This is a genomic window from Pseudomonas sp. GW823-FHT03E05 (assembly GCF_058796855.1).
In genome coordinates, this window is record NZ_JBXAJB010000002.1 from 572491 (window position 1) to 628370 (window position 55880).

The window sequence follows — 55880 nt, forward strand, 5'->3', positions numbered from 1 at the left end:
GCAGGTCGGATAAGAAAACGCCCCGGCGGTACGGGGCGTTTATTCAGTTTGTTCAGTAACCCAGGATGGCGCGACAGGGCGGTACTGAGAATCGGGGAAGTGCGGCGATTGCGGCCAGTCACGCAAGGCCTGCATGTACACAAGCAGTTGCTTGAACTGTGCACTGGCAAGCGTTGTAGGTACTTCGATCTCCAACTGATCACGGTGCCGCTCACGCAACCACCTCACCGAATCCAGTGCTGAATCACGCCAGACACGCTCTCCTACCGATACAGGTGACGGCGCCGTCGCGCTTTCTATGTGGAGCCGAACTTCCTCTTCGGACATCGGGATCAACTGGCTGGATATGAAATGCGCGGGAGCATCGTCATCGTAAGCATGGACACGGTTTGTCTCGGGATTATGGAAATACTTCATGCACGTAACTCCGACCAAACTGGATTGACTGGACTACCAAAAGTTACTGAGTAAGTTGCTCCGACCGGCACCACGAACGATGCGTGATAGGCGGAAGTTGCCACGGCCACACCACCGCAAGTTGCAGTAACCGCTCCGGTCGTAATAGATGCCTGAACTTGAATCGGGCGCCCCGTAGTATTGGTGTAGACAGTGCCTGAAACGCGACTGGCCGTAACATTCTGCCAGGCCTGTCCATCACCCAAGCCCCGAGGTCGGGCCTCTAACGCTGAAACGTTTGCAGCCAGACCGGAAATGTCGATATTCCCCTGGTTGATGGGAGCGTTCCAGGCCTTAATGCACCACATAACCGCCAGGTTGCGAGGGCGGGTTTCAATTCCGCCTGTTGGATTGGTTTTTAGATTTTCGTCGTCGGTGACTCCATTTCCAGTATCACCATAAACCCAAGAATCAAACACATTTCCAGCACTCGAGCTGTCCTTCACTGAGTGTGTATGACTCTTGAACTCATCGGCCTGCCAGCTGCCTACCGCCCGCCCAGCATCCACCCCCCGCCCATGATCCCAACCCCGCAAAAACTCGCCTCGCGACTCAGGCAAGCGGAAGTTACCCGCCCCCTCACCCCCGGTATTGAACATAGTCCCCAGATAAGCCGCCAGATCCGGATAGGTCGCAGCACTCTGCACACTGCCATCCACCTCCAGGAATCCGGCCGGCACCGTGCCCTTGGGAAACGGCACCATCGCCCCCACCGGCAAGGCCGACATGTTCTTCAACAGCGCCTCGATCTCCGCCTTGGTATAGGTCACCGACTTGGTATAGGCATCGGTGATCCCGTACTCGGCCAGGGTGGTGCGGATCTTCTCCGGTGGGATCGAATCACGCACGATCGCCTTGATCGCCGCCAGCAACTGGTCATGCTCGGCCTCGGCCGGCTCTTCCCCTCCCGCACGAATCACGTTGAGCAATTCGTCGGTCACTGCATTACCCCAATCGGAAGAAATCAGTGAACCCACTTGCCCCGTGACCGGGTTTTCATCGACAAACTTCCCATTTACCAGCCCGACACTGGGCACACTCTTTGGATAATCCACTCGTCTGTCCTCTAGTTGTAATTGAAACGCGCCGGCTCAAGCTCGGCGCGTGGCAATAAATCAGAGACTCCAGGCCAGGACCTGGAACGATCTCAATGTGCTGTGCTCATCAACTCGCCCGGGCGCCATCCCCGGTAATGTCGATGGCGAACAAAGTCGCCACCGACAACTAACCGGTGATATCGGCGTCGGGATTTATCAAAGGGTAAGAAAGATGGGGCTCCTCATTAGAAAACGAGAAGTCCGAAACAATGCCTTTAGGCACTGTTCAGAGAATCAGGAGGTTTTGAACTGGTTATTCGTAAAAACTTAAAACGTCAGAGCACCACTATTAAATGGAGTCAGGCACTGCGCTGAAAGCTATGGCCGGCCAACCAGTCTCCAGCATCCTGGCTTCATACACGCCGGCATTGACCGCGGCGACCAACTCGCTCTCGCGGATAAAACAGGCCTGAACATAGGCATCGACAGCGCTATCGCAGGCCTGCACCTGATACGCATCGAGTTGTACAAAGGCGCCGTTTTTCTGTTTCCAATGAATCAGGTAGCTGATATCTCGACTCGCCCTGACGGCGGCTCTAGTGAGCTTCGCCTGACTCGAACGATCGGTTTGAATAGCCAGGCCTTGAACAACGATGCCAGCCTCCTCGCGCTTGAATCGCTCATTGGCAATCAGCATCAACACGTCAGCGCTGGCAACCGCAAGCGTCGGGTACTCAGCAGAAAAAATTTCCCCGTCCAACAGTTGATCGACACTGTCCACTGCCCTGCAACCCCGGCCATCGGCTCGAACTGCAAAACCATTCATAGGTTGTCCTCCCATCCAATACATTGCAAAACACCTGTCGCGGCATAAGAGCCAAAACGAATCGTTGGCCCTTCCAGCAAAAACAGTCCATTGGCAGTAGGTACGGGCGACGAAGGGTTGAAACCACCAACAAAGGGAGCAGCGTTGAGCGCTGCGGTATTCAAGTAGATAAGCGCCTGCGCGGTATAGGCACTGCTTGGAGCAAAGCCAACGTAACCATTGTTGGTACCGGCAGTGAGTGAAATCTTTGCTGCCGTTGGTGGAACAAAGGCAGACACGGCGACATCTGCAGCCGGGCTGATAACCCCGGAGGCCATGACCGGCAGATTAGGCACATTGGAGCCAGGCACAACCTTGTATTGAACGCTGTTACCCGCCTGGATAAACGACAGTAGAAACCTGTTGGCCGTGGAGTCGGTTCGCGTCCAGCTGACTCGGGCCTTGTGGGTGTAACCGGCAGGCAATACTGGAGTTTTCACACTGAGCGAGAGTAAACCTGCAACACCCGTACCTCCCCATATCACCCAGACGCTGTACCAGGTGGAACCGGTCAGCAGCCCGCTGTCGAGTCCATTGGCGCCGACAGTCGTAGCGTTGATGACGAGATTCACGTCACTGACTGTCTTGAATGAGAGATCGTTGCCAACCACCAGTTGATCGGCCATCACATTGACAGTTGAACCGAGCCCGGAGGCCGAAGCCTTCAATCCTTTGCAAATCCCGACAACAGCGTTTTTCTGTGCATTACGAACATCAACCGCGAGAGCAGCGATGTCGATGTTTCCCTGATTGATCGGGGCGTTCCAGGCCTTGATGCACCACATAACAGCCAGGTTGCGAGGCCGGGTTTCTGTAGAAGTTCTAGCCACTCGGCTTGCATCAAAGTCAAAGGATGCGGAACTCCACGCCCCGCCTCCAGCAATACCAGTAGGTACACCGGATCGAGCATTCGTTTTGAACGCCCCAGTACTGTTTAGCGGCGCGGTGCTTCCTGTGGGAAACGTTGATGATTCACCTGTGATGTTCTGCAACGCATCCTGCTGTTCGCTACCAATTACCCGACCAGCATCAACCCCACGCCCATGATCCCAACCCCGCAGAAACTCCCCCCGCGACTCAGGCAACCGGAAATTCCCCGCACCCTCGCCTCCGGTATTGAACGCAGTCCCCAGGTAAGCCGCCAGGTCCGGATAGGTCGCAGCACTCTGCACACTGCCATCCACCTCCAGGAATCCGGCCGGCACCGTACCCTTGGGAAACGGCACCATCGCCCCCACCGGCAAGGCTGACATGTTCTTCAACAGCGCCTCGATCTCCGCCTTGGTATAGGTCACCGACTTGGTATAGGCATCGGTGATCCCGTACTCGGCCAGGGTAGTACGAATCTTCTCCGGCGGTATCGAATCACGCACGATCGCCTTGATCGCCGCCAGCAACTGGTCATGCTCGGCCTCGGCCGGCTCTTCCCCTCCCGCACGAATCACGTTGAGCAATTCGTCGGTAACCGCGTTTCCCCACTCAGAGGAAATCAGTGAGCCGACTTGCCCGGTCACCGGGTTCTCGTCAACAAACTTCCCGTTCACCAGCCCTACGCTGGGAACACTTTTCGGATAATCCACTTGTTCTTGTCTTCTCTAGTCATAGTTGATGTACACCTGTGTATGCGCCGGTGTACTGCGATGGATAAGGCACTCCAGGGCGCTGCCCGGGTTCATGCCAAAACGTTCGCCCCAATAGCTGGCGCCGAAGCGCCGGCCCAGTTGCAGGCGGCCGCCGGTATTGAGGGTCCACATGAAGTTCGCCCGCCAGGTGCCGAAATGCGCGTGACCAAAGCGTGAGCGGCCCATGCGCGGGGTACTCAGCTCAGTGACGCTGGCATTGGGATAGCCCTGGCTGCGGGCGATTTCGACGAAGTAGGCGGCACGCTGGCTGCCCACCGCCAACAGACGCCGGCGCACGGCCAGGCGCCGGTCTTCGAACAGCGGGGTCAGGCCCAGGCAGGGGTCGGGCAGGTCCATGACCTTTTCCCAATCCGTCACCAGTTCGCTGACGCTGGCCGGGTCCATTTCGTTTTGCAGGTCCACGGCCCGGGCGTCGATGCGCGCCAGCTCCTGGGAGATGCCCTGCAACACCCGTTCAAGCTCCGGCACCCGTTCCGGGTCCCAGGCCGGGCCGCTGGGCAGCAGGCTGCGCAGCTGGCCCTGGTACTGGGCGGCGCTTCTTATTGCAGCCATTGGCAACCTCCAAATACCAGCAGTTGGTTGCTGCTTGCCGGCACATCGGCCAGCGGCGCCAGCAGGCGGTGATCCTGTTCACCGGTGGCGCTGCTGATGGCCTCGCGGATGTGGCTCAAGAGCAGGGTTTCTCCCAGGCCGGCCTCGCGGCTGTGCAGGTCGCGCAGTTGGTCCTCGACCGCGGCCCGCACCGCACTGGTGTCGGGGGTCAGGCGCACCTGGTAGATCACCGGCTGTATCACTGGCGCCAGCACATGCACCTCGGCGGTTACCGGGCGCAAGGGCTCGATATAGGCCAGAACCCGCGCCAGCTGCTCGGCATTGGGAATCGGCTGCAGGTCGTCGTCACGCATGACGAACAAGCCCACGGTGCCCGGCCCCAGGTAATTGCGCCGGCACCATGCACGGGTGATGCCCGGGCACTCCATGGCCCAGGTTTCGTAGTCGTCCGCCGAGCCGCCATGGGGAATGATCCGATAGGAACGGATCACCCGCGAGCGCAGGGATTCGAGGCTTTCCCGGGCCACGCCACCGCTCAGGCCCGGGGCCAGGACGGTGAACGAGTTGCTGATGCCCTGCACCGGCTGCACCGCGGTCAGCTCCAGGCCGGCATCGGCATTGCCCAGGGTACCGCCGTCGACGGCCTGGATCGTGGTGCTGTTGAGGCCTGCGCTGGTGGTGCGCGCGGCGGTCACTGTGTAGCTGCGACCGTCGCTGCTTTGCAACAGGGTGCCGAGATCCAGCACGGCGCCGGCTGCCGCGTTGAAACTGACGCTGCCACTGGCCGCCTGGGCAGCCTTGCGCGGCTGGTTCAGGCGCAGCGCGGCTATGCGCTCCAGGGTCGACTCATCGGCCTTGTCCGGAAGGATCTGCTCGGCGATCCAATCCAGGTAGCCATACAGGCCAAAGGCGGCACCGCTCAGGGTGCGGGCCAGCACTTGGGCATCGGACTGGCGCAGCGAATCGCTGGCCAGGTCGCTTTGGGTGCGCTGAATCAGCACCGGCAGCGAAGGGGTTTCAAACGGCATAGGTCACCTGCCAACTGTGAATGGGGTTGATGTCCAGGCGCTCGCCGTCGGCCAGGATCAGCACCGTGCGCAGGTTCAGGCGCTGGGCATCGAGGCGCTCGGTCATGATCTCCACGGCGTTGCAGTGGCCATCGTCGATCAGCCACTGCAGGGCCTCGCGGGCATAGAACTCGGCATCGAGCTGGGTCTGCCGGCTCAGCTTGACCCGGCGCAACAGCCACAGCCGCGAGCCGATACGGTCGTCGGCCACGCTGGGAAAACTGTCGCCCCACCAGCCGTAGCGCTGGTCGTCATCCAGGGCGTCGTCATCGGCGGCGCGGCGCCAGGTGAACAGGCTGATTTCCACGGCCCGGGTCAGGGCGTTCTTCAGGTCATAAGTGGCGAACATGCTTAACCTCCCACCGGCGCGCCGGTCTGCCCCGGGCCGGGTTGCACGCCGCTGTGGACGTGGTTGATCTGGCTGATGCCGGCGGCGACCTGATCGCCCTGGGAGACGATCTTGCCGCTCATGCTCAGGGTCGGGCTGTCGATGATGACGCCGCTGCTGGCGCGGATATTCAAGGTGGCGGTGTCGATGTCGATGACCCGCCCGCGCTTGAAGTGAATCTTGTCGCCCTCGTCGGTGTAGATCGCCACTTCACCGGCGGCCAGGGCCTTGAGGCGATAGCGCCGGTCGGCCACCACCAGCACCACTCCATGGGAGCGATCGCCGCCGAGGAAGGTGGCGATGCCCTCGGCGCCGGCCAGGGGGTTGCTGGTAAAACCGTAAGGCTCGAAATGCTCCATGTCGTCGTTGACCTCGCCGGCGGTGAGGCGCATTTGCAGCGATTGCAATTTGTTGGCCGAATGGGCGAGCACCACGGTGCCCCGCGCCAACAGGCGTGTCAGTAGGCTCATGCTGGGTTCCTTGGGGGGAGAAGAGCCGGCTTGCCGGCGAACAGGGATTGCGCGGTTTCGTGCCGGGTGCCTTCGCCGGCCAGCCGGCTCCTGCGGTTGGGCGCAGGTTTCAGTTTTTTGCGGGTGTCGGGTTGGCATCGAAGGTCTGCGGCGGCGCCACCTGCAAGGTGGTGATGGAGCCCTGGTCGGACAGCGACCAGGTGACCTTGGAGATCAGCATGTCCTGGTCGAAACCCAGCACCGGGTCGATGACCCTCACCAACGTGTTGTGTCGCCACAAATCACCATTGCTCTGGCGCCAGCCCTGCACCTGATAGGTAGTGGTCAGCGCCTTGCCGGTGCGGGTGCCGCACTCCCAGTCAGCCCGCTGCTGAGCCAGTTCCGCACTCAGTTGCGCCGCCTCGTTGATCACCGTCACCCGTTTGCGCGAAGCCCGGGCATCGCTGGCCTGGCCAGACACCTCGCAGACCGCGACACCGCTGCTCTGGTCGCTGCCCTTGTGCTGGCCGATCACCCGGTACTCGGAAAACACCGCGGAAAAATCCATCGCTGCATTGGCCGAAAGAATGTTCTTGCCCAGCTCCAGGGCATCGCTGGCGCGCCCGCCGCTGCCCGGTGCCGCCAGCAGCAGGTAGCCGTCGGCGTCATCGGTGGAGAACACCCGGTACAAGGTCAACAAGCGGTCGATGGAGGCAAACACCGTCTCCCCCGGCACGATGCTGTGGGTGTGCAACTTGCTGGTGGGTGCAATCTCGCTGCGCACTCCCACCCCGTAAGAGCCGGCCAGGGCGCGGACGATGCTCAGCACATCCTGCTGGCGCCACTGGCTCGGCCGGTTGATGGCCGCGCAATCCACCAGATCCTGGGTCAGGGAGCTGCCCTGGATGCTCAGGCTGATCTGCCTGCCGTCATAACTGACCGGCGCCTTGTAGACATGCCCGGTGAGCACCAGGTCGCAGCCGATGCGCACCTGGCAGCGAGCGCCCGGGCGGATCCGCACCTGCCCATCCTGCCCCGGCCATTGCCAGGTGATGTTGAGGCTGAAGGTGCGGAACTGGCGCTCCAGGTCTGCCGTGATCTCCACGCTTTTCCAGCCGCTGTAGTCCAGCCCGTCCACCGTCAGGGTGACGATATTTGCCAGTTCGTCCATGGGTCACTCCCGCGCAATCTGCAGATCGGCCGGCGGCAGGAAGCCCGGATGGGCCACCCGGTTGCGCTGTACCACTTCACCGACCCGCGTCGCATCGGCAAACCGCTCATAAGCCAGGACCAGCGCCGGCATGCTGCTTTTGGGGCTGAGACTGACCAGCCGTACCCCGGACGAAGCCACTGCATTGAAATGGCCCTGCAGTTGCTGGCGCAGGGTGTTGAGCGCCTGGTAATGCATCGGGTCGGCCTTGAGCGCGGCTTGCCAGATCACTTCGTTGAGCTGGTCACGCAGGGCCAGTACATCGTCGGCCACCGGCACCTCCAGGCGCTGCACCGGCTGGCTGGCCTGCTGCGCCAGGGGCGGCGTGCTCTTGAGCTTGACCACCGGGGTGGCCACCGGCAAGGCCGATACCAACCGGGCGATCTGCACCAGCAACGCATCCTGGACCAGGTTCGCTACCGCCTCGGCCGCCGCGGTGGTGTCCTTGCCGGTGGTCAGCTTGGGCGCATCGATGCGCCTGGCCGCCTCCACCTGCTGGGAAATATCGGCGAGCATCTGCCGATAGCCGGTGCGGGCAAAATCCTTGAGCCCGCGTACATCCTCCAGCAACCCCTTGAACTCCGTGCTCAGCTCCTTGGGTATTTCCTTGACCGCCTTGACCAGGGTGTTGAGGTCGCCATAGAACTCGATCAGCGGCTTGAACTCGTGTTCGATGACCGCGTACACCTCAGTCAATCCCTTGCGCAGCGAATCCACGCCGATCCGCGCCTGCTTGATCAGGTTGGTGGCGAACTCGAACCGCAGCACCGCCGAGCCCAGCAAGGTATCGCTGGCCACCAGTACCTGCTGCTGGGTATTGACCACCGCCGAAGGAAAGCGCAGCGGCTGGTCCGGGTAGAACTTCAGGCTGAAGGTCACCAGGCCACCATCCTGGCGGCTCTGGGTCATCTCGCACTCGCCGACCTTGACCTGCATCCGTCCAAGCCACGGATGCACCAGCTCGCCGCTGCCCTCCTCCAGGGCCTTGAGCAGCCTGTCGCGCTGCTCCAGGCAATCGGCGCCGACGATGAAGGCCGTCAGGTCATGGACTTTCGCCTGCTGGCCAAGGCCCTCGAAAAACGGTTGGTCGCGCTGCGGGTACTCATGCAACTGGCCTTTTTGCCCCACCGGGGTTTTCGCCTGGTCGACCCAGAAGGGCACGCCGCGAAAGGATGCGGGCAACAAACGATCACGCCAGTTATCCGCCATGGGAACCTCCTAGGGAAAGTGAGCGATAGCCCAGGGTCGAAGCGATGTTCAAACCCGGTTGATTGGTCGTGGCCTGTTCGGCGCGCAGGCCAGCCGGGGCGTTTTCGAAGCGCACGGTCAACCCGCCTTCGAGTTGGGTGCGGTTGTTCGCGGCGTTCTGCTGGATCAGCGCACTGGAGCCCTGGGTCAGCGAGCCGCCCCGGGTTGCGGCAAAGGGTGATGCCAGCCCGCCTTTACCCTCGGCGTTGATCTGCTTTTGCGCCTCGGTAAAGCCTTCGACCTTGCCGGTGACAGTGGCAATCAACCCTCCGAAGCCGCCCTCGAACAGCTCCTTGATCGGCACCATCAGCGCTTGAAGCTGGCTCCACAGCCCGGAAAACCAATCGGCGATGGGCGCCCAGTTGCTCATGATCAGCTCCATCGGCGACCAGTCGAACAGGGCCTCGATGGCCTTCCTGATCGAGTCGATACCCGGTTGCAACTCGGCCCAGATCGAACCGAAGAAGCCCGTGACCGCACCCCAGTTGTTGTAGAGGATCACCAGCGGGGAAAAGTCGAACAGGGTGTGCAGGACTTTCTTGACCCCGTCGATACCCGGTTGCAGCCCCGCCCAGATCGACGCGAAGAAGCCGGTGACTGCCCCCCAGCTCCTGGAGATCATGTCCATCGGCACCCAGTCGAACAGGCCTTTTAGAAAGGCCATCGCCGGCACTGTCAAGGCCTTGAGGGATTCCCAGATAGAGGCGAATAACCCCGTCAACCCAGCCCAGTTATCGATGATCAGTCCCAGAGGCGACCAGGAGAACACCTCCTTGAGGAAGCCGACGATCGAAGCCGTCATCACCTGGATACTGTCCCAGAGCCCGGCAAAGAACGCCGTGATCGCCCCCCAGTTGCCAATCAGCATGCCCAGGGGCGTCCAGCCAAACAGAGTACTGAGCACCTCCATCGCCTGAGCCGCGAAGCTCTGCACACCTTCCCAGAGGCTGACGAAAAAGGCCGAGATCGGCGTCCAGTTGGCAATGATCACCCCGGCGGCCAGTGCAATGCCCATGGCAATCAACATCACCGGGTTGGCCTTGGCCACCGTGCCCATCAGATCGAGCACCTGGGTCGCCCCGGTCACGGCGGTTTGCATCGCCGAGAAGGCAATGGCGCCCATCGCCAGCCCCTCAACCAGCTTGGGGTTGTCGTCGAGCAGCGTCCCCACACTGTTGAGCATGGGCTCCAGACCGACCACCAGCGCCCCCACCGCCGGCGCCAGGGCGGCATCAATGGCCGAGGACACCTTGACCATCGACTGACTGAATACATTCATGTCTTTGGCCGCATCAGCCGGCGCGCTGGAGTCGCCGACTTCGGCCAGCTTGCCCTTGAACGCATCGCAGGCCTTGATCCCGTCCAGAAACGGGGTGATCAGGCTGCCGCCCTTGAACAGCCCGCTGATATCCAGCTTGCCCAGCCCGGTCTGCTCAAGGTTTTTCTTGAACGAGTCGACCTTGCCTTGAAGGGCGACGAGTTTGGGTGACAGTTGGTCTATGCCGGTCAACAGCACCGACTTCTTCTCTACGGTTTGTGTGTCTGCCATCACTGCACCTGCTGCATCGCATTGATCCGTTGCGCGTGCTCCAGGGATTCGCGGAGCACATCCAGTGGCCTGGCCATCATCTGTTCGGGGTCGACCTTCCAGAACCAGGCCAGGTCATAGGCGACAGCGATCAGGTCGGCGATGGCTGCGATGCCGCACTCATGAAAAAACTCGCCACCGCCCAGCTCAGGGCGTTGAGGTCCACCAGGTCGAGCTGGTTCACCGAGGACGGTGGAATGCCGGCGCAGACCGCGATGTATTTGGCCGCGACGTCCATGTCGAGGCTGACCTCTTCGCTCTTGTCGATCTTGTACGGCAGCGCCTTGATCGCTCGCACTTCCTGCACCGTCGGGCGGCGCAGGCTGAGTTCGGCCAGGGGCTCGCCGTGGGCCTCGATGGGCACCTGCAGCTTCACCGTGTTGCTCATTGCCAGGTCCCCTTCTGCCCTTCGAAGTTCAGCTCGATGCTGGCGTCGTCGCCCTTGGCAATAGGCTCGTCCACCAGGTAGGCACCGGCCAGTACGTAGACCTTGCCGTTGGCGAACTCGCAGGTGACGGTCATGTCGACGCCTTCGATCAGTTGCTTGAGCGGAAAGTCCGGGGTGTGCAGCGCGGTGACTTTGAACGACGGCGTGAGGTCGGTTTCCTTGTAGAAGCCCGGAACCACGGTTTCCCGCTTGACGGCCATCAGTGGTGCTTCGCAGCCGCCGCTGATGGTCAGTTGAGCGCCGTCCACTTTGACGTAGCAGGTGCCCGCTATCAGTTGACCCATGTTGTTTCTCCCAAAAAATAAGCCCGCTCAAGGCGGGCTGAAAAAGCGCAGCGATGCAGGTCCGGCTCAGGCCGCCGCGTCGTACTGCAGGCGGAATTGGTTGAGCAGCGCGAATACCCGCAGGCCGTTGATGTAGTCCGGCGGAAACAGCACGTTGACCCGGCTCGGGTCCTGCACATCGCGTTCGACGATCAGGTGCTCGGCGAACAGCTCGGCGTTCTCCACATGGCCCTCCAGCTCCAGCTTGGCGTACTGGGCAATCAGCTCACCGCGAATGGTGCTCGGGGTAACGATCGGCTGGCCGGCGCCGAAACGAGTGCCGTCGGCAGCCAGCTTGTGGCGCCCGTATTTGCTGGTGATCACGCTTTGCAGGCGGCGCACGATGAACGCCGACTGGTGCATGGTTTCGCTGTCCAGGTAGGAGTTGTCGGCCTGGCCGTAGGCGTTCTTCTGGTAGGTGGTGATCGCCCGCTGAATACGCATGTAGCCGCCTTCGTAGTAGGCGGTGGCGATGCCGTAGCTCAGCAGCGACTGGCGCTCGGTGAGGGTGAAGCGCTCGCTGGCCGGCGCCGGGTCGACGCCCGGCAGGCTGCCGCTCTGGGTCGGGCGGCTGGCATCGGCGGAGATGAACACCGAAGTCCGCGCCGCCAGGGCGGCGGCCTGGACCCACACCGGTTGCGGCACGCCGGTTTCCAGGGCCTGGATGGTGATGTGCTGGTCGTTGCGTGCCTGGCCGGCCGCTACCAGGGTGCCGACGGTGCCGCGCTTGGCGCTGTAGACATGGCCGAACAGCTGCTTGGCCCAGGACCAGCGGCCGGTGTTGTCGTCCATCACCGCTTGCCAGGCATTGAGGCTGGCGGTGTCGGTCCAGGGCATGCAGATAAACTCGAACGGCTCGTCGCCCAGGGCGGCCAGCGCCGCGACCTGATCCGGCACGCCGGTGCCGCCGGCCATCTTGCCCAGCACCAGGGTCAGGCCGGCCGGGGTTTCTTCGCCATTGCTCTTGCCCAGGCGATTGAGTTGCAGGCTGATGTCGTTGCCGCTATCGCCAGTCCACTTGGCGTTCAGGGTCACAGTGCCCTCGGCCGCGGTGGCGGTCACCGGCAGATCTACTGCAGCGTTGACCTTCAAGGCCAGGGCGCTGGCCGCTTGTGCGGCACTGGCGCCGCTGACGATAGAGGCTTGCACCCGCACCCCACCGACGTACAGGTTGAGCAGGCCGGCGGCGCTGGCGCTACCGCTGATCTTCAGCTCGGCCTTGGCCACGCTGCCCTCGGTGCTGTGCAGCGGCAGGCACCAGATCTCGCCCACCGGGTCGGTCTTGCGCCAGGTTTCGTACATCGAAGCGAGCATCGAGCCCTGGCCGCCGATGCTCCTGGCCAGGGCCACGCTGGACACCAGCACCAGTTTGCCGAGATCGTCGCCGGCCTGGTTGTCGTTGACCTGGGCGACGATCAGACGACGCATGGCCGAGGACGCGCTATTGGCCGCCGAATTGTCCATCTCGGCGTAGAACAGCGGCACACGGATGTCCGCCGGGATATTGCTGAAACCGATCGCCATTATTTGGCTCCTTGAGATTTCGCCGCTTTCACGGCTTTGCTAGTGATATCGCCATCGGCCAGACGCCGGCGCCACCAGGCGCTGTCCGACACTTCACGGCCGGAAGCGGGCAGCAGATCGCCCGCTTCCGGGTCCGGTACGGCGCGGCCGGCGACCGGCAGCACGGTGATGCGTTTGCTCATTGCTTCAGCTCTCCTGAAAAAGTCAGCTCCAGGCGCCCATCGGGCCCTGGGCGTTGCAGATTGGGGTCCGCCGGATCGATGGCATCGACCCGCACCGTGACCCCGGTAAAGGACGGCAAGCCGTCGAGTTCACGTTCATGCCAGGTTTCCGCCGGCTGGCCGGACAGGTTGCGCCCCAGCTGGAACTCGGCGAAAAAGCGCAGGCGGTAGAGCAGGCGGGTGGCGTCGAACGACACCAGTTCACCGCCGTCGTATTGGATCGGGTTGTACTCGGCGCCGGGTTTGAAACCGACCAGGGCGCGCCAGAGTTCGGCGCGCAGGTCGTGCAGCGGATTCAGCGCTTTTGCAGGCTCGGCGGCGCCAAGCGCCAGGACCACCTCGAAGCGGTCGCGGATGGTCTGGCGAATGATGTTCTGCCCGGCGCTGGCACTGGCCAGATCGTTGCTGGGCGCCAGATAGGCGACTGGCATTGGCGCACCAACGCCTGAAGCAGAATCGGCATGGGTGCCGACAATGATGCGCCCGGTAAAGCTCGGGCACTGTGCTTGTAGCTGATCGAGAACAGCCGTGAGTTTCATGACAAGGCTCCTGGAACGGGATGAGGCTGCGGTGAGGCTTGTTTCTGCCGGGCATGAAAAAACCCGTCGAGACGGGTTTCGCAAAAGCGCCCTGGAATCACGGCCCCAGGCGTGCTGCAAAATCTGTGGCAGCCAGCTCCAGAGCCCATCCGGCCAGTCACTCCCGCCCGGTCGGCAAGAGCTCATTGCTGGCCTTGAGCCCTGACTGCAGCGCGGTCCAGAACCCGGCATTTTCATAGCCCATGGCCCAGACGCTGGTGCCGCCCAGGCCCAACCTGGTCACCAGGGCGGTCTTGGTCTTGACGCTGGCGGCATCGTCGTACCAGAGCACGGGTTGCGCTCGTTCCGGGGTCCATTCCACGCCATCGGCGAAGCTCTTGACCGGGCCCCAGGTGGCATAAGGCGTCGCAGAAGCGGCATCCCGGTGAGTGGCTGCCCGGTGCTCGGTAATGATTTCCTGATAGGCCGACCAGTGCACCCGGTTGCCGATGCTGTAGTCCTGGCCGTATGCGGGCAGCCCCGCCAGGACCTTGCTCGCCGGGACTCGGGAAACGGCGTAACTGAGCAGCGCCTGCTGCCAGTCGAAGCCCGATTCGGGGCCGGGCCAGGCTTCATTGTGAAAGCCGCCGCTGCTCCAGCCCGGCCCGACCTGGTCGTAGGTCATCACCTGGAAGTAGTCCACCGCCGCGCCCAGGGCCTTGTAGTCGTAGCCCTGCAGGTACTCAGGCTCGGTGTCGCTGAGCTTGGGCGGGATGCTGATGATCAGCTTCTTGTTGCCGGCATGCAGGGCGTTGCCCAGGGTCTTGACGAAGGCGCAAAACGCGGCGCGATTCCTGGGTTCGACCTTCTCGAAGTCCAGGTTGATGCCGGCGAATCCGCCCTCTTTGGCCAGCTTGACCAACTGCTTGACGGTGCCGGCGCTCAACGCCCGGTCGTTGAGGATGGAGTGGGAAATAGCCGGGTCGAAGGCGCCGATGTCTTCGTTGTAGTCGGAAACAGTCGGGTACAGCGGCAGGGATTGGCTCTTGGCAAAGCGGATGATGTTCTGCGTGGTTTCGTTCATGCCGTCCTGATGCAGCTTGCCGGTGACGGTCAGGCCGTAGGTGCTGCCCAGGCCGACGGCGGACAGGTTGCGGTGGAACGCCTGCAGATTGCTGTAGGACGCTTCGACCTGGCCGTCGGTATAGGCCAGGACAAAGGGTGCCGCATGGGCGGCAGCGGCCAGCAGCAAGCTGCAGCCGACGATCAAGGTCCGGAGAAAATGCCGGATCGCCAGGGTGATGCCTGGTTTCATGAATACTCCTGTGGGCGGGTTGCCTCGTCAGTGGGAAATGTGATCAAGGCTCAAAGCTGCTCGACCCTGAGGGGTTTGCGGGCCTGGGGCGGCTTGCCCTTGGCCTTGGCCTTGCCTTGCTTGCCGCCGTTGCACTGGACCGTGGTCGTCCATCCGGCCTGGGTGAACAACTGCTCGACCGAGTCCACCAGATAGTCACCGTCGAGCCCGGCCTTGAAGCCCTGGGCATTGATCATTCGCTCGGCGAACAGATCGGTGCGCCCCGCAAGGTCCAGGCGCAGGCTGGCGGTGCTGCGGTTGAAGGCCGCCAGGCGCGCCTTGGCGGCCTGCTCGGCGGCAGACTGGTTCGGGTAGAGGTGGCGGTCGGTGTGCACGGCGGGCGAATCATCCGGCGAGCCATCGTTCCCCAGGTCGATGACCCGCAGCTTTCCGCTCCTGGGGTCCTGGTGCCGGGTCTGCACTGCCTTGTGGGTGCTGCCGTCACTCAGGCGGAACTGGTAGCGGCTGACATCGCCACTCCCGAGGGTGACAACCCCCAGGGCCTTGCCGCTGGCGCTCTGTCCGGCCTGGCGGGGCAACACCAGCAGCTTGCCTTCGGCCACCTTGGCGGTGCAGTCGTATTGCCGGGCCAGGCGGGTGATGAAGTTGAAATCCGACTCGTTGAGCTGATCGATGCGCGGCACCTTGATGGCGAGCGGGCAGACCGGCTGCCATCCATTGCGCGCCGCCAGGTCACGGACGATGAGCTGCAGCGCAACGTTCTCCCAACTGCCGCTGCGGGTGGTCTTGCCACTGCCGCGCATGTCGCTGGCCTTGCCACGGATCTCGAGCGTATCGGGCGGCCCGTTCACCACCACTTCGTCCACGGTGTAGCGCCCCAGGCGAGTCAGCTCCTGGCCGGCGTAACCGAGGAACACTTCAATGCTCGCGCCGCGCCGGGGCAGCGCCACGGCGCCGTCGCGGTCATCGATGCGCAGCTCGAATTCATCCGACTCCAGGCCGGGCTTGTCCGTGGTGCGCAGGCTCAGCAAGCGGTCGTTGATCTGCGCGGTGATGTCCCGGCCATCGGCGACGATGCGAAACGCTGGGGTCATGTGCCGTACTCCAGAAAAAGCCAACCCCGTGCTCGACGGGGTTGGGTAAAGGGGTTGGGGCTCAATCCCATAGCTGGACCCTGGCCTCGGCCCGGGCCGGTAGCTCCGGCAGCCGGATCAGCAGCCCGGCGCGAAACGGCTGTACCTCGTCGGCCAACCCCTGGTTGGCGTCCAGCACCGCTTCGACACAGCCGTTGAGGTGGCCGTAATACTGGTAACACAAGGTATCGAGCAGATCCCCGTCAGACGTTCTGCAAGTCGTCGCCATAGCTTACGAACTCCAATGAAAAACCTTGTTTGCGCGGGATACCGCCGGCCAGCAGGTGGCTCTGATCTTCCTCGATGCTGGTCAGGCACCAGGTGCCCAGCACTTCGCCGTAGCCGGTGGTCAGGCTCAGCGGCTGCAAGCGCCGCCCGATGCTGCGCAAGGTCTGCAACTGCCCCAGGCCGCCCTTGAACCCGGGAAACACCGTGCCTTTGAGAGAGATCCGCTCTTCACCCTGGCCCACCGCCTGCTGGGCGACACTGCGGCTCAAGCGCTCCTGACCGGCCCAGCGGAATCCGCTCTGCCGGCGCAGCGCCTCGAAGGCTGCGGTATCGACGTTGAAGTAGTAAGGCTGGGCGCCCGCCCCGAGCGGTTGCAGGATCAACAGGTGCGCGAAGGGCTTCACCGCCTCGGCCGCCGGAGTGGTCTGTTCGGCAAATGCGGCGGTCGGGAAGATGTTGCCCAGGGAAGGACTGATCTGCCCGCCGATCCGATTGATTGCCGCGCCGGCCTTGGCCACCTGTTCCTGCAGGGCGCCAAGACGCTGCTGCATCTGCCCGGCCACGGTCACTGCCTGGCTGTACTTGGCCGCGACTTCCCCCACCACCGACTGCGCCGCACCGATACTGCGCATCGTGCGTTGCAGTTTGGCGCCCAGCTCCGGCCCGACAACGGGCAGGCTTTCAAGCTCCAGGGCGGCGCCGCTGATGTCGCTGATGGCGCCGTTCATGGGCCCGAGCATTTCATCAGCACTGCGCCGCCCCGCTTCCGCTGCCGCCACCAGGGAACCCAGCCCCGATTGCAGCTGCTCCATGTAAGCCATGCGATCTCCTTAAACGTGTGCGGCGTCGAACAGCTGGCGAGCGGCAGCCTGGCGGCTGAACTCGTCGAACTGCCAGCGCAGGTGGGGTTCCAGTTCCCGGGCCAGTTGCGCGGGGTCGCGCACATCACCCTGGACCGAGATCGACAAGTAGGGCGCGAAGCTGAACTGTTGCTCGATGACTGGAGGTACCTGGGGTTTGAGCGACTCCGGCGCGGTGATCGTGGCCGGCGCCGCAGCAGACGACGATGGGCTGAGCATCGAGCGCGCCGCCTGCCCCATCAGCGGGGGCGTCTGGCCTTTCTGGAAGGATTTGGCGATATCGCCCATGACCGGCGGGATGTTCTGTCCAGCGTTGCGCATCATCAGCGGACCGGCGGCGGGCAAGTGCTTGAGCGACTCGTCGGAGCCGAACAGCTTTTTACCCAAGGCGCCACCGGCGGCCGAACCGCCCCAGGCCCCCAGGGCGCCGCCCACCAGCCCGCCAATCACCGTGCCGATCACCGGCACCACGGAGCCAATGGCCGCCCCTGCTGCTGCACCCGCGGCGGCGCCAGCAAGATTGCCCGCCGCCTCGCCGTAGCCTTCGGCTTTTTCATCCTGGGTCTGGGCATTCAGGTAAGTGTCCGCCACCTGGAAGCCTGCACCGAGCACCGAAAGGATCGCACCGCCCTTGAGCAACGGCGCGACTCCCTTGGCCAGGGAACCGGCGCCTTTCATTACGGCACCAGAGGTGGCAGCCCCTCTGGCCACTCTCTCCAGGCCGCTGGGCGTCAAAGGGCTCTTGAAGCCTTTGCTGCCCATGCCCCTCGAACGAGGCTCGCGCCTGGGCGTCTTGCGCCCGCCACGGCCCTTGCGGCGTTTTTTGTCCGGGCCGCAATCGAGCATGGGCGCACAACAGTCGATACCGCTCGCAGTGCCACCAGAGGAGCGCTTCGCCATTTTGCGGCCAACCTGCAGTGAACCTCGAGCGACATTCAGCAGGCCCTTGCCAATGGTGTAGACAGCCATCAGCTTTTTCACCGCGACATAAGCGGCGCCCAGGGCAGTCACCCCCAGTACCAATGAGGGTGCCTTCTCCGCCAGTTCGGTCAGCTTGCCGACCACCAGCGTGATGCTTTGGGCCACCAGATCCGTGGCCGGTTGCAGGGCCTTCCCCACGGCAAGCATGCCACCGTCGACCGCCTGCGCGGTTTCCTTCCACAGCTGGGCGGAGGCTTGCCGACGCTCGGCCAGGTTCTTGTCGATAACCCCCGAAGCACTCAACGAGTCCTTCTTCAGTTGCTCGTATTGCTGCCGGCCCTGGGTGTGAGCCAGCAAGGCCGCCTTGATCTGCATATCGGTGAACAGGTCACCGGTACGCAGGGACTCTTCCAGAGCCTCAAGCATGGACTTGGCCTTCGCCGGATCGGTTTCCTTGCTGATCTGCGCCTGGGCCTCGGCCATCTTCGCGGCCTTGGCCGGGTCGATGGCCCTGACATAGCGCATGGCCAGGGCAAAGCTCGCCTCCAGGCTCGACATACCCTTCTGGATACCGGTGTTCAGCGACGCCTGATAATCAATGCCGGCATCTTCGTAAGCCTTGACCGCCTCACTGGAACCGATTTTCTCGATCCAGTTCTGCAGTTGACCGGCGGCCTGATCAGCACCGCCCGCGGTGTTCATCTGCACTTGCAGCATCGAGCCCAGCTGGCTCACCGCATCCATGCCGGTGAGCCCCTCCCCGCTCGCGCTCTCGAGCAGCGCCGGGAGCAAGCGCGCCATGTCGGTAGCCTCGAAGTTGCCCGCCTGCCCCTGCAGGGCGATGGCCTCCAGGGCCTGCTCCATGACCTTGGGGTCGCTGATCCCGGCCTTCAGCTCAAGGGCCCGCATCAGGTTCGACGTATCTTCGATACCCGCGCCCTGCCCCACCGCGAACCTGGCCGCAAGCCCCGCGTAACCTTGCGCCTTGTCCAGCGACATGCCCTTGGCAGTCATCTGCCCCACCAGAGCCGCCACCTCGTTGCGGGCCATTCCCGTATTCCGTGAAGTCTGAACGACGCTGCGGCTCAGCTGCGCTTCCTGAGGTTGATTGGCCACACCGGCCTTGATAGCGATGTCACGGATCAGCGCCTGATAGTCGGCATTGATCTTGACCGGAATGGCCAGCTTGCCGACCCCGTCCTTGGCCAAGCCATACGCCGCCTTGAAGTCGGCCTTGCCCTGGTCGATCTGCTGGTGCCCCCGGGCCTGCAGAGCGGAGCCCCGGGCCACCTTACCCAGCGCCTGATATTCCTGACGCAGTTTATGTACCTGCACACCTTGCTGGCGCAGGCCATCACGGCTCTGTTCCAACCGGCGCAACAGCCCGGCGGCAGAAGCAGCACCGGTGTCATGGGCCTTTTTCCATTCATCCTGCAGGCGCAGGGTCTGGCCAATGGTCTTTTCCAGTACCCTGGCCTTGCTGCCCTGCTGCTCCAGTTGCTTGATCCGGCCTTCCACCGTCTTGAAGGCGGCGTCCCACGTCGAACTGAGGGCGGTACCCACCACCAGCCCTGATTCCAGCTTGTTCGCCATCTGCTTCTCCTGCTCCTTGGGTGACGGGCTCAATCCGTGAGCCACCAGACCATGTCGGAAAACCTCATGGTCATGATTTCCTCGGCGGCGAAATGCAGCTCGCTGGCGAGCCGCTTCGCCGCCATCTTCATCACCGCAGGGTCAAAGCTCGTCGTCTTGCACCAGGCGAAAATAGCCGGCCTGCAGGCGCTGATAGTCCTTGAGCGCCATGCCCTCCAGATCCTTGGCACTGATTTGCGCCAGGCTGGCAAACAGCATCAGTTCGCGCTGTTCATCATCGCCGGCAGCTCCGGAGTTGGCCGCACGCACATCACGCACGGTAGGGGCGCGCAAGGTGACCTTGTCGCAGACCACGCCATTCATCTCCACCGGTTTGCTCAGCGCCAGCACCACGCTGTCGCTGCTCAGGGTCATCCAGGACGGGGTCTTGTCGATTGCTTGAGACATGTTTTTTCCTTACAGGCCCAGGGCAGAACGTTGCGCGGCCAGTTGGTCGACGCCGTTGATCACGCGCTTCATGCCCAGGGCATCGATCTCGTAGATCAAGCGACCATCGACTTCCAGCTTGTAGTAGGTCAGGGCCACGTTGTGCTTGACCTCGGCCTTGTCGCCGGATTTCCAATCGCCCATGTCGACTTCCTTGAGCAAGCCGCGCAGGGTCACGATCACCGGCGTGACCTTGCCCTTGAGGCCCTTGAAAGCGCCACGGAACACGCCGTTGAAACCGCTGCCATCGGCCAGGCCGAACATCTTCAGCGACTCGCGGCGCACACCGGTGGTGGTGAAGCCGGCTTCCTGCTTCTCCATGCCCATGTCCAGCTCGACGGGCACATCCATGCCGCCGACCCGATGTTCCTCGGTCTTGAGGGTCAACTTGGGCAGGGTCAGGCTCGGCACGTCGCCTTGAAAGCTGATGCCATCGACGAACAGGTTCATGTTCGCCAGGGTTTCGGGAATCATTGCCATTGCTGCTGCTCCTTAAGCGGTGTGTTCGAGGACTTCGGTCAGCCACTGGTTGGTGACCTCGACGCGGAAGTTGGGGTTTTCGGCCGGTGGCACGTCGGTGAAGCGGATGTTCCAGTACACCTTGCCCTGCTCCAGCTGGCTGGCGGTGTTGAGTTCGGTGTCGGCGTAGACCTCGAAGTTGATGATCGCGCCCTGGTTCTTCAGATCACGCATGAACGCCTGCAGGCCCTCGGTGACGTCCTTGACGTAGGTCGCGGTGATCGAGCGGTCCACTGCCCATTTGTGGCCGTAGAGGATCGCGTCCATGACGATGTCCATGGTCCGTACCCGGGTGACAAAGGCCCACTTCGGATCGCTGGACAGCGTGCGGTTGCCCCATAGGCGAAAACCTTCATCACGAATGATGGTGGTGATGTTGGCGTTGTTCAGCAGGTTGGCGCGGCAGGTTTCATCGCCGTCCAGGAACTCGATGGCACGCGCAGTGCCGGTGATGCCGACAAACTCCTTGTTCGACGGCGAGGCCCAGAAGCCGTACTCGTTGTCGGTCCAGGCAAACAGGCCCGCGACCCAGGCCGAAGCCGGCGCATCGACGGTGGCGCTGGCGCCGTTGTCCCAGTACTGAATGCCCGGGTCGACCATGTAGGCGCGCTTGGCGCCGAAGTGCTTGGCATACGCCATGGCCGCTTCGTCGGTGCTGTTGGGGCCATCGATGATCGCCAGGCCACGCAGCTTGTCGGCCAGGGCCACCAGCGCAGTACCGACCGCCTGGGTCGAACTGTGCTTGGGGGTCACCAGCAACCGCGGCTGGGCGTTGAAACGGCTCTTGCCATCCAGCAAGGCTTGCAGGCCGGTACGCTTGCCGTCGGCCAGCACCCCGCCGATGATCGCCGAGGTCTGCTCGGCCGCATCCGCCACCTTGGCCACGCCGCAAGCGACGATCACCGCCTTGGCCCGCTGGTAGATGGCCTGGCAGGCCTTGGTGATGGCCGCATCCGGGCCCCAGGCCGCGATAGCCTCTCGCTCGTTGGTGATCAGCAGCAGGTCGTTGGGCTTGGCGCTGAAGTCAGGGCCTTCGGTGAAGGTATCCACCAGGCCGATGATCGAAGACGTGGGCAGCGAGATGGTGCGTGCGCCGGTGTCGACGTTGGTGACAGTAACGCCGTGGAAAAAACCACTCATGGATAAACTCCAGACATGAAAAAGCCCCGGGTGAAGGGGGCTCGTAGGGATGATTGATTAGTGGGAAGCGGGAAAGAAAACGCCCCGGCGGTGCGGGGCGTTTATCGGGTTTGTTCGGCGATCCAGGATGGAGCTGCCGGGCGGTGTTCGGTCTGTGGGAAGTGTGGGGATTGGGGCCAGTCGCGCAAGGACTGCATGTAAATCAGCAGTTCCTTGAACTGCTTCCCATCAATGCTCGTTGGGGCTTCGATCTCAAGTTGATCACGGTGCCGTTCGCGAAACCACTTGACGGATGAAAGCTCATTATCACGCCATGCCCGCTCTCGCATAGAAAGATCGGTAACCGGTAAAGGAGCATCGACCAGGTAGGGCACCCCATGCTCATCGTGAGCACGAATCTTTCCAATGGCTGGATTACCGATTACCGACTGATAAAGAGCTTCGGACATCTCTACCGCATCCTCGGGTATCGATGCATGAAATCCATATAGATAAGTTGTCTGCGTACTTGGGCTGTAAAAACGTTTCATTGAGTACCTCTACCTCTCATCGCCCGATCGCAACCAGCTTCGGGTAGATCAGTGTCGAATCGGAGTTTGCATATGCCTGCAGGTAGACCTCGCTGGAGGTCAGCCCAGGAATACCGATTGTTTGATAAGCGCTGTTCGCGTAGGCAGAAGCCGAGGCTGCGTGAGTCGATACAACACGGAAGAAAACTTCATTCGGAAAGGCCATGGGATATGCAATGGTCTGGGCCCCTTCGGTTGTAACGCCAACCCCTGTGGTCCATTGGATGATCAAGCCACCGAGCCAAGATGGAAAAGCGATGTAACCATTTTGAGCCAGGTTTATCGCAAAGCCCTTACGAAGCGTCTTCGGAGTGACCACCACCTTGTCGTTGCTACCGTCCAACATCTGGGCATCGCTTGCGACTTTCAATGTGCCTTGGTTGGTTTCAGTGGCCTGGCTCGCCAGCGGAGCCAGTGCGGCGATATCAATGTTTCCCTGATTGTTCGGCGCGCTCCAGGCCTTGATGCACCACATGACCGCAAGGTTGTGCGGTCGGGTTTCGTTTGACGTGCGAGCAACTCGGCTGGCATCGAAAGTCAATGAACTCCCTTGTTTATCTGAAACAGCACCGTCAGCAAACGAATTGCTGGTGCGCTCAGTCAACGCAAATGCACCGGACGCCGTTACCCCTTCACCCAAAAACTGATATGCCGCTGAAGGGTTAGCGTTCAACCCCGCAATGATATTTTGCAGGGCATCTTCTTGCGCAGTGCCACACCCCCGACCTGGGTCCATGCCTCGCCCATGGTCCCATCCACGCAGGAACTCGCCCCGAGACTCAGGCAGGCGGAAGTTACCGGCACCCTCATTGCCCTTGTTGAAGGTCGTCCCCAGGTACACCGCCAGGTCGGGATAGGTCGCAGCGCTCTGCACACTGCCATCGATCTCAAGGAACCCCGGCGACACGCTCGACTTGGGAAATGCCACTATCGAGCCAACCGGCAACGACGACGCTTGCGCCACAATCGACTCGATCTCAGCCTTGGTGTAAGTATCGGTGATGCCATGCCCGGCCAGGGTGGTCGGGTTCGTACCTGCAATCACGCGGCCGTACTTGTCGACCGTGACATTGGCATAGGAGCCCGCGCTGATACCGGTTCGCCCCGTCGCCATCTCGAAGGTCAGCGGCGTGGTGCCGAGAACAATCGCCCCGTCGGTGACCAACTGCCAGACGCTGTCGCCGTTGACCGTGCCCTTCTCGATGCTGACGAACAGCCCGGGGGTGACCTCCAGGCTGGTATCCGCATCCTGGGCACGGGTCCAGACGCCCGTCGGCGACACGACATACAGCCCGTTGTCCTTGGCCTGGGCCTGGTTTTTCACCAGTACCCGGGCATCAGCCGGGAGCAGTACGCCGTCGATGGTCTGAATCCCGCTCAGGGCAATATTGGCGGTGGTGGCCACCAGCGCCGAGTGCTTGAAGTCCAGCTTGGCCAGCGCTTCGATCACCGCATTGTCGACATACTCGCGGGTGGCCAGCACCACCGCCGGATCAATCTTCAACACGATCTGCGCAGTGTTGGCGACGATGAAGTTCATGCGGATGACCTGGGTCTTGCCGGTACCCTGGGCCAGCAGGGGCTTGAAGCTTGGTGCGCAGTTGGCCACCGCCACCAGGTCGCCGTCTGCGTCGAGCAGGCCGATTTCACGGATCCAGCGCCCGCCGACATCAGGCGGAATCACCTGTTCGGTGATGATGATGTTGGGGTTGGCCGGATCAGTACGCACCTGATTGACCGGGGCACGTCGCCATTCGTTGATCAGCTTGGTCTGGGTTCTGTTCGGGATGGGGTCGGTGCCGTTGGCATCGCCGATAGCCATTTCCTTGAAGGTCCAGGGCGTGCCCAGGGCAGTGGCGTTGGCCTGTTTCGCCTCGCCCACCGCAGTGAGGATGGCGAAGAACTGACTGTTGGAATCGATCATGAGTACACATCCAGGGTGTCTGTTTCATCAATGCACATGACCTGGCCGTAACGGCCGATCACTTCAATATCGCGAGGGGTCGGGGGGTAAACGTCGAGTACTTCACCCTGGTCCACATAAGCGCCGTAACCGATGACACCGGAGGTTTCCAGGCTGATGGCAAGGCCCGTCATGTGCCGGCTCACCGGCCTGGCGTCATCGATCAGCCGGGTCAGTTCCTGGTACATCTGTTCGGTGATGCCGGTATCCAGCACCCCGACTTTCAGGGCAAAGGTGGCTGGCTCGCCTTGGGGAGCCATCTGCCACCACTCGACCACTTCAATCAGGTAGCCCAGCGGTTCCACCACACGGCGCAAAGCGCCGATGGTGCCCTTGCGGGCATGGATGAAGAACGAGGCGCGAATGGCATTGCGCTTGACCGTCTCGCTCCAGCGCGGGTCCCAGCGATCCACCGACCAGGCCCAGGCCAGCTGTGGCAGCAGGTGCACCGGGCAGGTCGAGGGGTTGTACAGGGTGCGCAACATGGTGGCGGTGTCGCTGCTGTTGGTCGCCTCCAGGGCGCGTTCCAAGAGTGTGCTGTTGCTTGGCAGCAGGCTGGTCATATCAGCTCCCCAAGGTGACGCTGTAGCCGTTGCAATACGCGGCCTGGGCCTTGCTCGGAACTATGTCCTGCCAACCCCGCAGTTCAACCCGGGCCACGCCGGCCACATGCAGCTGGGCATCGACGGCTGAACGCGCCACTTCGATGCCCAGGCGCCGGCGTGGGTTGACCCAGGCGGCCAGCTTGCGCTCGGCCTCTGCCAGGGCGGCGTCGCTTTCCGGGCCCGGCCCTTTCATGTGCAGCACCGCGTCGATGCGATACGGCAGTATCTGGGCGCTGTTCACCGTGACCCGATCGCCTAGCGGTCGCACGTCCTCATCATTGAGGGCCGCGGCGACCGTCGCCAGCAGTTCCGGCGCTGCTGCGCCGTCACCTTCCAGGCTCAACACTGTAACCGTGACGCAGGCCGGTGACGGGCTTTCGGCCTCGGCGTCCGCCACCCGGGCCGAGGCATTGCGGGCATGCAGGATGTAGCTGTTGCGCGGCCCGGCAGTGGTCAGGCCTTCGTAGGCCAGTTGGACACGCTCGCGCAGTGCGTCGTCGGCTTCCTTGACCTGCGCTACAGGCGGCACCGCTTGCGGGTCACCAGCCTGGATCACCAGGCGCTGCAGGTTGACGTTGGCCGCCAGCTGATCCAGGTCCGTGCCTTGGGCATGGGCCAGCAGCAGCGCCTTGGCCGCATCGTTGACCCGGGCCCGCAACAGCATATCGCCGTAGGCGGACAGCTCCAGTTGCTTGGTGACCGGATCGCTTTCCAGATTGGCCGTCCAGTTGTCGCCCATATAGCGGCGAAAGGTCGCCAGCTTGCCCTGATACAGCGCTTCAAAATCCAGGGTTTCCAGCACCTGCGGCGCCGGCAGTGCCGATAAATCCAGCATGCTCATGCCGTCACCTCCAAAACCGCGTCATTACCCAGGTAGCGGCCCGTCAGTTGGAAACTGACCTGGCCCTCCACCACCGCTACAACCTTTACCCGCTCCAGCTTCAAGCGGGGCTCCCAGCGCAACAGCGCCCGGGCGACTTCGGCCTGAACCGCGCTTTTCCAGCCACCGGTCACCGGCAAGTCGACATAACGGCGCAGGTTGCTGCCGTATTCAGGAAGCATCCGCCGGCTGCCCAAGGGCGTGGTCAGGATGTCCTCGATGGACTGCCGCAAATGCTCGATGCCGGACAGCGGCAAGCCGGTACGGCGATCCATTCCGATCATGGTGTTACTCCTGCAACTGAAAGTCCGGGTGCTGCTCCAGGTAGCCTCGGGCGAGGGTGTCGCTGACCGGTACCGATACCTCGCCCTGGGCCACCGACATTGCGCGGCCGTCCGCCAGGATCAGAAGGCGCGAGGTGTAGAGGGTGTCGCGAAAGACCGCAGTGCCACTGGTGGCCGTGCGGCCGGGCTTTTTTTTCGGGATTGCCATGCTTTTCTCCGGGTACAAAAAATCCGCATTCGGCGGATTGATCGGGTTTATCGGCGTTGTAGGTTGGGTGGCCGGCGTTGATCGCCAAGGCGTCACTGCGGTGGAGCGGTTGCTCCGGGGCCGGGCATCACGCCCGGATGGATGTGGGTCGAGCCGACATTCACCCCGTTGTGCTTCAAGCTCGCACCGTTGATTTGCACCTCGCCATTCAAGGTGATTGCCCCCGTCAGGGTGATGCTGTCGGCGTTGCCGGTAATGCTGCTGTCCGTCACCACGACCGAACTGGTGCCGACCTGAATCGTCACCGTGCCGCTGGGCAGGGAGATGCTGTAGCTCTTGGCCTGCCAGTCGTAGACCAGCGAGCCGCCATCATCGAAGCGCCAGACCTCGACGTGCTCGCGGTTATCCGGCTGGGCACCGGCATCGCCATACAGGCCGGGAACGAAGGTGCCCTGCGCCGGCTCGCCACTGGGGCTGATCAGTACGCCCTGCTCCCCCAGGCTCGGCGCCCGCCAGTGCCGGGCCTTGCCGGCGGCCTGGCTGTGCCAGCGAACCCAGGCGCTGGTCCAGCCCGCGCCATCGGATACCCGCAGTCTGCCCGCGGCAAGGTCCACGCCGACCACAGCGCAAGGCAGGATCAGGCCAGAAAGCATTCGGTCGTGAGTTGCGGTGACGTAATTCACGACATCTGCTCCGGCGCCTGATAGTGCCCCTCGTGACCGGGGCCGGTGTCGGGACTGAAACCCAATACCAGTGTTCCCGGGGGTTGATCGGGCCAGGGCCATTGTTCCTGGCCCAGGTAGATGGACTGCTGCCATTGCACGGTCCACTCGGTTTTCGGCGCCGAATCCACGGCCGTGCCGGCTGGTTTGGCCCACACCGCCTTCGCACTATCGACAGAATCAAGATTCCAGTACTGGCAACGCAGCAGGTCCATGAGCTGCGCTGCCAGAACAACCGCCTGCAAGGAGGCTTGCGCAAGGCTCGGGTCAACCCGCACCCGGGCCTCGAAGGTCGCCCGCAGGCAACTACGGCCGTCGCCCGGATCAGCTCCCGGGTCCATGCCGGTGATTGCAAAGTAGATCGCTGTCTCGGCGGAGCCATCAACGGTCTCGGGAAATGCCTCGACCTTGTGCAGATGCGGCATGGCCGTCTTGATCGTGGACGTGATGGCCTCGGGTAGCTGCGTCAGTACGCTCATTGTCTGCTTCCAGAATCAGGCCGAAGCGGCCCCGGCGGCGAAAGCCCGGGGCGCACGACCGTGTTGAGGGCGGTAGCCGCCCGGTGAGTCAAGGCTGGTCAGAATGGGAATCCCGCGAAGGCGGTTCGCATACCCCGATGCGCTTGGCCGCCCAGCGCTCATAAAGGCCGATGGCGACGTCGGCGCCGGCCATGGCGGTCAGGCAACCGAAGGCGCAGGCGGTCCAGATCGACACGCCGGCGGCATACAGCAGCATGATCGCCGAGACCCCACAGACCACGCAGGCCCCGGAGCGCAGCGCCAGGCGCCGCAGCAGCGACCAGCCACGGGCGCCCTCCTTGTCGGCGCGCCACATTTCGCCGGAAACGCCACCGACCAGCGCCAGGACGATGACCAGCCAGATCGGCATGTCCAGCAACGCTTGTTGCTCGTTTGTCATTCACGTCTCCCGTGCGGATTGAGGCCAGCGAAATGGCCGGTTGATAGAAGGCTGATAACGATGTTTCAAAGGGTCCCTGTCTGTTGGTGGCCCACGTTAGGCAGGCATTCCAAAAAGCCCGGTCGCCCGGGCTTTTCAGTAATGCAAACCTTGGTCTTTCGGCACTACTGGTGCGGTACGGACCCATTCAAATTGTTCCTCCGACCGCGACCCTGTCCGCCGGATAACTGCTTCTGGTGCTTTACGCTGCACACCCGGGCCAGTTGCCAACCCTCTGAACCGTCGAGGCCGATTCATCGCTGCCTTTGCTTTGCCACTAAAGAGCGTCTTTGCAGCCGCTGTTGCGCGGCTTGAGGCTCATATTATGCATTCATGCATATGCAGTCAATGCGTAAATGCATTTATTTATGCACAGGATTTGCTGGAATGCATGGAAGGCGCATGAACAAAGGGCTGGGGATTTTTCGCGGGCAAAAAAAAAGCCCGCTCAAGGGCGGGCTTTGTTCAAGAGGGCTGGCTTAGCGAGCGTACATGCCCCACCAGAAGACGTGACCGAGGATGCTGATCTGCTCTTCCTGGATCTCCTGGAAGCTGTAGTCCTCATCCGGGTGTTCATCGCGGTTGAAGCTGCGCAGGCGGATCCCTGTAGGTAGGCGATACAGCTGCTTCACCCGCAATTGGCCGTTGTGGTTGATCGCGTAGAGGTCGCCATCAACGATGTCGCCAATTGCGCATTTGCCGGCATTGACGCCCACCGTGGCGCCGTCCCGCAGCACCGGCAACATGCTGTTGCCACGCACCGTGACGCACTTGGCCTGGTCGAACTGCACGCCGTTGTGCCGCAGGCTGCGCTTGCCGAAGCGCAGGCTGGCGCGCTCGCTTTCCTCGATGACGAATCTTCCTGATCCAGCAGCCAATTCAACCTCACGCAGAAAAGGAACCGACACCTCGTCGTCATCGACAGGGGTATCGTCGTCCCACAGGCTTATGTCCTTGAGTTCCGAATGAATCTCGTCACGGGGCGCAGCAGCCCGGGCAGGCGCGATATCCACGCGCCCACGCAACTGGTCGGTGCTCACCTGGAAGTATTCGGCGATCCGCGAGATGTGCTTATCCGAAGGATCGACGATCTTCCCGCTGAGAATCCGCGAGAGGGTGGATTGAGGCACACCGGTGCGACGGTGAAGCTCCGTGGGGGAGATTCCGTCGCGATCCAGCAGCTCTCTTAAGACGGTAGAAACATTGCGTATTTGCATAGAACGCATATTGCTCGAACTTTTAGTCAATGACAAATGCTGTTTTGCATATTTGTGCTGCATTTACCGGACAAACACAGTAGCGCCTTGGTGCCTGCGAGGCCGGGGCACCCATGGTAACCTTGCCGCCATCTGCAAAAAGCCGAGCCCAGCGCTCCTTTGCTTCACCCATTCAACGAATCCGCCTGAATACCGATGAGTAAAAATACCTCCGATCTGTCCTCCCACACGCCGATGATGCAGCAGTACTGGCGCCTCAAGAACCAGCACCCTGATCAGTTGATGTTCTACCGCATGGGCGACTTCTACGAGATCTTCTATGAAGACGCGAAGAAGGCCGCCAAGCTGCTGGACATCACCCTGACGGCGCGCGGGCAGTCGGCCGGCCAGGCGATTCCCATGTGCGGTATTCCTTACCACGCCGCCGAGGGCTACCTGGCCAAGCTGGTAAAGCTCGGCGAGTCGGTGGTGATCTGCGAACAGGTGGGGGACCCGGCGACCAGCAAGGGCCCGGTGGAACGCCAGGTGGTGCGTATCATCACGCCAGGCACCGTGAGTGACGAGGCTCTGCTGGATGAGCGCCGCGACAACCTGATCGCCGCCGTGCTGGGCGACGAGCGTCTGTTCGGCCTGGCGGTGCTGGACATCACCAGCGGCAACTTCAGCGTCCTGGAGATCAGGGGCTGGGAGAATCTGCTGGCCGAGCTGGAGCGGATCAACCCAGTGGAGCTGCTGATCCCCGACGACTGGCCACAAGGCTTGCCGGCAGAAAAACGCCGCGGTGTGCGACGCCGTGCCCCCTGGGATTTCGAGCGGGACTCGGCGCACAAGAGCCTCTGCCAGCAGTTCTCTACCCAGGACCTCAAGGGCTTTGGCTGCGAAACCCTGACCCTGGCCATCGGCGCCGCCGGTTGCCTGCTCAGCTATGCCAAGGAAACCCAGCGTACCGCCCTGCCCCACCTGCGCAGCCTGCGTCATGAGCGCCTGGATGACACCGTGGTGCTGGACGGTGCCAGCCGTCGCAACCTGGAACTGGACACCAACCTGGCGGGCGGGCGCGACAACACCCTGCAATCGGTGGTCGATCGCTGCCAGACCGCCATGGGCAGCCGTTTGCTGACCCGCTGGCTGAACCGCCCGCTGCGCGACCTCAAGGTCCTGGAAGCGCGCCAGTCCTCCATTACTTGCCTGCTGGACGGCTACCGTTTCGAACGGTTGCAACCGCAGTTGAAGGAAATCGGCGATATCGAGCGGATTCTGGCGAGGATCGGCCTGCGCAATGCCCGTCCGCGGGACTTGGCCCGTCTACGTGATGCCCTGGCTGCACTGCCGGAGCTGCAAGAAGCCATGACCGAACTGGAGGCCACTCACCTCAATCAGCTGGCTGCCACCACCAGCACCTACCCGGAGCTGGCCGCTCTGCTGGCCAAGGCCATCATCGACAACCCGCCGGCGGTGATCCGTGACGGCGGTGTACTCAAGACCGGCTACGACGCCGAGCTCGACGAGCTGCAGTCGCTGAGCGAGAACGCCGGACAGTTCCTGATTGACCTGGAAGCCCGCGAGAAAGCCCGTACCGGCCTGGCCAACCTCAAGGTCGGCTACAACCGTATCCATGGCTATTTCATCGAGCTGCCAAGCAAGCAGGCCGAACAGGCCCCGGCGGACTACATTCGCCGCCAGACATTGAAAGGCGCCGAGCGCTTCATCACTCCGGAACTCAAGGAGTTCGAAGACAAGGCGCTATCGGCCAAGAGCCGTGCCCTGGCCCGGGAGAAGATGCTCTACGACGCGCTGCTGGAAACCCTGATCAGCCATTTGCCGCCGTTGCAGGATACCGCTGGTGCCCTGGCTGAGCTGGACGTGCTGAGCAACCTGGCCGAGCGCGCCTTGAACCTGGACCTCAACTGCCCACGTTTTGTCAGCGAACCTTGCATGCGCATCACCCAGGGTCGTCACCCGGTGGTGGAGCAAGTGTTGACCACGCCGTTCGTGGCCAACGACCTGAGCCTGGACGACAACACGCGGATGCTGGTGATCACCGGTCCGAACATGGGCGGTAAATCCACCTATATGCGCCAGACGGCCCTGATCGTGCTGCTGGCCCATATCGGCAGCTTCGTCCCGGCGGCGAGCTGCGAGCTGTCCCTGGTGGACCGGATCTTCACCCGTATCGGCTCCAGCGACGACCTGGCCGGCGGCCGTTCGACCTTCATGGTGGAAATGAGCGAAACCGCGAACATCCTGCACAACGCAACGGAACGCAGCCTGGTGCTGATGGACGAAGTGGGACGCGGTACCAGCACCTTTGACGGACTTTCCCTGGCCTGGGCTGCGGCAGAACGTCTCGCCCACCTGCGCGCCTATACCCTGTTCGCCACCCACTATTTCGAACTGACGGTACTGCCGGAAAGCGAGCCGCTGGTGGCCAACGTGCACCTCAATGCCACCGAGCACAATGAGCGCATTGTGTTCCTGCACCATGTACTTCCAGGCCCAGCCAGCCAGAGCTATGGGCTGGCGGTAGCCCAGCTGGCCGGGGTTCCCAGCGCAGTCATCACCCGCGCCCGGGAGCACTTGAGCCGCCTGGAAACCACCAGCTTGCCCCATGAAGTGGCGCCTCAAGCACCGGGCAAACCCTCGGTTCCGCAACAAAGCGACATGTTCGCCAGCCTGCCGCACCCGGTGCTCGACGACCTGGCCAAGCTGGATCTGGATGACATGACGCCACGCCGAGCGCTGGAAATGCTCTATACATTGAAGACACGCATCTAACGCGAACGCCTTCAAGCTGTTAGAATCTCGCGCGGTTTGGGATGCTGCGGACTATTAGCCTGGTTGCGCAGACTATCGCTCCCAAACCTGGCGACCCCGTCATGTAGGGGCTCCGCTGCCGCCGCCTGAGGAGAGAATTAGAAATGACCTTCGTCGTCACCGACAACTGCATCAAGTGCAAGTACACCGACTGCGTAGAAGTCTGTCCGGTGGACTGCTTTTACGAAGGCCCGAACTTCCTGGTGATTCACCCGGATGAGTGCATTGATTGCGCACTGTGTGAGCCTGAATGCCCCGCTGTAGCGATTTTCTCCGAGGATGAAGTCCCGGAAGAGATGCAAGAATTCATTCAGTTGAACGTCGAGCTGGCAGAGATCTGGCCGAATATCACTGAAAAGAAAGATCCGTTGCCGGATGCCGAAGAGTGGGATGGCGTCAAAGGCAAGATCAAGGATCTCGAACGCTGATTCCCCCCGCGTTCCCAAAAGGCCCCTTGCGGGCCTTTTTGCGTTTCTGGGGCAAGGAAATGCTGGCGGGACTTTTCGACAGACGAAAAAAAGGGGCGGTATGACCCGCCCACATTTTTCCCTAGTCCCTGTGTTCCTTTTCATCGTCCTGATGAATCGCTTCCTGCGATGTCCTGACCATCGTCCTTGATGGCTGTGTCTATCCGTCGACACAGGGCTGATATTAGAGAGTTCCCCGGCAAGAGCAATCGCACTATTCGTGTGAAACTTTGTCGAAACTCATAGCCACTCATAAAAAATATTATATAAATCAACAATATAAAAAACAGCCTACGCAAAACTAGACAACGCAGAAGTAGCCGAGAACCGAATGCGTACGAAAAAGTAATCTTTGGCTTACATGACGGTTAAGAGTTAAGCCAACTTCTCTGGCAATAGCCCATTCAAAACCACAAGCTGCGTGCAATAAAAAGCCCCGAGTCGATCGGGGCTCTTGTGAATCGATCCAGTGGCTACTGAAACAGCGACTCACTGGACAATCCATTCTTCTCGAGAATTTCCCGAAGGCGCTTGAGCCCTTCAACCTGGATCTGCCGAACCCGCTCACGGGTCAGACCGATCTCCAGGCCCACATCTTCAAGGGTGCTGCTCTCGTGTCCACGCAGACCGAAGCGTCGAACCACCACTTCGCGCTGCTTCTCGGTCAATTCGGAAAGCCACTGATCGATACTTTGTGACAGATCGTCGTCCTGCAACAGCTCACAAGGATCTGTCGGACGGTCGTCGGTCAGGGTATCCAGCAGGGTCTTGTCCGAATCCGGGCCCAGGGAGACATCGACCGAAGAAACCCGCTCGTTCAGGCCGAGCATGCGCTTGACTTCGGCCACCGGCTTCTCCAGCAGGTTGGCGATTTCTTCGGGGGAGGGTTCATGATCGAGTTTTTGCGTCAACTCACGGGCGGCGCGCAAGTAGACGTTGAGTTCTTTGACCACATGGATCGGCAACCGGATGGTCCGGGTCTGATTCATGATGGCCCGCTCGATGGTCTGACGAATCCACCAGGTAGCATAAGTCGAGAAGCGGAAGCCGCGTTCCGGATCGAACTTCTCCACCGCTCGGATCAGCCCGAGGTTGCCCTCTTCGATCAGGTCCAGCAGCGACAGGCCACGATTGACATAGCGCCGGGCGATTTTCACCACCAGCCGCAAGTTGCTTTCAATCATGCGCTTGCGCCCGGCCGGATCACCACTTTGCGACAACCGCGCAAAGTGCACTTCCTCTTCGGGGGAGAGCAATGGAGAAAAGCCGATTTCATTGAGGTACAGCTGCGTCGCATCGAGTGCACGCGTGTAATCAATGTATTTATGTTGCTTTAATGAAGCGGAGCTTTTGGATTTGGTGCGAACGGAAGGTGGAGTTGCCCCCTCATTATTCGACATCGAATCCATATCGATGCTGCTCTCCATAAGGAGAACCTCATCGTCGATGTCAAACTCCGGCACTTCTTTACTGAGAGCCATTGTTATAGTCCTTTGGTGAGTTCGACCTCAGGCTCAAGCGGCGCCTTTATCCCTGGCAACGCTGGAGCCTGTTCCCTCTACGTGAGCGGAACAGGCTGGTAACGGATCAACGACGTGGCAGGAATTGCAGCGGATCTACAGGTTTACCTTGTCGGCGAATCTCAAAGTGCAGTTTCACCCGGTCTGTACCAGTTGATCCCATCTCGGCAATTGTCTGTCCGACTTTGACCTGCTGTCCCTCCCGAACCAATAGCTTGCGGTTGTGGCCGTAAGCACTGACGTAGGTTTCGTTGTGTTTGATGATGACTAATTCGCCGTAGCCCCTTAAGCCACTCCCGGCGTAAACCACCGTCCCATCAGACGCAGCTAAAACAGGCTGTCCCAAATCTCCGGCGATATCAATGCCTTTATTCAAACTACCGTTTGAAGAAAATTTTCCAATCAGAACACCGTTCGAAGGCCATCCCCAACCCGTAGGAGCGGGGCCCGCGGGGGTAGCCGGAGCAGGCGCCGGCTTGCTCGCAGGGCTGGTGGTGGTCGCAGTTGCAGGCGTTGTCGTAGTGCCTGCCGGGCGACGAATGACCGTGGTCTTGCTGGAGGAGGAGGCACTGGACTGGGTGCTGGTAACAACCGTCGCCGGCGTAGTGCCAGTGCGGCCGTCAAAGCGAATGACCTGCCCGGGATGGATGGTGTAAGGCTCGACGATGTTGTTGCGAGCGGCCAGCGCCTTGTAGTCCCAGCCATAGCGGAAGGCAATGGAAAACAAGGTGTCTCCGCGACGCACCGCGTACTGCCCGGTGGTCACCGTGGGGCGCTGCGGCGCAACAGTGTTACTGCGCTCGACCACCCCCACGCTGCTGGATTTGGTGCTGGAGCAACCGACCAACAAGGAACTCAAGGCAAGGCCAATCATCAGTCGCTGAAAGCTTGTTGTACCTATACGCTGCGCAATGACTGTGAGACTCACCCGCCGCTCCCTTTGTGGTGGTTGACGATATAGATTGCCTGACTCAGGCGTGAAGTGACGCAAGTATAACTGGACACAGGCGCTTTACCGCTGGCCCAGCACAAGGACAGCCGCAAGAACCTGCCTCTGACCGTCGTATCACTCATTGACGATCGATACGGCACTAAGACACAGCCCGCCAGACAGAATTCACCCCAGCCTGATAAATGCCTTCAGGCCAGGGGACCATTGAGCAACGGCACAAAACGCACCGCCCCCAGGACGTGCCGGGCAAAGCCCTGTTCTTCACGGATGATCAGCATCAACTGCTGCACCTCCCCTGCCCCCACCGGAATCACCAGGCGCCCGCCAGGCGCGAGTTGATCGAGCAGGGCCTGGGGGATATCGGTGGCGACGGCAGTGACGATGATGCCGTTATAGGGCGCCAGCGCCGGCCAGCCTTCCCAGCCGTCGCCCCAGCGAAACACGACGTTGCGCAGGTTCAATTCCTGCAGGCGCTCCTTGGCCCGGTCTTGCAGGACCTTGATCCGCTCCACCGAAAACACCCGCTCCACCAGCTGCGACAACACCGCCGTCTGGTAGCCCGAGCCGGTACCGATCTCCAGTACCTTGTCCAGCGGCCCAGCCGCCAGCAGCAGCTCACTCATGCGGGCCACCATATAAGGCTGGGAGATGGTCTGGTTGTGGCCGATCGGCAGCGCCGTGTCTTCATAGGCACGATGGGCCAGGGCCTCATCGACAAACAGATGCCGCGGTGTGCGCCGAATCACTTCCAGTACCTGAGGGTTGGACAGCCCCTCGTCATACAGGCGCTGGATCAGGCGTTCGCGGGTACGCTGGGAAGTCATGCCGATTCCCCGCCGCAGCAGATCGTCTTGCTCGCGAGCCATCAGCGCAGCCCCTCCAACCAGCCATCCAGACTCCTGAACGCGTCATTGAAGGTGCGATCCAGCTGCAGCGGCGTGACAGACACGTAGCCTTGCATCACTGCATGAAAGTCGGTACCGGGCCCGCCATCCTCGGCGTCGCCGGCGGCAGCGATCCAGTAACCCGCCTTGCCGCGGGGGTCGACCACCTTCATCGGTGCCGCAGCACGGGCGCGATGGCCCAGGCGGGTCAACTGGATGCCCCTAATATGATCAAGCGGCAGGTTGGGAATATTCACGTTCAACACCGTCCGTGGTGGTAAATCCAGCAAGCCCTGGGCTTGCACCAGCTTGCGCGCGAAATAGGCTGCGGTCGCAAGGTTCTCCACCTGGCGCGAGACCAGCGAAAAGGCGATCGCAGGGCGTTGCAGGAAGCGCCCTTCCAATGCAGCGGCGACCGTCCCAGAGTACAGCACGTCATCACCGAGGTTGGCCCCCAGGTTGATGCCCGACACCACCATGTCCGGGTCATGCTCCAGCAGGCCGTTGAGCCCCAGGTGAACACAGTCGGTGGGGGTGCCATTGATGCTGATAAAGCCGTTGCCAAGGGTGTGCGGATGCAACGGACGGTCGAGCGTCAGCGAGCTGCTGGCGCCGCTTTTGTCTTGATCCGGAGCGATAACCACGCACTCGGCGTAATCCGCCAGCGCAGCGTGCAACGCCGCGATACCGGGTGCAGTTACCCCATCATCGTTAGAAATCAGAATGCGCATGAGCTGTCCGTCTGCCCCACCGGCACCAGATCGACGAGTTCACGCACCAAGGCGGTGGCGAAACATCCGGCCGGGAGGACGAATTCCAGTTGCAGAATATCAGGCTCGGGATAATGCCACGTCAAACCGCCAATGGGCAGCCGCAGGATGCGTCGTTCGTGGCTCATGCCGGCTTTTATCAGCCATTCGCACAGTGCCGCCTCGCGGTCGGCCATCTGCTGTTCAAGTTCATGAACCGCACCACCCGCCGGAGACTCGCCTTCGCCCCACAACGGGCCTGTGGGATGCAAGTCAAGAATTGCCAGGCGCGGATCCGTGCATTCATCCGGGCCGGCCATGAAAAAGCTGCGGCTGTCGGTAAATGCCAGCAAGTCGCCCACTTGCGCCTGCTGCCAAGTGCCGTCCGCCACTCGCGCTGCCAGCGCCTGGTTGAACAGGTAGCTGCGGGCGGTGGACAACAGGCGCGAACGCACATTGCGCTGCTCCGGCAGCGCCTGGCGGGCAGCCCAGCTACGGGCGTCCGCCAGGTTGCCACCGTCGTGGCCGAAGCGCTGGGCGCCGAAATAGTTGGGAATACCTTGAGCGGCAATCCTCTTCAGGCGCTCGTCGATGGCTGCCTGATCCGCCTTGAGCTCTGTCAGGCGCAAGGTAAAGCCATTGGCGGCATGGGCCCCACGCTGCAATTTGCGCTTGTGGCGGGTGGCCTCGAGGATCTTCAGAGTGTGATTTTCCGCTGCGCCAAGATCCGGGTCGGCCTTGCCCGGCAGTTGCACACTGAACCACTGGCGGGTCAGCGCCTGGCGATCCTTGAGCCCGGCATAGCTGACAGTGCGCAACGACACCCCCGCCGCCTTGGCGATCCGCCGCGCCGCTTCCTCGGTGTTCAAGCCGCGTTTTTCCACCCACAGCCACAGATGCTCGCCTTCCCCGCTCAGCGGGATATCGAGTACTTCATCAACCTGGAAGTCTTCGGCAGTGGCCTTGAGTACGGCGCTGCCCAGGGCATCGCCATAGGCCCGCGGGCCCAACAGTTGCAGTTCATTCATGGGCGTTGCAACAAGGCCACGGAATGCACGGCGATGCCTTCCTCGCGGCCGACAAAGCCGAGTTTTTCGGTGGTGGTTGCCTTCACGTTCACCTGGTCCAGCTCGACCTGCAGGTCCTCGGCAATCAACGCCCGCATGGTTTCAATGTGAGGTGCCATTTTCGGTGCCTGGGCGACGATGGTGTTGTCGACGTTGCCGATCTTCCAGCCCTTGGCATGAATCAGCGCGACAACATGACGCAGCAGGACACGGCTGTCGGCGCCCTTGAACTGCGGGTCGGTGTCCGGAAAGTGCTTGCCGATATCACCCAGCGCGGCAGCGCCCAGAAGGGCATCACTGAGTGCGTGTAACAGCACATCACCATCGGAGTGCGCGAGCAGCCCGAAATGGTGGGCAATACGCACCCCCCCCAACGTGATGAAGTCGCCCTCAGCGAAACGGTGCACATCGTAGCCGTGGCCAATACGCATAAAAAAACGCCCCGAAAAAGTCAGGGCGTGATTCTACCTGCTTTGGCAGGTATTAGGCGTTAAGAGCACGTGCATGGTGCTGCAAGTGGTCGTCTATGAAACTGGCGATAAAGAAGTAGCTGTGGTCGTACCCCGGCTGCATCCGCAACGTCAGCTCATGCCCGGCATTCTTTGCCGCTTGCTGCAAGACCTCAGGCTTGAGCTGGCCGGCGAGGAAGTCGTCACGATCCCCCTGATCCACCAGCAACGGCAGCTTCTCGGTGGCTTCGGCGATCAGCACGCTGGCATCCCACTCGCGCCAGCGTGAGCGTTCCTCCCCCAGGTAACGGGAAAACGCCTTCTGCCCCCAGGGGCAATCCATCGGGTTGCTGATGGGAGCGAAGGCCGAAACCGACTGATAGCGCCCCGGATTACGCAGCGCGCACACCAGTGCCCCGTGACCGCCCATGGAGTGCCCGCTGATCCCACGCTTGTGCGAAGCGGGAAAATGCGCCTCCACCAGCTCCGGCAGCTCGTTCACCACATAATCGTGCATCCGGTAATGCTGGGCCCAGGGCTCCTGCGTCGCGTTCAGGTAGAACCCGGCACCCAGACCGAAATCCCAGGCACCGTCCGGGTCACCGGGCACGCCGGGGCCACGCGGGCTGGTATCCGGAGCGACGATGATCAAGCCCAGCTCGGCAGCCATGCGTTGAGCCCCGGCCTTGTGCATGAAGTTCTCGTCGGTACAGGTCAGACCGGACAACCAGTAAAGCACCGGCAGCTTGCCGCCCTGCTCGGCCTGGGGCGGCAAATACACGGCGAACACCATGTCACAGCCCAGCACCCGGGAATGATGCTTGTAGCGTTTATGCCAGCCGCCGAAGCTTTTCTGGCAGGAAAGGTTTTCCAGACTCATGGCAGACCTCCAGCGGCACGCCGCAAGCCATGGGCCGCAAGCGGAACTCCCGCTTGGCGCCTGTGGCTTGCGGCTTGCCGCTGCTCTTAGAAGTGAATGACGGAGCGAATGCTCTTGCCTTCGTGCATCAGGTCGAACGCCTTGTTGATATCTTCCAGGCCCATGGTGTGGGTGATGAAGGTATCCAGGGGGATCTCGCCGGTCTGGGACATTTCCACGTAGCTTGGCAGCTCGCTGCGCCCGCGCACGCCACCAAAGGCTGAGCCGCGCCATACCCGGCCGGTCACCAGTTGGAAGGGACGGGTGGAGATTTCCTGGCCGGCACCGGCCACGCCGATGATTACCGATTCGCCCCAGCCCTTGTGGCAGCACTCCAGGGCCGCACGCATCAGTTGCACATTGCCGATGCACTCGAAGGAGAAATCCACGCCGCCATCAGTCATGTCGACAATGACCTCCTGAATCGGACGGTCGAAATCCTTCGGATTGACGCAGTCGGTGGCGCCCAGTTGCTTGGCGATCTCGAACTTGGCCGGGTTGATATCGATGGCGATGATACGCCCGGCCTTGGCCTTGACCGCACCGATGACCGCCGACAGGCCAATGCCGCCCAGGCCGAAGATGGCCACGGTGTCACCGGCCTTGACCTTGGCGGTGTTGATCACCGCTCCGATCCCGGTGGTCACGCCGCACCCCAGCAGGCAGACCTTTTCCAGCGGGGCTTCCTTGGGAATCTTGGCCACGGAGATTTCCGGGAGCACGGTGTACTCGGAAAAGGTCGAGGTACCCATGTAGTGGAAAATCGGCTGACCCTTGTAGGAAAAACGCGTGGTGCCATCAGGCATCAGGCCCTTGCCCTGGGTGGCGCGAATGGCCTGACAGAGGTTGGTCTTGCCCGACAGGCAGAATTTGCACTTGCCGCATTCCGGGGTGTACAGCGGGATCACATGGTCACCCACAGCCACCGAGGTCACGCCCTCGCCCACCGCCTCAACCACCGCACCGCCTTCATGACCGAGGATCGCCGGGAAGATGCCTTCAGGGTCGGCACCAGACAGCGTGTAGGCGTCGGTGTGGCAGACGCCGGAGGCGACGACCCGCAGCAGCACCTCGCCCGCCTTGGGCATGGCGACATCCACTTCGACGATTTCCAGCGGCTTCTTGGCCTCGAAGGCTACGGCAGCACGTGACTTGATCATCCTGACTCTCCAGCGAATAAAAACGAGGCACAGAGTGTAAAACAGCGCAATGCGATGAATAATCCAGGCAAAAGCAAAACATTATTGCTGTATGGGGACAATCAATGAATGACAACCGTTGGGAAGGTATCGACGAATTTGTCGCGGTCGCCGAATGCAGCCAGTTCACCGCTGCCGCCGAGCGCCTGGGGGTCTCTTCGTCCCATATCAGCCGTCAGGTGGCACGGCTTGAGGAGCGCTTGCAGACTCGCCTGCTGTATCGCAGTACCCGCCGGGTAACCCTGACCGAGGCCGGGCAGACCTTTCTCCAGCATTGCCAACGTCTGCAGGATGGTCGCGAGGAGGCCCTGCGGGCCGTAGGCGACCTGACCAGCGAGCCCAAGGGCATGCTGCGCATGACCTGTGCAGTGGCCTACGGCGAGCGCTTTATCGTGCCGCTGGTTACCCGGTTCATGAGCCTTTATCCGCAGTTGCGGGTGGATATAGAGCTCAGCAACCGCCCCCTGGACCTGGTGCATGAAGGGCTGGACCTGGCGATTCGCTTGGGGCGCCTGCAGGACTCGCGCCTGGTCGCCACTCGCCTGGCCCCACGCCGCATGTACCTATGCGCCTCGCCCTCCTACCTGGAACGTTATGGACGCCCACACAGCCTGTCGGAGTTGAGCCGGCACAACTGCCTGATCGGCAGCTCGGATATCTGGCAATTGGAACTGGATGGGCGCGAATTTTCGCAACGGGTGCAGGGTAATTGGCGCTGCAACAGCGGGCAGGCGGTGCTGGACGCGGCCTTGCAAGGGGTGGGGCTGTGCCAGTTGCCGGACTACTACGTCCTGGAGCACTTGCAGAACGGTACGCTGATTTCCTTGCTGGAAGCTCACCAACCGCCCAACACCGCAGTCTGGGCGCTGTACCCGCAGCAACGGCACCTGTCACCGAAAGTGCGCAAGCTGGTGGATTATCTGAAACAAGGGCTGGCGCAGCGCCCGGAATACCGCGACCTGTAGCTGCTGCCGCAGGCGGTGACAAGGCCCGCAGGGCCTTCAGGGCCTCAAGAGCGGCGCCTCCTTCCGAGTCGTTCGCAGCCTGCACCAGCAGCTACAAGGTGCAGCGCAAGCCAGCAGTCAGCGGCGGTTGGACCAGCGCTGGCGCAACCATTCCAGGTCTTCGGGACGGGTGACCTTGAGGTTATCCGAGCGGCCTTCGATCAGGCGCGGCGCCTGGCCGGCCCATTCCATCGCCGAAGCTTCATCGGTAATCGCCACATCGGCCACCAGGCTGTCGGCCAGGGCACGATGCAGGGCACCGAGGCGGAACATCTGCGGTGTGTAGGCTTGCCAGATCAAACTGCGGTCAACGGTTTCCAGCACTCGACCGTGCTTGTCCACACGTTTCAGGGTGTCCCGGGCCGGAACTGCGAGCAGCCCCCCCACCGGGTCATCCACCAACTCACCCAGCAGTTTGTCCAGGTCATCCCGGGAAAGATTGGGCCGGGCGGCATCGTGAACCAGCACCCAGTCGTCATCGGCAGCGCCCTGGGCGTGCAGATGGAGCAAGGCATTGAGCACCGAGCCGGAACGCTCAGCACCACCTTCGACCCGCTGGATCCGCGAATCATGGGCGCAAGCCAGGGCCGGCCAGTAAGGATCATCAACCGCCAGGCTGACCACCAGCCCCTTGAGGCCGGGGTGGTCGAGAAAGCAGCCCAGGCTGTGTTCAAGAATTGTGAGTCCACCCAGTTGCAGGTACTGCTTGGGGCGGTCCGCGGCCATGCGGGCACCAACGCCCGCGGCAGGAATCACGGCCCAGAAGGCCGGCAATACGTCGCTCATTGGGCCAACTGGTAGAGGGTTTCACCCTCCTTGACCATACCCAACTCATGGCGAGCCCGTTCTTCCACGGTCTCCATGCCTTTTTTCAGCTCCATGACTTCCGCATCGAGTACGCGATTTCGTTCCAGCAAACGCTCGTTTTCAGCGTGCTGGTCGGCAATCTGCTGAGTCAGGTCAGCAACCTGGGCCAAGCTGCCGTTCCCCACCCACAGGCGGTACTGCAAGCCAGCCAGCAGCAAGAGCAAGACCAGGAACAACCAATTGGGACTGCGCATCGAATATCGGGTATCCAGTGAAAAAAGACAGCCATGCCAACAACTTCGGACCTACTGATAGCACGAAGCCTGGAAGACCCAGGCTTGTGCTCTTAAGGCATCAGATTAGTGGCAAAAAACTCGCTGTAGCGATTTTCCCGACACAATCCGGTGTCTTTTTACCATCTACTGCTTAGCCGCGAAACTCACCGCGACCGTTGTACTTGGCCTTGCCGTTCAATTGCTCTTCGATACGCAGCAATTGGTTGTACTTGGAAACGCGGTCGGAACGGCACAGGGAGCCGGTCTTGATCTGGCCAGCCGAGGTACCCACGGCCAGGTCGGCGATGGTCGAATCTTCGGTTTCACCGGAACGGTGGGAGATCACCGCAGTGTAGCCGGCAGCCTTGGCCATCTGGATGGCTTCCAGGGTTTCGGTCAGGGTGCCGATCTGGTTGAACTTGATCAGGATCGAGTTGGCGATCCTCTTGTCGATGCCTTCTTTCAGGATCTTGGTGTTGGTCACGAACAGGTCGTCGCCGACCAGTTGAACCTTCTCGCCGATCTTGTCGGTAAGGATTTTCCAGCCGGCCCAGTCGGACTCGTCCAGGCCGTCTTCGATGGAGATGATCGGGTAGCGCTGGGTCAGGCCTTTGAGGTACTCGGCGAAACCTTCGGCGGTGAACACCTGGCCTTCGCCGGACAGGTTGTACTTGCCATCTTCATAGAATTCGCTGGCAGCGCAGTCCAGGGCCAGGGTCACGTCGGTGCCCAGGGTGTAACCGGCGTTGGCCACGGCTTCGGAGATCACTTTCAGAGCGTCTTCGTTGGAAGCCAGGTTCGGTGCAAAACCGCCTTCGTCACCCACTGCGGTGTTCAGGCCACGGGCCTTCAGCACGGCTTTGAGGTGATGGAAGATTTCGGTGCCCATGCGCAGGCCTTCCGAGAAGGACTTGGCGCCAACCGGCTGCACCATGAACTCCTGGATGTCGACGTTGTTATCGGCGTGCTCGCCACCGTTGATGATGTTCATCATCGGTACCGGCATCGAGTAGACGCCCGGAGTGCCATTGAGGTTGGCGATGTGGGCGTACAGCGGCAGGTCCTGGTCCTGAGCGGCGGCCTTGGCAGCAGCCAGGGACACGGCGAGGATCGCGTTGGCGCCCAAGGTGGCCTTGTTCTCGGTACCGTCGAGCTTGATCATGGCCTGATCCAGGGCCTTCTGATCGATCGGGTCCTTACCCAGCAGCAGGTCGCGGATCGGACCGTTGATGTTGGCTACCGCCTTGAGCACGCCCTTGCCCAGGTAACGGCTCTTGTCGCCATCACGCAGCTCCAGCGCTTCGCGCGAGCCGGTGGAAGCACCGGACGGCGCGCATGCACTGCCGATGATGCCGTTGTCGAGAAGCACGTCCGCTTCGACAGTGGGGTTGCCACGGGAGTCGAGAACTTCACGACCTTTGATGTCGACGATTTTTGCCATTGTTGTAAACACTCCAAAGTTGACGAAAACGACGCAGCTGTAGGAAATCTTTTACCGTCGGCAAGGCGGGGAAAGCGGGCAGTCTTGCAGACGATAAGGCTCAGGCCCGGGGGCCTGAGCAATAATCGTGCGGTACTTTACCGGAGAAATCGGTTTTACGCGGTTTCTACCGTCGGAAAACTCTTGACCAACTCGTCCAGGGCCTTGAGCTGGGCCAGGAACGGCTCGAGCTTGTCCAGGCGCAGGGCGCAAGGACCGTCGCACTTGGCGTTGTCCGGATCCGGATGGGCTTCGAGGAACAGCCCGGCAAGAGACTGGCTCATGCCGGCCTTGGCCAGGTCGGTGACCTGGGCCCGGCGACCGCCAGCGGAGTCGGCGCGACCACCCGGCATCTGCAGGGCGTGGGTCACATCGAAGAACACCGGGTATTCGAACTGCTTCATGATGCCGAAGCCGAGCATGTCCACGACCAGGTTGTTGTAGCCGAAGCTGGAACCGCGCTCGCAGAGGATCAACTGATCGTTGCCCGCCTCTTCGCACTTGCTCAGGATGTGTTTCATTTCCTGGGGTGCGAGGAACTGGGCTTTCTTGATGTTGATCACCGCGCCGGTCTTGGCCATGGCCACCACCAGGTCGGTCTGCCGCGAAAGGAAGGCCGGCAGCTGGATGATGTCGCAGACTTCGGCGACCACGGCAGCCTGGGCCGGCTCGTGGACGTCAGTGATGATCGGCACGCCAAAGGCCTGCTTCACGTCTTCGAAAATCCGCATGCCTTCTTCCAGGCCCGGGCCACGGTAGGAGGTCACCGACGAACGGTTGGCCTTGTCGAAACTGGCCTTGAACACGTAGGGGATACCGAGCTTCTCGGTGACCCGCACGTATTCTTCACAGACCTGCATCGCCATGTCGCGGCTTTCCAGCACGTTCATGCCGCCGAACAGCACCATCGGCTTGTCGTTGGCGATCTCGATGTTGCCTACGCGGATGATCTTCTGCGCCATCAGGGTCACGCCTTCTTCTGGTGTTGAGCCAATGCTGCTTTGACGAAACCGCTGAACAGTGGGTGGCCGTCACGGGGAGTCGAGGTGAACTCGGGGTGGAACTGGCAAGCGACGAACCATGGATGATCCTGGGCCTCGACCACTTCAACCAGCGCGCCGTCACCCGAGCGACCGGAGATCTTCAGGCCAGCTTCGATCAGTTGCGGCAGCAGCTTGTTGTTCACTTCGTAGCGGTGACGGTGACGCTCGATGATCACGTCCTTGGCGTAGCAGTCGTGGACCTTGGAGCCCGCTTCCAGCAAGCATTCCTGAGCGCCCAGACGCATGGTGCCGCCCAGGTCGGAAGCTTCGGTACGTACTTCAACGGCACCGGTGGCGTCTTCCCACTCGGTGATCAGGCCGACGACCGGATGGCCGCTGGTGCGATCGAACTCGGTGGAGTTGGCGTCTTTCCAGCCCATGACATTACGGGCGAACTCGATGACCGCCACTTGCATGCCCAGGCAGATACCCAGGTACGGCACCTTGTTCTCGCGAGCGTATTGCACCGCGGTGATCTTGCCTTCCACGCCACGCAGGCCGAAACCGCCTGGAACCAGGATCGCGTCGACGCCTTCCAGCAGCGCGGTGCCCTGGTTCTCGATGTCTTCGGAATCGATGTAGCGCAGGTTGACCTTGGTACGGTTGGTAATGCCGGCATGACTCATCGCTTCGATCAGCGACTTGTAGGCGTCCAGCAGTTCCATGTACTTGCCGACCATGGCGATGGTGACTTCGTGCTCTGGGTTGAGCTTGGCGTCCACCACTTTTTCCCACTCGGACAGGTCAGCACCGTTGCACTGCAGGCCGAAACGCTCGACGACGAAATCGTCCAGGCCCTGAGCGTGCAGCACGGCAGGGATCTTGTAGATGGTGTCAACGTCTTCCAGGGAGATCACCGCACGCTCTTCAACGTTGGTGAACAGCGCGATCTTGCGGCGCGACGACACATCCACCGGATGGTCGGAGCGGCAGATCAGCACGTCCGGCTGCAAGCCGATCGAACGCAGCTCTTTTACCGAGTGCTGGGTCGGCTTGGTCTTGGTCTCGCCAGCGGTGGCGATGTACGGAACCAGCGTCAGGTGCATCAGCATCGCGCGCTTGGAACCGACTTCCACACGCAGTTGACGGATGGCTTCGAGGAACGGTTGCGACTCGATGTCACCCACAGTACCGCCGATTTCCACCAGGGCCACGTCGGCATCGCCGGCGCCCTTGATGATGCGACGCTTGATCTCGTCGGTGATGTGCGGAATCACCTGGATGGTGGCACCCAGATAATCACCACGGCGCTCCTTGCGCAGCACGTGCTCGTACACGCGGCCGGTGGTGAAGTTGTTGTTCTGGGTCATGGTCGTGCGGATGAACCGCTCGTAGTGGCCCAGGTCCAGGTCGGTCTCGGCGCCGTCGTGGGTGACGAACACTTCACCGTGCTGGAACGGGCTCATGGTGCCCGGGTCGACGTTGATGTACGGGTCCAGCTTGAGCATGGTGACCTTAAGCCCCCGCGCCTCCAGGATGGCCGCCAATGAAGCCGAGGCAATGCCTTTCCCCAATGAAGAAACAACACCGCCCGTGACGAATATGTAGCGCGTCATGAAAAACCCTAGAAGTCTGCGTTAAAGCGGTCAGTGCCGCCGGGGAAAGCGAAGGAAGGCCGAAGCCCCCGATCACCTGCATTAATCACAGTGCACCTTTCAAAAAAACCGCCGCGTGGTGACAGACCGGATACAAAAACACCGGTAGGTTGCTCGCTACACATTTTTTGGAATCGCCCAGCAAAGACTGCTTGGTAATCGGCAACTCCTGCAATTCAGGCGAATCCACAGAAGTTGTATCAAGAAGGGAGCGTAGTCTACCGGAAAGCCCCTTTCAGCTCAAACCTTGATCGCTGGTTGGTGGCAGCCATTGCAATGGCCAGCCACCCTGGGGGTTTGTCGCAAGTGCCGGCAGGTTCGCCACCGCGAGCAAGCGGTCGTCCTGATACAGCAGCGGCAATCTGCCACGGACGAAACCCGGCAGCCCGCTTTCATTGAGCAAACGCTTCAAGTCCCGATGGCCGCGGCCGGCCAGGTGCATGATCTCGCCCCCCTGGCGATAGCGGATATGCAGCGACCCGGTCGGCACTGGCCCAGGGAACGACACCTGACCGTTGCCCGGCAGATGCAAGGGCTTTTGCGGATCGAGCCACTGCAACCGTCCGTCGACCGGTTGCAGCCAGCTGCCGGACAACCACCAGACTCGCCCTGCCGCACGATGCAACTCGCCATCGGCCAAACGCCACACCGGTCGCCCTTCGGCACCCGCATCTCGCAGGCTGTCCCAGCCACGCCAGTGATCGGTATCCGGCAAACGGCCAAACCGGCTCAACCAATGGCTCAGGGCATTGCGTTGGCGCGCGCCCGACAAAGACTGCAAAGGTGCCAGAGCCAGTGAGGGCAGATCCAGCCAGGGCCAGACGCTAGCACCGCGGGCTGCATCCAGATCCATGAGCGCCAGCTCATCGAGCAGGCCCTGGGCTTCATTCAAGTGCGCGGCGCTGCGGCTCATGCTGAGTGCCGCCTGGGGCCAGCGCGCGGTAATCGCCGGCATGACCTGGTGGCGCAGGTAATTGCGCGAATACTGATGATCGGCGTTGGATGGGTCTTCGACCCAGCTCAACTGATGCTCCACGGCGTAGCACTGCAGTTCGGCACGTGACACATCAAGCAAGGGTCGCAGCAGGTGCCCGTCGCCCAATGGCCGCGCTGACGGCATTGCCGACAAGCCCCTGACTCCGGCACCGCGCAGCAGGCGGAACAGCAGCGTTTCCGCCTGGTCGTCACGATGCTGCGCCGTCAGCAGCACTTCAGTGCTCGCCGTGAGCCGTGCGAAAGCGCCATAGCGTGCCTCGCGGGCGGCGCGCTCCAGGCTGGCACCGGCTGGCACCTGGACGCGAAGCACCTGCAGCGGCACCCCCAGCGCATCACAGAAGGCCTGACAATGCTCCGGCCAGGCGTCGGCCGCAGCCTGAAGCCCATGATGGATATGCACAGCCGAAAGTGGAGGAAGGCGATGGTGCTGCGCCAGATCGGCGAGCAGATGCAACAGGACGGTGGAATCCAGGCCACCGGAGAAAGCCACGCGCCAACTCCTGGAGTCGCGCCAGGGCGCGAGGCTGTACAGTAGTTTGGCGGAGAGAGCGTTCATGACGTGTTCAAGACCCGTAGGAGCGGCCGGGTGGCGTACTGCTTGCCCGCATAAGCAACAACGCCGCCATCGAATCGATGGCGGCGCCTGGGTCGCGAACGAGCGTGCCCCTACAAGGGGAGGCAGTGCTCGATCAGAGACCGTAGCTCATCAGGCGGTCATAGCGACGGGCCAGCAAGGTGTCGTTGTCCATTTCCTTGAGCATGGCCAGCTGCGTGCTGAGTTCGGCACGGATCGAGGCCGCTGCGGCAGCCGGATCCCGATGGGCACCGCCCAATGGCTCGCCGATGACCTTGTCGACAATACCCAGGCCTTTGAGGCGCTCGGCGGTAATACCCATGGCTTCGGCGGCATCGGCAGCCTTTTCCGAGGTTTTCCAAAGGATCGATGCGCAGCCTTCCGGCGAGATCACCGCGTAGGTGGAGTACTGCAGCATGTTCAACTGGTCACAGACACCGATGGCCAAGGCACCGCCAGAACCACCTTCACCGATCACGGTGGCGATGATCGGAGTCTTCAGGCGCGCCATGACTCGCAGGTTCCAGGCAATGGCCTCGCTCTGGTTGCGCTCTTCAGCGTCGATGCCCGGATAGGCGCCCGGAGTGTCGATGAAGGTCAGGATCGGCATCTTGAAGCGCTCGGCCATTTCCATCAGGCGGCAGGCCTTGCGGTAGCCTTCCGGACGCGGCATGCCGAAGTTGCGGCGGACCTTTTCGCGTACTTCACGGCCTTTCTGGTGCCCGATGATCATTACCGGCTGCTCGTCCAGGCGAGCAACGCCGCCTACGATGGCGGCGTCGTCAGAGAAGTGGCGATCGCCATGCAGCTCGTCGAACTCGGTGAAGATGTGCTGGATGTAGTCCAGGGTGTACGGGCGACGCGGGTGCCGCGCCAGACGTGCGATCTGCCAGCTGGTGAGCTTGCCGAAGATGTCCTCGGTCAGGGTGTTGCTCTTGTCCTGCAGGCGGGAAATCTCATCGCCGATATTCAGCGAATTGTCATTACCGACCAAGCGCAACTCTTCGATCTTGGCTTGCAGGTCGGCGATCGGCTGTTCGAAATCAAGAAAATTCGGGTTCATAGGCGTCCGTCTGGGCTCGACGTCCAAGGGAGCTTGGGCCGGCCGGTTGTCTATTCGCGCCCTACCTTAAGGGACGGACGCGTTGAGGTCGAGATTAAAAATTCAAGTGACGATGAGGCGCAATGATGGCACCTCACCGTCAACGGTATTGGAGGAAGACGTTGTCTCGCCCGAACTGGTCACGCAGGGCTTGAATCAAGCTGTCCGCCGGATCGATCCGCCAGTTCTCGCCAAACTGCAGCAGGGCCTTGGCGTCATCCCGGGTGTACTCCATGGTGATCGGGCATGCGCCGCGGTGGCGCTTGAACAGATCACCCAGCCAGCGTAGCTGATCGCCCTTCAGGGCATCGCTGTGGATCTTCAGGCGCAGGCTTTCCGCCAGGTTGGTCCGCGCATCCTCCATGCTCATCACCCGCTTGACCCGCAGGCGCAGGCCGCCGGAGAAGTCGTCGTTGCTGACCTCGCCCTCCACCACCACCATGGCGTCGGTCTGCAGCAGCGACTGCGCCGAGTGGAACGCATCGGCAAACAGCGAGGCTTCGATCCGCCCCGAGCGGTCGTCGAGGGTGATGAAGCCCATCTTGTCGCCCTTTTTATTCTTCATCACCCGCAGGGCGATGATCATGCCAGCCACGGTCTGGGTATCCCGGGCCGGCTTCAGGTCGATGATGCGCTGGCGGGCGAAACGACGGATCTCGCCTTCGTATTCGTCGATCGGGTGCCCGGTCAGGTACAGCCCCAGGGTGTCTTTCTCGCCTTTCAGGCGTTCCTTGAGGGTCAGTTCCTTGGCCTTGCGATGGTTGGCGTAGACATCCGCATCCTCATCGACGAAGACCCCGCCGAACAGATCGGCGTGGCCGCTGTCGTGGGTACGGGCGGTCTGCTCCGCGGCCTTGATCGCTTCTTCCATGGCCGCCAGCAGCACGGCGCGGTTCTGGTCGATATTGGCCTGGTAGGCCTTGGGCTCATCGAAGAAGTGCGGCCCCAGGCGGTCCAGGGCGCCGCTTCGAATCAAGCCGTCCAGGGTCCGCTTGTTGATGCGCTTGAGGTCGACCCTGGCGCAGAAATCGAACAGATCCTTGAAAGGGCCTGCCTCGCGGGCTTCGGTGATGGCTTCCACCGGCCCCTCGCCGACGCCCTTGATCGCCCCCAGGCCGTAGACGATGCGACCTTCGTCGTTCACCGTGAACTTGAACTCGGAGGTGTTCACGTCCGGCGCGTCGAGGCGCAACTTCATGATCCGCACTTCCTCGATCAAGGTCACGACCTTGTCGGTGTTGTGCATATCCGCGGAGAGTACCGCCGCCATGAACGGCGCCGGGTAGTGCGCCTTGAGCCAGGCGGTCTGGTACGACACCAGGCCGTAGGCGGCGGAGTGGGATTTGTTGAAGCCGTAGCCGGCGAACTTTTCCACCAGGTCGAAGATGTTGCCCGCCAGGTCTGCATCGATGTTGTTGCTGGCGCACCCCTCAATGAAGCCGCCACGCTGCTTGGCCATCTCCTCGGGCTTTTTCTTACCCATGGCCCGGCGCAGCATGTCCGCACCGCCCAGGGTGTAGCCGGCCATGACCTGGGCGATCTGCATCACCTGTTCCTGGTACAGGATGATGCCGTAGGTCGGCGCCAGTACCGGCTGCAGGCCGTCGTACTGATAGTCCGGGTGCGGGTAGGCCAGCTCGGCGCGGCCGTGCTTGCGGTTGATGAAGTCATCCACCATGCCCGATTGCAGCGGCCCCGGACGGAACAGGGCCACCAGTGCGATCAGGTCTTCCAGGCAGTCGGGCTTGAGCTTCTTGATCAGCTCCTTCATGCCCCGGGATTCAAGCTGGAATACTGCGGTGGTTTCAGCTTTCTGCAACAGGCTGTAGGTCGGCTTGTCGTCCAGCGGGATAAAGGCGATATCCAGCGGCTCCTCGCCGACCTTGGCGCGGTCGCGGTTAATGGTTTTCAGTGCCCAGTCGATGATGGTCAGGGTCCGCAGACCGAGGAAGTCGAACTTCACCAGGCCAGCAGCCTCGACGTCATCCTTGTCGAACTGGGTCACCAGGCCGCCGCCCTCTTCGTCGCAGTAGATCGGCGAGAAGTCGGTGAGCTTGGTCGGAGCAATTACCACGCCCCCGGCGTGCTTGCCGACGTTGCGCACCACGCCCTCGAGCTTGCGCGCCATCTCCCAGATTTCCGCCGCCTCTTCATCGACCTTGATGAAGTCCCGCAGGATCTCCTCTTGCTCGTAGGCTTTTTCCAGGGTCATGCCGACTTCGAAGGGGATCATCTTCGACAGACGGTCGGCCAGGCCGTAAGACTTGCCCTGGACCCGCGCCACGTCACGCACCACCGCCTTGGCCGCCATGGAACCGAAGGTGATGATCTGGCTCACCGCGTTGCGGCCGTATTTCTCGGCCACGTAGTCGATCACCCGGTCGCGACCGTCCATGCAGAAGTCGACGTCGAAGTCGGGCATGGAGACCCGCTCCGGGTTAAGGAAACGTTCGAACAGCAGGTCGTATTCCAGCGGATCGAGGTCAGTGATCTTCTGCACATAGGCCACCAGGGAACCGGCACCCGACCCCCGGCCCGGACCTACCGGTACGCCGTTGCTCTTGGCCCACTGGATAAAGTCCATAACGATCAGGAAGTAACCGGGGAAGCCCATCTGGATGATGATATCCAGTTCGAAATTCAGCCGGTCGACGTAGACCTGACGCTTGGCCTCGTAGTCCTCGGTGGTGTCCTTGGGCAGCAGCACGCTGAGGCGCTCTTCCAGGCCGTCGAAGGAAACCTTGCGAAAATACTCATCGATGGTCATGCCATCGGGAATCGGGTAGTCAGGCAAGAAGTGCTTGCCCAGCTTGACCTCGATGTTGCAGCGTTTGGCGATCTCGACAGTGTTTTCCAGCGCCTCGGGCAGGTCACTGAACAGCTCGGCCATTTCTTCGGCGCTTTTCAGGTACTGCTGGTCGCTGTAGTTCTTTGAGCGACGCGGATCGTCCAGGGCCCGGCCTTCACCGATGCAAACCCGGGTTTCGTGGGCTTCGAAGTCTTCCTGCTTGATGAAACGCACGTCGTTGGTAGCCACCAGCGGCGCGCCGATCTTGTCGGCCAGGGCCACCGCAGCGTGCAATTGCTCTTCGTCGTTGGGGCGGTTGGTACGCTGCACTTCCAGGTAGAAGCGCTCGGGGAATACGGCCATCCACTCCCGGGCCAGGGTCTCGGCAACCTCGAGATCGCCGGCGATCAGGGCCATGCCGATCTCGCCCTCCTTGGCCGCCGAGAGCATGATCAGGCCTTCCGCGGCCTCCGCCACCCACTCACGCTCGATGATGATCTGGCCGTTGCGCTGGCCATCGATGAAGCCGCGGGAAATCAGCTCGGTCAGGTTGCGATAACCCACGGCGTTCATCACCAGCAGGCTGATGCGGCTCAGGGGGTTATCCGGGTCCTTGTTCGACAGCCACAGGTCGGCGCCGCAGATCGGCTTGATCCCCGCCCCCATGCTGGTTTTATAGAACTTGACCAGGGAACACATGTTGTTCTGGTCGGTGACCGCCACCGCCGGCATGCCCATGCCGGCCAGCGCCTTGACCAGCGGCTTGATCCGCACCAGACCGTCGACCAGGGAATATTCAGTGTGCAGGCGCAGGTGAACGAATGAAGCCGGCATAGTGATCCTGTATTAAGCGCGAAAACAACAAGGCCCGGATTGTACCGGGCCTCGACTAAAACATCAGCCTCAGGACTGAATCTCGCCCAGCGCCTCGCGGGCTTCGTAGGCTTGCCGCACCGGAGCGAAAGAGCGCCGGTGAATCGGTGTCGGCCCCAGGCGGGCCAGGGCCTCCAGATGCACCGGGGTCGGGTAGCCCTTGTGGCCACCGATGCCATATCCCGGATAGATCAGCTCGAAAGCGGCCATTTCTCGGTCACGGCTGACCTTGGCCAGGATCGATGCCGCGGCAATCGCCGGAACCTTGCTATCGCCCTTGACCACCGCTTCAGCCGGCATCGCCAGCTTCGGGCAACGGTTGCCATCGATCATCGCCAGCTTCGGGGTCACACTCAGCCCCTCCACCGCGCGCTGCATGGCCAACATGGTGGCATGGAGGATATTCAGCTCGTCGATTTCCTCGACCTCAGCCCGGGCGATGCACCAGCTCAGGGCTTTCTCGCAGATTTCGTCGAACAGCTTCTCGCGCCGGGCTTCGGTGAGCTTCTTCGAGTCGTTGAGGCCGAGAATCGGCCGCGTCGGGTCGAGAATCACTGCCGCGGTGACCACTGCACCACACAAAGGGCCACGGCCGACCTCATCGACCCCGGCCACCAGGTCCTCGGCGTCCGCCACCAGGGTGAAATCCAGGCCCATTTGCATTTTCGGGTTACTCACAGTCATTTGCCGATCAGCCCAAGCACGGCTTGCGCGGCCTGGTTGGATGCGTCGCGACGCAAGGTTCGGTGGATCTCGTCAAAGCCGCGAGTCTGCTCTTCACCACCTTCGATCAACGGCGACAAGGTCTGGGCCAGAGCATCGGCCGTGGCATCGTCCTGCAGCAGCTCAGGCACCAGGAGGCGCTGGGCCAGCAGGTTCGGCAGGGAAATGTACGGGCTCTTGACCATGCGCTTGAGAATCCAGAAGGTCAGCGGCGCCAGGCGATAAGCCACGACCATCGGGCGCTTGTAGAGCAAGGCTTCCAGGGTCGCGGTACCGGAGGCGATCAACACCGCATCGCAAGCAGCCAGCGCCTTGTGGGACTGGCCATCGAGCAACGTCAGTGGCAGATCACGATTGGCCAGCAACTGCTCCAGCTGGACCCGCCGCTCCGGGCTGGCGCAAGGCATGATGAAACGCACGCCGGGGCGCATGGCCCGCAGGCGCTGAGCGGCATCGAGGAACAAGGCACCCAGGCGCCCTACTTCGCCACCGCGACTACCGGGCATCAAGGCCACCAACGGCCCTTCTGGCAACCCCAGCTCCGCGCGTGCAGCGGCTCGGTCGGCCTCCAGCGGAATGGCATCGGCCAGAGAGTGACCGACGAACTTCACCGGTACCCCCTTCTCTTCATAGAAGCGGGCTTCGAAGGGGAACAGGGTCAGCATCAGGTCGCAGCCTTCGCGGATCTTCAGCACCCGCTTCTGCCGCCAGGCCCAGACCGAAGGGCTGACGTAGTGCACGGTCTTGATCCCGGCCTGACGCAGCTTGAGTTCGATATTCAGGGTGAAATCCGGGGCATCGATACCGATAAACACATCCGGCTTTTCAGCAATCAGGGTCTGGATCAGCTTCTTGCGTCGAGCCAGCAGCTCACGCAGGCGCCCAAGCACCTCTACCAGCCCCATGACCGCCAGGCGCTCCATGGGGAAGTAGGAAACAAGGCCTTCGGCCTCCATCAGCGGACCACCGACCCCTATGAATTCGACGGCCGGGTGCTGAGCCTTGAGAGCTCGCATCAAACCGGCGCCGAGAATGTCGCCGGAGGCTTCGCCAGCCACCAGCGCAATACGCAGAGTGCTCATGATTAACGGGTGATGCCGCGAGTCGAGGACTGGATCGAGTCACGAAAGACCGCGACTTCAGGGAACTGTGCAGCCGGCTCGGCCAGCTCGGCCAAGGCCTGATCAACCGTCAGCCCCTGGCGATAGACCGTCTTGTAGGCACGACGCAGCGCGTGGATCGCATCTTCGCTGAAGCCGCGACGGCGCATGCCTTCGAAGTTCATGCTGCGGGCTTCGGCGGGGTTGCCGAATACGGTGACGAATGCCGGCACGTCCTTGCCGATGGCGGTGCCCATGCCGGAAAAGCTGTGGGCGCCGATATGGCAATACTGATGCACCAGGGTGAAACCGGAGAGAATCGCCCAGTCATCCACATGCACATGGCCGGCCAAGGCGGTGTTGTTGACCAGGATGCAGTGGTTGCCGATAACACTGTCATGGCCGATGTGGGCATAGGCCATGACCAGGTTGTGATCACCCAGAGTGGTTTCGGAACGATCCTGGACGGTGCCACGGTGAATGGTCACGCCTTCGCGGATCACGTTGTGGTCACCGATCACCAGGCGGGTTTCCTCGCCCTTGTATTTCAGATCAGGCGTGTCCTCACCTACCGACGAAAACTGGTAGATGCGGTTGTGCTTACCGATCCGGGTAGGGCCCTTGAGAATCACATGGGGCCCGATCACTGTACCCTCGCCGATTTCCACACCAGCGCCGACGATCGACCACGGGCCAACCTCAACGTCGTCGGCCAGGACGGCCGTCGGATCGATGATTGCGCGAGGGTCAATCAAACTCATAGTTTGCGTTCCGCACAGATGATCTCGGCAGAGCACACCGGCTTGCCGTCGACCGAAGCCTGGCATTCGAACTTCCAGATCTGGCGCTTGCAGCTGATGAACTTGGCTTCAAGGATCAACTGGTCGCCCGGGAGCACCGGCTGGCGGAAGCGCAGCTTGTCGGAACCGACGAAGTAATAGAGGGTGCCGTCGGCGGGCTTCACGTCGAGCATCTTGAAACCGAGAATGCCCGCAGCCTGAGCCATGGCCTCGATGATCAGCACGCCCGGCATGATCGGGTGCGCAGGGAAGTGACCATTGAAGAACGGTTCGTTGATGCTGACATTCTTGTAGGCACGAATGCACTTGCCTTCAACATCCAGGTCCACTACCCGATCCACCAACAGGAAAGGGTAACGGTGAGGCAAGTATTCGCGAATCTCGTTGATGTCCATCATTTCGGGGGGAAGCCTGTAGTAAAGAGTGGGAGCGCGCGACTAACGCACGCTCCTCTAGCAAATCAAGGAGGCAGTCTAGCGGCTGTGCACACTTGATATGGAAATGGTATCAGCCATCAGATGAAGCATTGCCGCCGGGGGTCACGTCCCCAACGCGCTTTTCCA

At 61.8% G+C, this 55880-nt stretch carries 58 protein-coding genes (1 of these 58 running past the window's edge); 3 read left to right on the forward strand and 55 right to left on the reverse strand.

The genetic code is table 11. The features are described from left to right. Window positions 1-39: 39 nt before the first annotated feature. The 34 genes from AC1RCO_RS10375 to AC1RCO_RS10540 form a co-directional block, all read right to left on the reverse strand. Window positions 40-417, reverse strand: coding sequence for a phage tail assembly chaperone (locus tag AC1RCO_RS10375; RefSeq protein ID WP_041116261.1), 378 nt, complete (start codon window positions 415-417; stop codon window positions 40-42). After that, window positions 414-1511 carry a phage tail protein gene (locus AC1RCO_RS10380; protein WP_258611528.1) on the reverse strand — a complete coding sequence of 366 codons (1098 nt, stop codon included), beginning with the start codon at window positions 1509-1511 and terminating at the stop codon, window positions 414-416. Before AC1RCO_RS10380 ends, AC1RCO_RS10375 begins: the two co-directional genes overlap by 4 nt. Before the next feature lie 331 nt (window positions 1512-1842). Continuing rightward, a complete protein-coding gene (locus AC1RCO_RS10385; protein ID WP_258611527.1) occupies window positions 1843-2319 on the reverse strand; it encodes a DUF4376 domain-containing protein in 477 nt (158 codons plus the stop codon). Then, complete coding sequence (locus AC1RCO_RS10390) at window positions 2316-3938, reverse strand: phage tail protein (protein ID WP_492617679.1); 1623 nt, start codon at window positions 3936-3938, stop codon at window positions 2316-2318. Before AC1RCO_RS10390 ends, AC1RCO_RS10385 begins: the two co-directional genes overlap by 4 nt. Window positions 3939-3953: 15 nt before the next feature. Continuing rightward, the gene (locus AC1RCO_RS10395) at window positions 3954-4553 is read right to left on the reverse strand and encodes a YmfQ family protein (protein ID WP_011059572.1); all 600 of its coding nucleotides are present in this window, start codon (window positions 4551-4553) and stop codon (window positions 3954-3956) included. Then, window positions 4541-5581, reverse strand: coding sequence for a baseplate J/gp47 family protein (locus AC1RCO_RS10400; RefSeq protein WP_015634369.1), 1041 nt, complete (start codon window positions 5579-5581; stop codon window positions 4541-4543). The genes AC1RCO_RS10395 and AC1RCO_RS10400 overlap by 13 nt, the downstream gene beginning before the upstream one ends. Continuing rightward, window positions 5571-5969, reverse strand: a complete 399-nt coding sequence (locus AC1RCO_RS10405; RefSeq protein WP_011059570.1) for a phage GP46 family protein — start codon at window positions 5967-5969, stop codon at window positions 5571-5573. Before AC1RCO_RS10405 ends, AC1RCO_RS10400 begins: the two co-directional genes overlap by 11 nt. 2 nt (window positions 5970-5971) lie before the next feature. After that, window positions 5972-6478 (reverse strand): phage baseplate assembly protein V, encoded by a 507-nt coding sequence (locus tag AC1RCO_RS10410; RefSeq protein ID WP_011059569.1) that lies wholly within the window; start codon window positions 6476-6478, stop codon window positions 5972-5974. A 109-nt stretch (window positions 6479-6587) separates the two neighbouring features. Further along, window positions 6588-7628, reverse strand: a complete 1041-nt coding sequence (locus AC1RCO_RS10415) for a phage baseplate assembly protein (RefSeq protein ID WP_015634366.1) — start codon at window positions 7626-7628, stop codon at window positions 6588-6590. 3 nt (window positions 7629-7631) lie between these two features. Further along, window positions 7632-8876 (reverse strand): DNA circularization protein, encoded by a 1245-nt coding sequence (locus AC1RCO_RS10420; RefSeq protein WP_492617680.1) that lies wholly within the window; start codon window positions 8874-8876, stop codon window positions 7632-7634. Then, window positions 8866-10464: a phage tail protein gene (locus AC1RCO_RS10425; protein ID WP_492617681.1), complete on the reverse strand. Its 1599-nt coding sequence runs from the start codon at window positions 10462-10464 to the stop codon at window positions 8866-8868. The genes AC1RCO_RS10420 and AC1RCO_RS10425 overlap by 11 nt, the downstream gene beginning before the upstream one ends. Before the next feature lie 130 nt (window positions 10465-10594). After that, window positions 10595-10891: a phage tail assembly protein gene (locus AC1RCO_RS10430; RefSeq protein ID WP_011059565.1), complete on the reverse strand. Its 297-nt coding sequence runs from the start codon at window positions 10889-10891 to the stop codon at window positions 10595-10597. Then, complete coding sequence (locus tag AC1RCO_RS10435) at window positions 10888-11235, reverse strand: phage tail tube protein (RefSeq protein WP_011059564.1); 348 nt, start codon at window positions 11233-11235, stop codon at window positions 10888-10890. Before AC1RCO_RS10435 ends, AC1RCO_RS10430 begins: the two co-directional genes overlap by 4 nt. A 66-nt stretch (window positions 11236-11301) precedes the next feature. After that, window positions 11302-12798, reverse strand: a complete 1497-nt coding sequence (locus AC1RCO_RS10440; RefSeq protein ID WP_053149318.1) for a phage tail sheath subtilisin-like domain-containing protein — start codon at window positions 12796-12798, stop codon at window positions 11302-11304. After that, on the reverse strand, window positions 12798-12980 hold the full coding sequence (locus AC1RCO_RS10445) for a DUF2635 domain-containing protein (protein ID WP_011059562.1): 183 nt from the start codon (window positions 12978-12980) through the stop codon (window positions 12798-12800). Before AC1RCO_RS10445 ends, AC1RCO_RS10440 begins: the two co-directional genes overlap by 1 nt. Then, window positions 12977-13558: a phage tail terminator protein gene (locus AC1RCO_RS10450; protein ID WP_065364485.1), complete on the reverse strand. Its 582-nt coding sequence runs from the start codon at window positions 13556-13558 to the stop codon at window positions 12977-12979. Before AC1RCO_RS10450 ends, AC1RCO_RS10445 begins: the two co-directional genes overlap by 4 nt. 157 nt (window positions 13559-13715) lie before the next feature. After that, a complete protein-coding gene (locus AC1RCO_RS10455; protein WP_065364486.1) occupies window positions 13716-14852 on the reverse strand; it encodes a glycosyl hydrolase family 18 protein in 1137 nt (378 codons plus the stop codon). 50 nt (window positions 14853-14902) lie between these two features. Beyond that, the gene (locus AC1RCO_RS10460) at window positions 14903-15946 is read right to left on the reverse strand and encodes a phage late control D family protein (protein WP_492617682.1); all 1044 of its coding nucleotides are present in this window, start codon (window positions 15944-15946) and stop codon (window positions 14903-14905) included. 61 nt (window positions 15947-16007) lie between these two features. Then, window positions 16008-16214, reverse strand: coding sequence for a tail protein X (locus AC1RCO_RS10465; RefSeq protein WP_015634359.1), 207 nt, complete (start codon window positions 16212-16214; stop codon window positions 16008-16010). Next, a complete protein-coding gene (locus AC1RCO_RS10470) occupies window positions 16189-17034 on the reverse strand; it encodes a phage tail protein (RefSeq protein WP_065364487.1) in 846 nt (281 codons plus the stop codon). The genes AC1RCO_RS10465 and AC1RCO_RS10470 overlap by 26 nt, the downstream gene beginning before the upstream one ends. 9 nt (window positions 17035-17043) lie before the next feature. Then, window positions 17044-19587: a phage tail tape measure protein gene (locus AC1RCO_RS10475; RefSeq protein WP_492617683.1), complete on the reverse strand. Its 2544-nt coding sequence runs from the start codon at window positions 19585-19587 to the stop codon at window positions 17044-17046. 141 nt (window positions 19588-19728) lie between these two features. Continuing rightward, window positions 19729-20034 (reverse strand): phage tail assembly protein, encoded by a 306-nt coding sequence (locus tag AC1RCO_RS10480; protein WP_015634356.1) that lies wholly within the window; start codon window positions 20032-20034, stop codon window positions 19729-19731. 9 nt (window positions 20035-20043) lie between these two features. Next, complete coding sequence (locus tag AC1RCO_RS10485) at window positions 20044-20553, reverse strand: phage major tail tube protein (RefSeq protein ID WP_015634355.1); 510 nt, start codon at window positions 20551-20553, stop codon at window positions 20044-20046. A 12-nt stretch (window positions 20554-20565) separates the two neighbouring features. Further along, the gene (locus tag AC1RCO_RS10490; RefSeq protein WP_492617684.1) at window positions 20566-21732 is read right to left on the reverse strand and encodes a phage tail sheath subtilisin-like domain-containing protein; all 1167 of its coding nucleotides are present in this window, start codon (window positions 21730-21732) and stop codon (window positions 20566-20568) included. 101 nt (window positions 21733-21833) lie between these two features. Beyond that, complete coding sequence (locus AC1RCO_RS10495) at window positions 21834-22262, reverse strand: phage tail assembly chaperone (protein ID WP_492617685.1); 429 nt, start codon at window positions 22260-22262, stop codon at window positions 21834-21836. Between the two features lie 16 nt (window positions 22263-22278). Further along, entirely contained in the window at window positions 22279-24225 is a 1947-nt protein-coding gene (locus AC1RCO_RS10500; RefSeq protein ID WP_492617686.1) for a phage tail-collar fiber domain-containing protein, read from the reverse strand. Further along, complete coding sequence (locus AC1RCO_RS10505) at window positions 24222-24827, reverse strand: phage tail protein I (protein ID WP_019093190.1); 606 nt, start codon at window positions 24825-24827, stop codon at window positions 24222-24224. Before AC1RCO_RS10505 ends, AC1RCO_RS10500 begins: the two co-directional genes overlap by 4 nt. Window position 24828: 1 nt before the next feature. Beyond that, window positions 24829-25710 carry a baseplate assembly protein gene (locus AC1RCO_RS10510; protein ID WP_404673835.1) on the reverse strand — a complete coding sequence of 294 codons (882 nt, stop codon included), beginning with the start codon at window positions 25708-25710 and terminating at the stop codon, window positions 24829-24831. Next, on the reverse strand, window positions 25707-26033 hold the full coding sequence (locus AC1RCO_RS10515; protein ID WP_015634349.1) for a GPW/gp25 family protein: 327 nt from the start codon (window positions 26031-26033) through the stop codon (window positions 25707-25709). The genes AC1RCO_RS10510 and AC1RCO_RS10515 overlap by 4 nt, the downstream gene beginning before the upstream one ends. A 4-nt stretch (window positions 26034-26037) precedes the next feature. Further along, window positions 26038-26241, reverse strand: a complete 204-nt coding sequence (locus AC1RCO_RS10520) for a hypothetical protein (RefSeq protein ID WP_072443141.1) — start codon at window positions 26239-26241, stop codon at window positions 26038-26040. Window positions 26242-26333: 92 nt separating this feature from the next. Beyond that, on the reverse strand, window positions 26334-26924 hold the full coding sequence (locus AC1RCO_RS10525) for a phage baseplate assembly protein V (RefSeq protein ID WP_072443139.1): 591 nt from the start codon (window positions 26922-26924) through the stop codon (window positions 26334-26336). After that, window positions 26921-27442 carry a hypothetical protein gene (locus tag AC1RCO_RS10530; protein WP_041751978.1) on the reverse strand — a complete coding sequence of 174 codons (522 nt, stop codon included), beginning with the start codon at window positions 27440-27442 and terminating at the stop codon, window positions 26921-26923. Before AC1RCO_RS10530 ends, AC1RCO_RS10525 begins: the two co-directional genes overlap by 4 nt. Before the next feature lie 88 nt (window positions 27443-27530). After that, window positions 27531-27881 carry a phage holin family protein gene (locus AC1RCO_RS10535; protein WP_011059558.1) on the reverse strand — a complete coding sequence of 117 codons (351 nt, stop codon included), beginning with the start codon at window positions 27879-27881 and terminating at the stop codon, window positions 27531-27533. Window positions 27882-28399: 518 nt separating this feature from the next. Then, the gene (locus AC1RCO_RS10540; RefSeq protein WP_019093195.1) at window positions 28400-29146 is read right to left on the reverse strand and encodes a LexA family transcriptional regulator; all 747 of its coding nucleotides are present in this window, start codon (window positions 29144-29146) and stop codon (window positions 28400-28402) included. 186 nt (window positions 29147-29332) lie between these two features. Between AC1RCO_RS10540 and mutS the strand changes: the two genes are divergently transcribed. Both mutS and fdxA read left to right on the forward strand, forming a co-directional pair. Beyond that, on the forward strand, window positions 29333-31912 hold the full coding sequence (mutS, locus tag AC1RCO_RS10545) for a DNA mismatch repair protein MutS (protein ID WP_125062636.1): 2580 nt from the start codon (window positions 29333-29335) through the stop codon (window positions 31910-31912). Between the two features lie 143 nt (window positions 31913-32055). Next, window positions 32056-32379 (forward strand): ferredoxin FdxA, encoded by a 324-nt coding sequence (fdxA, locus tag AC1RCO_RS10550; protein ID WP_011059555.1) that lies wholly within the window; start codon window positions 32056-32058, stop codon window positions 32377-32379. 512 nt (window positions 32380-32891) lie between these two features. Here the strand turns inward: fdxA and rpoS are convergent. From rpoS to AC1RCO_RS10590, 8 genes are all read right to left on the reverse strand, one after another. Next, window positions 32892-33899, reverse strand: a complete 1008-nt coding sequence (gene rpoS / locus AC1RCO_RS10555; RefSeq protein WP_011059554.1) for an RNA polymerase sigma factor RpoS — start codon at window positions 33897-33899, stop codon at window positions 32892-32894. A 106-nt stretch (window positions 33900-34005) separates the two neighbouring features. Next, on the reverse strand, window positions 34006-34866 hold the full coding sequence (locus AC1RCO_RS10560; RefSeq protein WP_492617687.1) for a peptidoglycan DD-metalloendopeptidase family protein: 861 nt from the start codon (window positions 34864-34866) through the stop codon (window positions 34006-34008). A 212-nt stretch (window positions 34867-35078) separates the two neighbouring features. Then, window positions 35079-35714: a protein-L-isoaspartate(D-aspartate) O-methyltransferase gene (locus AC1RCO_RS10565; protein WP_169892832.1), complete on the reverse strand. Its 636-nt coding sequence runs from the start codon at window positions 35712-35714 to the stop codon at window positions 35079-35081. 41 nt (window positions 35715-35755) lie between these two features. Beyond that, window positions 35756-36505, reverse strand: a complete 750-nt coding sequence (gene surE / locus AC1RCO_RS10570) for a 5'/3'-nucleotidase SurE (RefSeq protein ID WP_011059551.1) — start codon at window positions 36503-36505, stop codon at window positions 35756-35758. Beyond that, window positions 36493-37551 carry a tRNA pseudouridine(13) synthase TruD gene (gene truD, locus AC1RCO_RS10575; RefSeq protein WP_053149271.1) on the reverse strand — a complete coding sequence of 353 codons (1059 nt, stop codon included), beginning with the start codon at window positions 37549-37551 and terminating at the stop codon, window positions 36493-36495. Before truD ends, surE begins: the two co-directional genes overlap by 13 nt. After that, window positions 37548-38021, reverse strand: coding sequence for a 2-C-methyl-D-erythritol 2,4-cyclodiphosphate synthase (gene ispF / locus AC1RCO_RS10580; protein ID WP_011059549.1), 474 nt, complete (start codon window positions 38019-38021; stop codon window positions 37548-37550). Before ispF ends, truD begins: the two co-directional genes overlap by 4 nt. A gap of 52 nt (window positions 38022-38073) precedes the next feature. Beyond that, window positions 38074-38919 (reverse strand): S-formylglutathione hydrolase, encoded by an 846-nt coding sequence (gene fghA / locus AC1RCO_RS10585; protein ID WP_041116226.1) that lies wholly within the window; start codon window positions 38917-38919, stop codon window positions 38074-38076. An 86-nt stretch (window positions 38920-39005) separates the two neighbouring features. Beyond that, entirely contained in the window at window positions 39006-40118 is a 1113-nt protein-coding gene (locus AC1RCO_RS10590; RefSeq protein WP_011059547.1) for an S-(hydroxymethyl)glutathione dehydrogenase/class III alcohol dehydrogenase, read from the reverse strand. A gap of 104 nt (window positions 40119-40222) precedes the next feature. Here AC1RCO_RS10590 and AC1RCO_RS10595 point away from each other — a divergent pair, with 104 nt between their 5' ends. Further along, window positions 40223-41122: a LysR substrate-binding domain-containing protein gene (locus AC1RCO_RS10595; RefSeq protein WP_011059546.1), complete on the forward strand. Its 900-nt coding sequence runs from the start codon at window positions 40223-40225 to the stop codon at window positions 41120-41122. A gap of 117 nt (window positions 41123-41239) precedes the next feature. Here AC1RCO_RS10595 and ispD read toward each other — a convergent pair whose 3' ends face one another. The 13 genes from ispD to lpxD all read right to left on the reverse strand — a co-directional run. Further along, window positions 41240-41947 (reverse strand): 2-C-methyl-D-erythritol 4-phosphate cytidylyltransferase, encoded by a 708-nt coding sequence (ispD, locus tag AC1RCO_RS10600; protein ID WP_492617688.1) that lies wholly within the window; start codon window positions 41945-41947, stop codon window positions 41240-41242. Continuing rightward, complete coding sequence (gene ftsB / locus AC1RCO_RS10605) at window positions 41944-42222, reverse strand: cell division protein FtsB (RefSeq protein ID WP_011059544.1); 279 nt, start codon at window positions 42220-42222, stop codon at window positions 41944-41946. The genes ispD and ftsB overlap by 4 nt, the downstream gene beginning before the upstream one ends. 172 nt (window positions 42223-42394) lie before the next feature. Next, window positions 42395-43684: a phosphopyruvate hydratase gene (gene eno / locus AC1RCO_RS10610; protein ID WP_492617689.1), complete on the reverse strand. Its 1290-nt coding sequence runs from the start codon at window positions 43682-43684 to the stop codon at window positions 42395-42397. Between the two features lie 155 nt (window positions 43685-43839). After that, the gene (kdsA, locus tag AC1RCO_RS10615; protein ID WP_011059542.1) at window positions 43840-44685 is read right to left on the reverse strand and encodes a 3-deoxy-8-phosphooctulonate synthase; all 846 of its coding nucleotides are present in this window, start codon (window positions 44683-44685) and stop codon (window positions 43840-43842) included. 5 nt (window positions 44686-44690) lie between these two features. Next, on the reverse strand, window positions 44691-46322 hold the full coding sequence (gene pyrG / locus AC1RCO_RS10620; RefSeq protein ID WP_011059541.1) for a CTP synthase: 1632 nt from the start codon (window positions 46320-46322) through the stop codon (window positions 44691-44693). A 274-nt stretch (window positions 46323-46596) separates the two neighbouring features. Then, window positions 46597-47913, reverse strand: a complete 1317-nt coding sequence (gene tilS / locus AC1RCO_RS10625; RefSeq protein WP_492617690.1) for a tRNA lysidine(34) synthetase TilS — start codon at window positions 47911-47913, stop codon at window positions 46597-46599. Between the two features lie 133 nt (window positions 47914-48046). After that, window positions 48047-48994: an acetyl-CoA carboxylase carboxyltransferase subunit alpha gene (locus AC1RCO_RS10630; RefSeq protein WP_011059539.1), complete on the reverse strand. Its 948-nt coding sequence runs from the start codon at window positions 48992-48994 to the stop codon at window positions 48047-48049. Window positions 48995-49133: 139 nt separating this feature from the next. Then, window positions 49134-52655, reverse strand: a complete 3522-nt coding sequence (gene dnaE / locus AC1RCO_RS10635) for a DNA polymerase III subunit alpha (protein WP_053156549.1) — start codon at window positions 52653-52655, stop codon at window positions 49134-49136. Window positions 52656-52724: 69 nt separating this feature from the next. Next, entirely contained in the window at window positions 52725-53357 is a 633-nt protein-coding gene (gene rnhB / locus AC1RCO_RS10640) for a ribonuclease HII (RefSeq protein WP_015634336.1), read from the reverse strand. Between the two features lie 17 nt (window positions 53358-53374). Beyond that, window positions 53375-54499 (reverse strand): lipid-A-disaccharide synthase, encoded by a 1125-nt coding sequence (lpxB, locus tag AC1RCO_RS10645; protein WP_015634335.1) that lies wholly within the window; start codon window positions 54497-54499, stop codon window positions 53375-53377. A 2-nt stretch (window positions 54500-54501) separates the two neighbouring features. Next, the gene (lpxA, locus tag AC1RCO_RS10650; protein WP_011059535.1) at window positions 54502-55278 is read right to left on the reverse strand and encodes an acyl-ACP--UDP-N-acetylglucosamine O-acyltransferase; all 777 of its coding nucleotides are present in this window, start codon (window positions 55276-55278) and stop codon (window positions 54502-54504) included. After that, window positions 55275-55715, reverse strand: coding sequence for a 3-hydroxyacyl-ACP dehydratase FabZ (gene fabZ / locus AC1RCO_RS10655; RefSeq protein ID WP_007924058.1), 441 nt, complete (start codon window positions 55713-55715; stop codon window positions 55275-55277). The genes lpxA and fabZ overlap by 4 nt, the downstream gene beginning before the upstream one ends. Window positions 55716-55824: 109 nt before the next feature. After that, window positions 55825-55880: the end of a UDP-3-O-(3-hydroxymyristoyl)glucosamine N-acyltransferase gene (lpxD, locus tag AC1RCO_RS10660; protein WP_011059534.1), read on the reverse strand. 1000 nt of this gene lie beyond the right edge of the window; only the last 56 of its 1056 coding nucleotides appear in the window; the start codon falls outside the window, past its right edge — the gene reads right to left on this strand; the stop codon is at window positions 55825-55827.

Coding starts and splice junctions, on each gene's coding strand:
- AC1RCO_RS10375 (WP_041116261.1), bottom strand. CDS start 417: ATGAAGTATTTCCATAATCCCGAGACAAACCGTGTCCATGCTTACGAT.
- AC1RCO_RS10385 (WP_258611527.1), bottom strand. CDS start 2,319: ATGAATGGTTTTGCAGTTCGAGCCGATGGCCGGGGTTGCAGGGCAGTG.
- AC1RCO_RS10395 (WP_011059572.1), bottom strand. CDS start 4,553: ATGGCTGCAATAAGAAGCGCCGCCCAGTACCAGGGCCAGCTGCGCAGC.
- AC1RCO_RS10400 (WP_015634369.1), bottom strand. CDS start 5,581: ATGCCGTTTGAAACCCCTTCGCTGCCGGTGCTGATTCAGCGCACCCAA.
- AC1RCO_RS10405 (WP_011059570.1), bottom strand. CDS start 5,969: ATGTTCGCCACTTATGACCTGAAGAACGCCCTGACCCGGGCCGTGGAA.
- AC1RCO_RS10410 (WP_011059569.1), bottom strand. CDS start 6,478: ATGAGCCTACTGACACGCCTGTTGGCGCGGGGCACCGTGGTGCTCGCC.
- AC1RCO_RS10415 (WP_015634366.1), bottom strand. CDS start 7,628: ATGGACGAACTGGCAAATATCGTCACCCTGACGGTGGACGGGCTGGAC.
- AC1RCO_RS10420 (WP_492617680.1), bottom strand. CDS start 8,876: ATGGCGGATAACTGGCGTGATCGTTTGTTGCCCGCATCCTTTCGCGGC.
- AC1RCO_RS10425 (WP_492617681.1), bottom strand. CDS start 10,464: ATGGCAGACACACAAACCGTAGAGAAGAAGTCGGTGCTGTTGACCGGC.
- AC1RCO_RS10430 (WP_011059565.1), bottom strand. CDS start 10,891: ATGAGCAACACGGTGAAGCTGCAGGTGCCCATCGAGGCCCACGGCGAG.
- AC1RCO_RS10435 (WP_011059564.1), bottom strand. CDS start 11,235: ATGGGTCAACTGATAGCGGGCACCTGCTACGTCAAAGTGGACGGCGCT.
- AC1RCO_RS10440 (WP_053149318.1), bottom strand. CDS start 12,798: ATGGCGATCGGTTTCAGCAATATCCCGGCGGACATCCGTGTGCCGCTG.
- AC1RCO_RS10445 (WP_011059562.1), bottom strand. CDS start 12,980: ATGAGCAAACGCATCACCGTGCTGCCGGTCGCCGGCCGCGCCGTACCG.
- AC1RCO_RS10450 (WP_065364485.1), bottom strand. CDS start 13,558: ATGAAACTCACGGCTGTTCTCGATCAGCTACAAGCACAGTGCCCGAGC.
- AC1RCO_RS10455 (WP_065364486.1), bottom strand. CDS start 14,852: ATGAAACCAGGCATCACCCTGGCGATCCGGCATTTTCTCCGGACCTTG.
- AC1RCO_RS10460 (WP_492617682.1), bottom strand. CDS start 15,946: ATGACCCCAGCGTTTCGCATCGTCGCCGATGGCCGGGACATCACCGCG.
- AC1RCO_RS10465 (WP_015634359.1), bottom strand. CDS start 16,214: ATGGCGACGACTTGCAGAACGTCTGACGGGGATCTGCTCGATACCTTG.
- AC1RCO_RS10470 (WP_065364487.1), bottom strand. CDS start 17,034: ATGGCTTACATGGAGCAGCTGCAATCGGGGCTGGGTTCCCTGGTGGCG.
- AC1RCO_RS10475 (WP_492617683.1), bottom strand. CDS start 19,587: ATGGCGAACAAGCTGGAATCAGGGCTGGTGGTGGGTACCGCCCTCAGT.
- AC1RCO_RS10480 (WP_015634356.1), bottom strand. CDS start 20,034: ATGTCTCAAGCAATCGACAAGACCCCGTCCTGGATGACCCTGAGCAGC.
- AC1RCO_RS10485 (WP_015634355.1), bottom strand. CDS start 20,553: ATGGCAATGATTCCCGAAACCCTGGCGAACATGAACCTGTTCGTCGAT.
- AC1RCO_RS10490 (WP_492617684.1), bottom strand. CDS start 21,732: ATGAGTGGTTTTTTCCACGGCGTTACTGTCACCAACGTCGACACCGGC.
- AC1RCO_RS10495 (WP_492617685.1), bottom strand. CDS start 22,262: ATGAAACGTTTTTACAGCCCAAGTACGCAGACAACTTATCTATATGGA.
- AC1RCO_RS10500 (WP_492617686.1), bottom strand. CDS start 24,225: ATGATCGATTCCAACAGTCAGTTCTTCGCCATCCTCACTGCGGTGGGC.
- AC1RCO_RS10505 (WP_019093190.1), bottom strand. CDS start 24,827: ATGACCAGCCTGCTGCCAAGCAACAGCACACTCTTGGAACGCGCCCTG.
- AC1RCO_RS10510 (WP_404673835.1), bottom strand. CDS start 25,710: ATGAGCATGCTGGATTTATCGGCACTGCCGGCGCCGCAGGTGCTGGAA.
- AC1RCO_RS10515 (WP_015634349.1), bottom strand. CDS start 26,033: ATGATCGGAATGGATCGCCGTACCGGCTTGCCGCTGTCCGGCATCGAG.
- AC1RCO_RS10520 (WP_072443141.1), bottom strand. CDS start 26,241: ATGGCAATCCCGAAAAAAAAGCCCGGCCGCACGGCCACCAGTGGCACT.
- AC1RCO_RS10530 (WP_041751978.1), bottom strand. CDS start 27,442: ATGAGCGTACTGACGCAGCTACCCGAGGCCATCACGTCCACGATCAAG.
- AC1RCO_RS10535 (WP_011059558.1), bottom strand. CDS start 27,881: ATGACAAACGAGCAACAAGCGTTGCTGGACATGCCGATCTGGCTGGTC.
- AC1RCO_RS10540 (WP_019093195.1), bottom strand. CDS start 29,146: ATGCGTTCTATGCAAATACGCAATGTTTCTACCGTCTTAAGAGAGCTG.
- mutS (WP_125062636.1), top strand. CDS start 29,333: ATGAGTAAAAATACCTCCGATCTGTCCTCCCACACGCCGATGATGCAG.
- fdxA (WP_011059555.1), top strand. CDS start 32,056: ATGACCTTCGTCGTCACCGACAACTGCATCAAGTGCAAGTACACCGAC.
- rpoS (WP_011059554.1), bottom strand. CDS start 33,899: ATGGCTCTCAGTAAAGAAGTGCCGGAGTTTGACATCGACGATGAGGTT.
- AC1RCO_RS10565 (WP_169892832.1), bottom strand. CDS start 35,714: ATGACTTCCCAGCGTACCCGCGAACGCCTGATCCAGCGCCTGTATGAC.
- surE (WP_011059551.1), bottom strand. CDS start 36,505: ATGCGCATTCTGATTTCTAACGATGATGGGGTAACTGCACCCGGTATC.
- truD (WP_053149271.1), bottom strand. CDS start 37,551: ATGAATGAACTGCAACTGTTGGGCCCGCGGGCCTATGGCGATGCCCTG.
- ispF (WP_011059549.1), bottom strand. CDS start 38,021: ATGCGTATTGGCCACGGCTACGATGTGCACCGTTTCGCTGAGGGCGAC.
- fghA (WP_041116226.1), bottom strand. CDS start 38,919: ATGAGTCTGGAAAACCTTTCCTGCCAGAAAAGCTTCGGCGGCTGGCAT.
- AC1RCO_RS10590 (WP_011059547.1), bottom strand. CDS start 40,118: ATGATCAAGTCACGTGCTGCCGTAGCCTTCGAGGCCAAGAAGCCGCTG.
- AC1RCO_RS10595 (WP_011059546.1), top strand. CDS start 40,223: ATGAATGACAACCGTTGGGAAGGTATCGACGAATTTGTCGCGGTCGCC.
- ispD (WP_492617688.1), bottom strand. CDS start 41,947: ATGAGCGACGTATTGCCGGCCTTCTGGGCCGTGATTCCTGCCGCGGGC.
- ftsB (WP_011059544.1), bottom strand. CDS start 42,222: ATGCGCAGTCCCAATTGGTTGTTCCTGGTCTTGCTCTTGCTGCTGGCT.
- eno (WP_492617689.1), bottom strand. CDS start 43,684: ATGGCAAAAATCGTCGACATCAAAGGTCGTGAAGTTCTCGACTCCCGT.
- kdsA (WP_011059542.1), bottom strand. CDS start 44,685: ATGGCGCAGAAGATCATCCGCGTAGGCAACATCGAGATCGCCAACGAC.
- pyrG (WP_011059541.1), bottom strand. CDS start 46,322: ATGACGCGCTACATATTCGTCACGGGCGGTGTTGTTTCTTCATTGGGG.
- tilS (WP_492617690.1), bottom strand. CDS start 47,913: ATGAACGCTCTCTCCGCCAAACTACTGTACAGCCTCGCGCCCTGGCGC.
- AC1RCO_RS10630 (WP_011059539.1), bottom strand. CDS start 48,994: ATGAACCCGAATTTTCTTGATTTCGAACAGCCGATCGCCGACCTGCAA.
- dnaE (WP_053156549.1), bottom strand. CDS start 52,655: ATGCCGGCTTCATTCGTTCACCTGCGCCTGCACACTGAATATTCCCTG.
- rnhB (WP_015634336.1), bottom strand. CDS start 53,357: ATGCAAATGGGCCTGGATTTCACCCTGGTGGCGGACGCCGAGGACCTG.
- lpxB (WP_015634335.1), bottom strand. CDS start 54,499: ATGAGCACTCTGCGTATTGCGCTGGTGGCTGGCGAAGCCTCCGGCGAC.
- lpxA (WP_011059535.1), bottom strand. CDS start 55,278: ATGAGTTTGATTGACCCTCGCGCAATCATCGATCCGACGGCCGTCCTG.
- fabZ (WP_007924058.1), bottom strand. CDS start 55,715: ATGATGGACATCAACGAGATTCGCGAATACTTGCCTCACCGTTACCCT.